Source organism: Cupriavidus sp. JZ107 (genome assembly GCF_053903255.1).
In genome coordinates this window covers 2,147,672-2,204,752 of sequence record NZ_CP096480.1, presented here as the reverse complement: position 1 = coordinate 2,204,752, position 57,081 = coordinate 2,147,672, and the positions used below count along the sequence as shown (strand labels likewise).

General features: G+C 69.4%; 46 protein-coding genes and 1 riboswitch (2 of these 47 only partly in view). Of the genes, 32 read left to right on the top strand and 14 right to left on the bottom strand.

From position 1 onward, the window contains the following. The 5 genes from M1D55_RS09495 to M1D55_RS09475 all read left to right on the top strand — a co-directional run. Window positions 1-996, top strand: partial view of an MFS transporter gene (locus M1D55_RS09495; RefSeq protein ID WP_064576783.1) — the 3' portion only. The gene continues 267 nt to the left of window position 1, outside the view; only the last 996 of its 1,263 coding nucleotides appear in the window; the start codon falls outside the window, past its left edge; it ends in the stop codon at window positions 994-996. A gap of 302 nt (window positions 997-1,298) precedes the next feature. Next, window positions 1,299-3,080: an N-acetylglutaminylglutamine amidotransferase gene (locus M1D55_RS09490; RefSeq protein ID WP_456280737.1), complete on the top strand. Its 1,782-nt coding sequence runs from the start codon at window positions 1,299-1,301 to the stop codon at window positions 3,078-3,080. A 134-nt stretch (window positions 3,081-3,214) separates the two neighbouring features. Then, entirely contained in the window at window positions 3,215-5,038 is a 1,824-nt protein-coding gene (gene ngg, locus M1D55_RS09485; protein ID WP_456280736.1) for an N-acetylglutaminylglutamine synthetase, read from the top strand. Window positions 5,039-5,075: 37 nt separating this feature from the next. Next, on the top strand, window positions 5,076-6,278 hold the full coding sequence (locus tag M1D55_RS09480; RefSeq protein WP_006577928.1) for an osmoprotectant NAGGN system M42 family peptidase: 1,203 nt from the start codon (window positions 5,076-5,078) through the stop codon (window positions 6,276-6,278). 37 nt (window positions 6,279-6,315) lie between these two features. Further along, complete coding sequence (locus M1D55_RS09475; RefSeq protein WP_023264483.1) at window positions 6,316-7,242, top strand: mechanosensitive ion channel family protein; 927 nt, start codon at window positions 6,316-6,318, stop codon at window positions 7,240-7,242. A gap of 111 nt (window positions 7,243-7,353) precedes the next feature. Here M1D55_RS09475 and edd read toward each other — a convergent pair whose 3' ends face one another. Beyond that, window positions 7,354-9,177 carry a phosphogluconate dehydratase gene (edd, locus tag M1D55_RS09470; RefSeq protein WP_456280735.1) on the bottom strand — a complete coding sequence of 608 codons (1,824 nt, stop codon included), beginning with the start codon at window positions 9,175-9,177 and terminating at the stop codon, window positions 7,354-7,356. 226 nt (window positions 9,178-9,403) lie between these two features. Between edd and zwf the strand changes: the two genes are divergently transcribed. The 6 genes from zwf (at window position 9,404) to M1D55_RS09440 (ending at window position 15,790) form a co-directional block, all read left to right on the top strand. Beyond that, complete coding sequence (gene zwf, locus M1D55_RS09465) at window positions 9,404-10,852, top strand: glucose-6-phosphate dehydrogenase (RefSeq protein ID WP_456280734.1); 1,449 nt, start codon at window positions 9,404-9,406, stop codon at window positions 10,850-10,852. A 66-nt stretch (window positions 10,853-10,918) separates the two neighbouring features. Beyond that, window positions 10,919-11,611 carry a 6-phosphogluconolactonase gene (gene pgl, locus M1D55_RS09460; protein ID WP_023264485.1) on the top strand — a complete coding sequence of 231 codons (693 nt, stop codon included), beginning with the start codon at window positions 10,919-10,921 and terminating at the stop codon, window positions 11,609-11,611. Between the two features lie 66 nt (window positions 11,612-11,677). Continuing rightward, complete coding sequence (glk, locus tag M1D55_RS09455) at window positions 11,678-12,652, top strand: glucokinase (RefSeq protein WP_456280733.1); 975 nt, start codon at window positions 11,678-11,680, stop codon at window positions 12,650-12,652. Window positions 12,653-12,695: 43 nt separating this feature from the next. Beyond that, window positions 12,696-13,439 (top strand): response regulator, encoded by a 744-nt coding sequence (locus tag M1D55_RS09450; protein ID WP_006577934.1) that lies wholly within the window; start codon window positions 12,696-12,698, stop codon window positions 13,437-13,439. After that, entirely contained in the window at window positions 13,439-14,860 is a 1,422-nt protein-coding gene (locus M1D55_RS09445; RefSeq protein ID WP_456280732.1) for an ATP-binding protein, read from the top strand. The genes M1D55_RS09450 and M1D55_RS09445 overlap by 1 nt, the downstream gene beginning before the upstream one ends. Before the next feature lie 135 nt (window positions 14,861-14,995). Beyond that, complete coding sequence (locus tag M1D55_RS09440) at window positions 14,996-15,790, top strand: SDR family NAD(P)-dependent oxidoreductase (RefSeq protein ID WP_006577936.1); 795 nt, start codon at window positions 14,996-14,998, stop codon at window positions 15,788-15,790. A gap of 476 nt (window positions 15,791-16,266) precedes the next feature. Here M1D55_RS09440 and M1D55_RS09435 read toward each other — a convergent pair whose 3' ends face one another. From M1D55_RS09435 to M1D55_RS09420, 4 genes are all read right to left on the bottom strand, one after another. After that, window positions 16,267-17,604, bottom strand: a complete 1,338-nt coding sequence (locus M1D55_RS09435) for a D-amino acid dehydrogenase (RefSeq protein WP_456280731.1) — start codon at window positions 17,602-17,604, stop codon at window positions 16,267-16,269. Between the two features lie 56 nt (window positions 17,605-17,660). Further along, a riboswitch (glycine riboswitch) is annotated at window positions 17,661-17,777 on the bottom strand. A 131-nt stretch (window positions 17,778-17,908) separates the two neighbouring features. After that, the gene (locus M1D55_RS09430) at window positions 17,909-18,895 is read right to left on the bottom strand and encodes a diguanylate cyclase domain-containing protein (protein ID WP_456280730.1); all 987 of its coding nucleotides are present in this window, start codon (window positions 18,893-18,895) and stop codon (window positions 17,909-17,911) included. 161 nt (window positions 18,896-19,056) lie between these two features. Continuing rightward, the gene (gene fumC, locus M1D55_RS09425; protein ID WP_149318610.1) at window positions 19,057-20,463 is read right to left on the bottom strand and encodes a class II fumarate hydratase; all 1,407 of its coding nucleotides are present in this window, start codon (window positions 20,461-20,463) and stop codon (window positions 19,057-19,059) included. A gap of 87 nt (window positions 20,464-20,550) precedes the next feature. Further along, window positions 20,551-22,641, bottom strand: a complete 2,091-nt coding sequence (locus M1D55_RS09420; RefSeq protein WP_456280729.1) for a diguanylate cyclase domain-containing protein — start codon at window positions 22,639-22,641, stop codon at window positions 20,551-20,553. Between the two features lie 239 nt (window positions 22,642-22,880). Between M1D55_RS09420 and M1D55_RS09415 the strand changes: the two genes are divergently transcribed. Both M1D55_RS09415 and M1D55_RS09410 read left to right on the top strand, forming a co-directional pair. Continuing rightward, window positions 22,881-25,721, top strand: a complete 2,841-nt coding sequence (locus tag M1D55_RS09415) for a bifunctional diguanylate cyclase/phosphodiesterase (protein WP_456280728.1) — start codon at window positions 22,881-22,883, stop codon at window positions 25,719-25,721. Window positions 25,722-26,116: 395 nt separating this feature from the next. Next, window positions 26,117-27,028 carry a DMT family transporter gene (locus M1D55_RS09410; protein ID WP_456280727.1) on the top strand — a complete coding sequence of 304 codons (912 nt, stop codon included), beginning with the start codon at window positions 26,117-26,119 and terminating at the stop codon, window positions 27,026-27,028. 15 nt (window positions 27,029-27,043) lie between these two features. On the opposite strand, the gene M1D55_RS09405 is transcribed toward M1D55_RS09410, so the two are convergent. Beyond that, window positions 27,044-27,361 carry a hypothetical protein gene (locus M1D55_RS09405; protein ID WP_023263658.1) on the bottom strand — a complete coding sequence of 106 codons (318 nt, stop codon included), beginning with the start codon at window positions 27,359-27,361 and terminating at the stop codon, window positions 27,044-27,046. Between the two features lie 586 nt (window positions 27,362-27,947). Here M1D55_RS09405 and M1D55_RS09400 point away from each other — a divergent pair. After that, window positions 27,948-28,826 (top strand): hypothetical protein, encoded by an 879-nt coding sequence (locus M1D55_RS09400; protein WP_456280726.1) that lies wholly within the window; start codon window positions 27,948-27,950, stop codon window positions 28,824-28,826. Beyond that, window positions 28,826-29,482 (top strand): RES family NAD+ phosphorylase, encoded by a 657-nt coding sequence (locus M1D55_RS09395; protein WP_232205936.1) that lies wholly within the window; start codon window positions 28,826-28,828, stop codon window positions 29,480-29,482. The genes M1D55_RS09400 and M1D55_RS09395 overlap by 1 nt, the downstream gene beginning before the upstream one ends. An 85-nt stretch (window positions 29,483-29,567) precedes the next feature. Here M1D55_RS09395 and M1D55_RS09390 read toward each other — a convergent pair whose 3' ends face one another. Together M1D55_RS09390 and M1D55_RS09385 are read right to left on the bottom strand one after the other, a co-directional pair. Then, window positions 29,568-30,722 (bottom strand): asparaginase, encoded by a 1,155-nt coding sequence (locus M1D55_RS09390; RefSeq protein ID WP_456280725.1) that lies wholly within the window; start codon window positions 30,720-30,722, stop codon window positions 29,568-29,570. A gap of 216 nt (window positions 30,723-30,938) precedes the next feature. Further along, on the bottom strand, window positions 30,939-32,492 hold the full coding sequence (locus M1D55_RS09385; RefSeq protein ID WP_456280724.1) for a methyl-accepting chemotaxis protein: 1,554 nt from the start codon (window positions 32,490-32,492) through the stop codon (window positions 30,939-30,941). Window positions 32,493-32,858: 366 nt separating this feature from the next. Here M1D55_RS09385 and M1D55_RS09380 point away from each other — a divergent pair, with 366 nt between their 5' ends. From M1D55_RS09380 to M1D55_RS09360, 5 genes are all read left to right on the top strand, one after another. Next, the gene (locus M1D55_RS09380; protein ID WP_456280723.1) at window positions 32,859-33,542 is read left to right on the top strand and encodes a PepSY-associated TM helix domain-containing protein; all 684 of its coding nucleotides are present in this window, start codon (window positions 32,859-32,861) and stop codon (window positions 33,540-33,542) included. Window positions 33,543-33,554: 12 nt separating this feature from the next. Continuing rightward, a complete protein-coding gene (locus tag M1D55_RS09375; RefSeq protein ID WP_043437619.1) occupies window positions 33,555-34,133 on the top strand; it encodes a DUF2271 domain-containing protein in 579 nt (192 codons plus the stop codon). A gap of 104 nt (window positions 34,134-34,237) precedes the next feature. Beyond that, entirely contained in the window at window positions 34,238-35,047 is an 810-nt protein-coding gene (locus tag M1D55_RS09370; protein WP_456281338.1) for a DUF4198 domain-containing protein, read from the top strand. 23 nt (window positions 35,048-35,070) lie between these two features. After that, window positions 35,071-36,171 (top strand): FAD:protein FMN transferase, encoded by a 1,101-nt coding sequence (locus M1D55_RS09365; protein ID WP_456280722.1) that lies wholly within the window; start codon window positions 35,071-35,073, stop codon window positions 36,169-36,171. Next, window positions 36,168-37,778, top strand: coding sequence for a sulfite reductase subunit alpha (locus tag M1D55_RS09360; protein ID WP_456280721.1), 1,611 nt, complete (start codon window positions 36,168-36,170; stop codon window positions 37,776-37,778). Before M1D55_RS09365 ends, M1D55_RS09360 begins: the two co-directional genes overlap by 4 nt. Window positions 37,779-37,899: 121 nt before the next feature. Here the strand turns inward: M1D55_RS09360 and M1D55_RS09355 are convergent, their stop codons facing one another. Further along, a complete protein-coding gene (locus M1D55_RS09355) occupies window positions 37,900-39,405 on the bottom strand; it encodes an amino acid permease (RefSeq protein WP_456280720.1) in 1,506 nt (501 codons plus the stop codon). A gap of 143 nt (window positions 39,406-39,548) precedes the next feature. Between M1D55_RS09355 and M1D55_RS09350 the strand changes: the two genes are divergently transcribed. The 4 genes from M1D55_RS09350 to M1D55_RS09335 all read left to right on the top strand — a co-directional run bounded on the left by M1D55_RS09350 (window position 39,549) and on the right by M1D55_RS09335 (window position 44,758). Then, on the top strand, window positions 39,549-40,553 hold the full coding sequence (locus M1D55_RS09350) for a mechanosensitive ion channel family protein (RefSeq protein ID WP_232205927.1): 1,005 nt from the start codon (window positions 39,549-39,551) through the stop codon (window positions 40,551-40,553). 218 nt (window positions 40,554-40,771) lie between these two features. Further along, window positions 40,772-42,514 (top strand): MBL fold metallo-hydrolase, encoded by a 1,743-nt coding sequence (locus M1D55_RS09345; protein WP_456280719.1) that lies wholly within the window; start codon window positions 40,772-40,774, stop codon window positions 42,512-42,514. Window positions 42,515-42,601: 87 nt separating this feature from the next. Next, on the top strand, window positions 42,602-43,687 hold the full coding sequence (locus M1D55_RS09340) for a Zn-dependent alcohol dehydrogenase (RefSeq protein WP_456280718.1): 1,086 nt from the start codon (window positions 42,602-42,604) through the stop codon (window positions 43,685-43,687). Between the two features lie 105 nt (window positions 43,688-43,792). After that, complete coding sequence (locus M1D55_RS09335) at window positions 43,793-44,758, top strand: LysR family transcriptional regulator (protein WP_023263719.1); 966 nt, start codon at window positions 43,793-43,795, stop codon at window positions 44,756-44,758. A gap of 19 nt (window positions 44,759-44,777) precedes the next feature. Here M1D55_RS09335 and M1D55_RS09330 read toward each other — a convergent pair whose 3' ends face one another. Both M1D55_RS09330 and M1D55_RS09325 read right to left on the bottom strand, forming a co-directional pair. Beyond that, window positions 44,778-45,281 (bottom strand): DUF6630 family protein, encoded by a 504-nt coding sequence (locus tag M1D55_RS09330; protein WP_043437812.1) that lies wholly within the window; start codon window positions 45,279-45,281, stop codon window positions 44,778-44,780. A gap of 68 nt (window positions 45,282-45,349) precedes the next feature. Beyond that, complete coding sequence (locus M1D55_RS09325) at window positions 45,350-46,039, bottom strand: ArsR/SmtB family transcription factor (protein WP_064576803.1); 690 nt, start codon at window positions 46,037-46,039, stop codon at window positions 45,350-45,352. On the opposite strand from M1D55_RS09325, the gene M1D55_RS09320 reads away from it, so the two are divergent. From M1D55_RS09320 to M1D55_RS09305, 4 genes are all read left to right on the top strand, one after another. Then, on the top strand, window positions 46,020-47,273 hold the full coding sequence (locus M1D55_RS09320) for a cytochrome P450 (RefSeq protein ID WP_456280717.1): 1,254 nt from the start codon (window positions 46,020-46,022) through the stop codon (window positions 47,271-47,273). The two genes, M1D55_RS09325 and M1D55_RS09320, sit on opposite strands and share 20 nt — an antisense overlap. A gap of 61 nt (window positions 47,274-47,334) precedes the next feature. Further along, the gene (locus tag M1D55_RS09315) at window positions 47,335-47,697 is read left to right on the top strand and encodes an antibiotic biosynthesis monooxygenase family protein (RefSeq protein ID WP_456280716.1); all 363 of its coding nucleotides are present in this window, start codon (window positions 47,335-47,337) and stop codon (window positions 47,695-47,697) included. A 9-nt stretch (window positions 47,698-47,706) separates the two neighbouring features. Continuing rightward, window positions 47,707-48,462, top strand: coding sequence for a sulfite exporter TauE/SafE family protein (locus M1D55_RS09310; protein ID WP_456280715.1), 756 nt, complete (start codon window positions 47,707-47,709; stop codon window positions 48,460-48,462). A 92-nt stretch (window positions 48,463-48,554) separates the two neighbouring features. Further along, window positions 48,555-49,706, top strand: a complete 1,152-nt coding sequence (locus tag M1D55_RS09305; protein ID WP_456280714.1) for an extracellular catalytic domain type 1 short-chain-length polyhydroxyalkanoate depolymerase — start codon at window positions 48,555-48,557, stop codon at window positions 49,704-49,706. Between the two features lie 11 nt (window positions 49,707-49,717). Here M1D55_RS09305 and M1D55_RS09300 read toward each other — a convergent pair whose 3' ends face one another. Beyond that, complete coding sequence (locus M1D55_RS09300; protein ID WP_456281337.1) at window positions 49,718-50,026, bottom strand: 2Fe-2S iron-sulfur cluster-binding protein; 309 nt, start codon at window positions 50,024-50,026, stop codon at window positions 49,718-49,720. Window positions 50,027-50,082: 56 nt separating this feature from the next. Then, window positions 50,083-50,697, bottom strand: coding sequence for an IMPACT family protein (locus M1D55_RS09295; RefSeq protein WP_456280713.1), 615 nt, complete (start codon window positions 50,695-50,697; stop codon window positions 50,083-50,085). 131 nt (window positions 50,698-50,828) lie between these two features. On the opposite strand from M1D55_RS09295, the gene M1D55_RS09290 reads away from it, so the two are divergent. Continuing rightward, window positions 50,829-51,449, top strand: coding sequence for a DUF938 domain-containing protein (locus M1D55_RS09290; RefSeq protein WP_006579246.1), 621 nt, complete (start codon window positions 50,829-50,831; stop codon window positions 51,447-51,449). Window positions 51,450-51,501: 52 nt separating this feature from the next. Here the strand turns inward: M1D55_RS09290 and M1D55_RS09285 are convergent, their stop codons facing one another. After that, window positions 51,502-52,266, bottom strand: a complete 765-nt coding sequence (locus M1D55_RS09285) for a sulfite exporter TauE/SafE family protein (RefSeq protein WP_456280712.1) — start codon at window positions 52,264-52,266, stop codon at window positions 51,502-51,504. A gap of 314 nt (window positions 52,267-52,580) precedes the next feature. Here M1D55_RS09285 and M1D55_RS09280 point away from each other — a divergent pair, with 314 nt between their 5' ends. The 3 genes in view from M1D55_RS09280 to M1D55_RS09270 are tightly spaced (at most 34 nt apart) and all read left to right on the top strand, a layout consistent with a single transcriptional unit that may run on beyond the window. Next, window positions 52,581-54,011 (top strand): TolC family protein, encoded by a 1,431-nt coding sequence (locus M1D55_RS09280; RefSeq protein ID WP_456280711.1) that lies wholly within the window; start codon window positions 52,581-52,583, stop codon window positions 54,009-54,011. A gap of 34 nt (window positions 54,012-54,045) precedes the next feature. Next, the gene (locus M1D55_RS09275) at window positions 54,046-55,227 is read left to right on the top strand and encodes an efflux RND transporter periplasmic adaptor subunit (RefSeq protein WP_456280710.1); all 1,182 of its coding nucleotides are present in this window, start codon (window positions 54,046-54,048) and stop codon (window positions 55,225-55,227) included. 13 nt (window positions 55,228-55,240) lie between these two features. After that, window positions 55,241-57,081 carry the 5' portion of an efflux RND transporter permease subunit gene (locus tag M1D55_RS09270; RefSeq protein WP_064576843.1) on the top strand. Its footprint extends 1,291 nt past the window's final position, so only the first 1,841 of its 3,132 coding nucleotides appear in the window; the start codon lies at window positions 55,241-55,243; its stop codon lies beyond the right edge, outside the window.

Here is a 57,081-nt window from a genome sequence, read left to right as displayed (position 1 = left end):
GTCCGGATCTGCCAGCTGACCGAAGCCGCGATCGCCATCGGCATGGCGGCGGCCAGTCTGGCCGGCTGGGTCCGGCACGAACACATCTTCATCTTCGTCGCGCTGCTGGGCGCGACACGTGCGTTCGAAACGCCGACGCTGCAGGCGCTGCTGCCCAGCGTGGTGACGCCGCGCCAGCTGCCGCGGGCGGTGGCGCTGTCGAGCTCGGCGACGCAAACGGCGATCATCGTCGGCCCGGCGCTCGGCGGCTTCGCCTATGTGGCCGGTCCCGGCGTGGTCTACGGCATCGGCGCGCTGCTGTTCCTGGCGGCCGCGACGCTGATCACGCTGCTGCGGCTGCGCCAGCGGCCGCAGCGGCTGACGGCACCGGTCAGCATCAGCACGCTGTTCGCCGGGTTTGCCTATATCCGCAGCCGGCCTGTGCTGCTAGGCGCGATCTCGCTCGACCTGTTCGCGGTGCTGCTGGGCGGCGCCACCGCGCTGCTGCCGATCTATGCGCGCGACATCCTGCACACCGGTCCATGGGGGTTGGGCCTGCTGCGCTCGTCGCCGGCGATCGGCGCGCTGGCCACGGCGATCTGGCTGGCCCGCCATCCGCTCGAGCGCAAGGTGGGCCGCGTGATGTTCGGCGCGGTGGCGCTGTTCGGCCTGGCGACGATCTGCTTCGGGCTGTCGACGCTGCTGCCGTTGTCGATGCTGGCGCTGGTGGTGCTGGGCGCCTCCGACATGATCAGCGTGGTGGTGCGCTCGACGCTGGTCCAGCTCGATACGCCCGACGATATGCGCGGCCGCGTCGGTGCGGTCAATTCGGTCTTCATCGGCGCCTCGAACCAGCTCGGCGAATTCGAGTCCGGCGTGACCGCGGCCTGGCTCGGCCCGGTCGGCGCCGTGCTGCTTGGCGGCATCGGCACGCTGGTGGTGGTGGCGGTGTGGATGCGTCTGTTTCCGGCATTGGCGAGCCGCGATCGCCTGCACGACACGCCCGGCCCGGCCTGAGGGCGTACCCGTTTCTGCGTGGCGCCGGCCCGGCGCAAGCGGCGTCGGCGCCACTACTTCCAATATTTTTTCAAACCGCTGCAGGCCTTGCCCAGCAAGGGCTGGCGCCCGTCCGCCGGGTTCCCCGCCGAATATTCAGGGAAACCATTTCTCCATCGATCTGTCCCGAAAATATTGTCAATTTCGATTATCTGTAGGCGAAATCCGACATTGCGTCGGATGAGCGCGGGCAGACCCCGAAATCGCCCCGTGCGATAAGCAAGGGTGTCCCGCGCGCCTGCGGGCAAGGGAGCAGACCATCGATGTGCGGTATCGCAGGAGAAATACGTTTCGATCAACAAATGGCGGACCTTCACGCCGTGGCCGACATGGCGCGGGTGCAGGCCGCGCGCGGCCCTGACGGCGAAGGGCTGTTCGGCCTTGGCCGGCGCGCCTTCGGACATCGGCGCCTGCGCATCATGGATCTGTCCGAGCGCGCGCATCAGCCCTTCATCGACAACGCGCTGGGCATGGGCATCGTCTTCAACGGCGCGATCTACAACCACCACGCGCTGCGCGAGGAACTGAGCGCGCGCGGCTATACCTTCTCGTCGACCGGCGACACCGAGGTCATCATCAAGGCGTGGCATGCCTGGGGCCCCGCGGCACTCGATCGCCTGGCCGGCATGTTCGCGTTCGCGCTGTGGGAGCGCGACACCGGCATCACGCACCTGGTGCGCGACCGCCTGGGTATCAAGCCGCTGTACTACAGCCAGGACGCGCGGCGCCTGCGCTTCGCCTCGACGCTGCCGGCGCTCTTGGCTGGCGGCGACATCGATACCGCGCTCGACCCGGTCGCGCTGCATCACTATCTGACGCTGCATGCCGTGGTGCCGGCCCCGCATACGATCGTGCAGGGCGTGCGCAAGCTGCCGCCCGCCACGCACATGACGGTGCACGCGGACGGCCGCACCGAAACGCGGACCTGGTGGCGGCTCGAGTTCGTGCACGACGCCGCCGACGAGGCGCGCTCCTTCGAGGAATGGCGCGACATGACGCTGGCCGCGCTGCGCGATGCAGTGCGCCTGCGCACCGTCGCCGATGTGCCGGTCGGCGTGCTGCTGTCGGGCGGCGTCGACTCCAGCCTGATCACTGGCCTGCTCGCAGAAACGGGTACGCCCGACCTGCGCACCTATGCAATCGGCTTCGAGGCGGCCGGCGGCGAGGCCGGCGACGAGTTCCACTATTCCGACCTGGTGGCGCGGCATTTCGGCACGCGCCACGAGAAGATGATGATCCCGGCGGCCGATCTGCTGGAGGCGTTGCCCGACGCGATCCACGCGATGAGCGAGCCGATGGTCAGCCACGACTGCGTGGCCTTCTATCTGCTGTCGGCGGCGGTCGCGCGCCACAGCCGCGTGGTGCAGAGCGGGCAGGGCGCCGACGAGGTGTTCGGCGGCTATCACTGGTATCCGCCGCTGGCCGCCAATACCGATGCCGACGGCGGCGTCGCGGCCTATCGCAAGGTGTTCTTCGACCGCACGCCGTCCGAGATGGCCGAGCTGCTGTCGCCGCAATGGCTGGCCGACGATCCGAGCGGCCGCTTCCTGGCGGCGCATTTCGCGATGCCGGGTGCCGACAGCGCGATCGACCGCGCGCTGCGGCTCGATACCACCGTGATGCTGGTCGAGGACCCGGTCAAGCGCGTCGACAACATGACGATGGCCCATGCGCTGGAGGCCCGCGTGCCCTTCCTCGACCACCGTCTGGTGGAGCTGGCCGCGCGCATGCCGGCGCGCCACAAGATCGCCGCCGGCGGCAAGCACGTGCTGAAGGAAGCCGCGCGCCAGGTGATTCCCGCCGAGGTGATCGACCGCCCGAAGGGCTATTTCCCGGTGCCGGCGCTGAAGTACCTGCGCGGCCCCTTCCTCGACTACGTGCGCGGTCTGGTCGACAGCGATGCGGCGCGCCAGCGCGGCCTGTACCGGCCCGGCGTGGTCGAGTCGATGCTGGCGGATCCCGACGCCCACATCACCCCGCTGAAGGGCTCGAAGCTGTGGCAGGTAGCGCTGCTCGAGGGGTGGATGCAGTCGCATGGCCTGTGAGGCCGGCCATGACTGGCGACAAACCGGCAGCCCCCCAACCCGACGATGAAGCCAACGGCCGCCGCGTGCGGCCGCAGTCCCTTGTCGGCAACGACAGGAGCCATCACGCGGACAACAACGAGGAGAAAGATCGAATGTCGACCGTCAATGCGGAAGTCCGTCCCAACAAGCCGGCGATGCTGGCCGACTCCCTCCATCTCGGCGCACCCGTCGATGCCGCGGGGCAGGCGCCCCGTGCCGTGATGCACGACGCGGGCGGCGCGCCGGCGCAGCAGGATCCCGCGTTGCAGCCAAGCCCGGCACCCGCTCCGGTGTCCGCCCGCCCGAACGCGATGCTCGACTGCGGCTGGGGCCGGCTGATGTTCGCGCCGTCGTTCGAATCGCCGGCGCGGCTGGCCGCCGAGCTGCAGCAGGAAGCGCCCGGCCGGCGCGATATCGCGCTCTATGTCGAAGCGCCGCAGCTGCTGCTGGCCGAGGCGCCGCAGACGCTGTTCCTCGATCCGTCGCTGCTGTTCCGCCGCACGCTGGAGGACGGGGATGCCGCGGTAGCGACCGGCACCGCGGGCGTGACGATCCGCCGCCTGTCGACCCGAGCCGATATCGCCGCGATCAACCGCCTCTACGCCTCGCGACATATGGTGCCGCTCGATCCCGCCACGGTCTGGCGCCAGCGCGACCACGACGCGGTGGTCTACCTGATCGCCGAGGACGAATCGACCGGCGACATCATCGGTTCCGCGATGGGCGTCGACCATCTGCTGGCCTTCGGCGACGAGCGCGGCGGCAGCAGCCTGTGGTGCCTGGTGGTCGATCCGCAGACGCATCTGGCCGGTGTCGGCCAGGCACTGGTGCGCGAGCTGATCGCGCTGTTCGCCGCGCGCGGACGCAAGCACCTGGACCTGTCGGTGCTGCACGACAACCAGCATGCGATCGGGCTGTACCACAAGCTCGGCTTCGTGCAGGTCGACGGTTTCGTCGTCAAGCACAAGAACGCGATCAACGAGCCGCTGTTCGCCGGCTCGAGCGAGTGCGACAACCTCAATCCGTATGCCGCGCTGATCGTCAAGGAAGCGCGCCGGCGCGGCATCGGCGTCGAGATCATCGATGCCGATGCCGGCATCTTCAGCCTGCGCTACGGCGGCCGCGAGATCCTGTGCCGCGAGTCGCTGTCCGAGCTGACCGGCGCGGTGGCGATGACCTGGTGCCAGGACAAGGCGCTGACGCGCAAGCGGCTGGAGCAGGTTGGCCTGAAGGTGCCCGCGCAGCGCCAGATCGGCACCGATGCCGAGAACCTGGCCTTCCTCGCCGAGCACGGCTCGGTGGTGGTCAAGCCGGCTTTCGGCGAACAGGGTCGCGGCATCAGCGTCGACGTCCGCACCGAGGAGCATCTGCGCAGCGCGATCGAGACCGCGCACGCCGAGGGCGGCACCGTGCTGCTCGAATCGTTCTGCCCGGGGCAGGACCTGCGCATCGTGGTGATCGGCTACGAGGTCGTCGCGGCCGCGATCCGCAAGCCGGCCGAGGTGGTCGGCGATGGGAAGGCCGACCTGAAGACGCTGATCGAGCGCCACAGCGCGCGGCGCAGCGCGGCCACGGGCGGCGAGAGCCGCATTCCGCTCGATGCCGAGACCGAACGCTGCCTCGCGGCGCAGGGGCTGACGCTGCAATCGGTGCCGGCCGCCGGGGAGCGCGTGCCGGTGCGCAAGACGGCGAATCTGCATACCGGCGGCACGCTGCACGACGTCACTGCCCAGCTGCATCCGGTGCTGCGCGAGGCCGCGCAGACCGCGGCGCGGGCGCTGCGCATCCCGGTGGTCGGCCTGGATTTCCTGGTGCCGGCCGCCGACCAGCCCGAGTACGTGATCATCGAAGCGAACGAGCGGCCGGGCCTGGCCAATCACGAGCCGCAGCCGACCGCCGAGCGCTTCGTCGATCTGCTCTTCCCCTTTACATCCTGAATTCCTGCCGGGCGCGCCGCACCCGGCATCGTGATCCATGCAGAAACTGAAGATCGACCGGCTGTACCTGAAGACCGCGCTGCTCGAGTTGCTCGCGATCCCGAGCCCGGCCGGGCTGACCGACGAGATCGTGCACTACACCGCCAACGTGCTGGACGGTCTCGACATCCCCTACCAGCTGACCCGGCGCGGCACGATCCGCGCGACGCTGCGCGGCAATCGCGCCAACAGCGGCATGGGGCCCGACTGCGCGATCGTCGCGCACCTGGACACGCTCGGCGCGATGGTGCGCGAGCTCAAGCCCAACGGCCGGCTGGCGCTGGCGCCGATCGGCACCTGGTCCAGCCGCTGGGCCGAAGGCGGCCGCGTGACGCTGTTTACCGAGCATGGCCGGCATCGCGGCTCGGTGCTGCCGCTGCTGGCCTCGGGCCACGTCTACAACGAGGCGGTGGACACGCAACCGGTCAACTGGGACCAGCTCGAACTGCGGCTCGACGAGCCGGCGGCGACGCCGGAGCAGCTGCGCACGCTCGGCATCCAGGTCGGCGACTTCGTCGCCTTCGACGCCAACCCCGAGATTCTCGACAACGGCTATGTCGTCTCGCGGCATCTGGACAACAAGGCCGGCGTCGCCGCGGTGCTGGCCGCGCTGAAGGCGGTGCGCGAGAGCGGCGCCTCGGTGCCGATGGACTGCCATGCGGTGTTCACACTGACCGAGGAAGTCGGCTCCGGCGCGACCGCGGTGATCGAGGACGATGTCAGCGAGGTGATCGGCATCGACATCGGTCCGGTCGCGCCGGGGCAGGGCGCGCGCGAGGAGGGCGTGACGATTCCGCTGATGGATTCGGCCGGCCCGCACGACTATCACCTGACGCGGCGCCTGCTGCGGCTGTGCGACGAGCATGGCATCCCCAGCCATCGCGACGTGTTCCGCTTCTACCATTCGGACGCCGGCGCGGCGGTCAGCGCGGGCCATGACGTGCGCACCGCACTGCTGTGCTTCGGTGCCGATGCCTCGCATGGCTACGAGCGGACCCATCTGGACGTGCTAGTCAATCTGGCCGAGCTGCTGACCGTCTATATCCAGAGCGGGCCGACGCTGCCGGAGGACCGCCAGCGCCGCATGGGCTCGGTGGCCGGCTTCTCCCATCAGCTTGATCCGCGCCAGCTGACGCGCAGCGAGACGCCGCTGCCCGATGCCGGCGAACTGGTGCATACGCGCCGCGACAGCGCGTCCTGATGTCGCGCTTGATGACATCCCTTCCGGAATGAACCTTATGGATCTGAATTTCATCGACGCCGACAAGCTGCAGGCCACCTGGGCCTATCTGCTGCAGCTGGCCGTGCACCAGGGTCTGAACGTGCTGGCCGCGCTCGCCATCCTGCTGGTCGGCTGGTGGCTTAGCGGCCGCGCGCGCAACGCGGTGCTGCACGCCTTCGACCGCCCCCATGTCGACGCGACGCTGCGGCCGATGCTGGGCAGCGTCACGCAGTGGGTGGTGCGTGTCGTCACCGTGATCCTGGTGCTGTCGCAGTTCGGCGTGCAGACCGCCAGCATCATCGCGATGCTTGGCGCCGCGGGCCTGGCGATCGGCCTGGCGCTGCAGGGCACGCTGCAGAATATTGCCGCGGGCATCATGCTGGTGCTGCTGCGGCCGTTTCGCGTCGGCCAGTACATCGACGCCCAAGGCATTGCCGGCACCGTGCGCGAGACCGGACTGTTCATGACGGAGCTGACGACCTTCGATGGCGTCTGCCTGCGCGTGCCGAACAACAAGATCTGGGGCAGCGCGATCACCAACTACAGCGAGAATCCGACGCGCCGGCTCGATATCGAGGTCACGGTGCCGTTCGGCGCCGACGTGCAGACCGCGTTGCGGGTGCTGCGCCATATGCTGGCCGACGACGAGCGCGTGCTCGAGGTGCCGGCGGCCGAGGCGATGGTGGTCAACTTCACCAGCGAGGGCGTGACGCTGAACCTGCGCTGCTGGACCTCGAACGACAACTACTGGAACCTGCGCTTCGCGTTTTACGAGCGCGTCAAGCGCGAGCTGCAGGCGGTGGGCATCGATATCGCGGTGCCGGTGCAGGAGCTGCGTGTGCCGGGCAATGGCGAGTCGACGGCGCTGGTGCTACACCATACGGCGCATGCTTCGCCGGCTTCGTCGCCACCCTCGACCATCGGTACGCCGCGGCGCGCCTAGCGCGAAAGCGGAAAACGGGCTGCCGGGTTGTCGTTCCCGCGAAAGCGGGAATCCAGCGTCTTGGACCAGCCACTCGGTCCCCGCCTGCGCGGGGACGACAACGCATGTGAATCAGCCTTCGTCCGCGAACAGCGTGCAGGCGCCTTCCTCGGCCGTGCTGACATTGCGGCGGAACGTACCGAACAGGTCCCGGCCGACGCCATGGCGATGGCGGCTCAGGTCGGGCCGCTCGATCGTGCGGGCCGCCCACTCGGCCTGCGGCACCAGCGCGGTCAGGATGCCGGCCGGCGCATCGACGCGGATCATGTCGCCGTCGCGGACCTTGCCGATCGCGCCGCCCTTCAGCGCCTCGGGGCAGACGTGGATCGCCGCGGGCACCTTTCCCGACGCGCCCGACATGCGGCCGTCGGTGACCAGCGCCACGTGAAAGCCGCGGTCCTGCAGCACCGTCAGCGTCGGCGTCAGCTTGTGCAGCTCCGGCATGCCGCAGGCCGCCGGCCCCTGGAACGGCAGTACCGCGACGAAATCGCGCTCCAGCTCGCCGCGCTTGAAGGCGGCCAGCATGTCGTCCTGATGATGGAACACGCGCGCCGGCGCCTGTACCACCTGATGCTCGGCCTTGACCGCCGAGGTCTTGATCACCGCGCGTCCCAGGTTGCCGTCCAGCACCTTGATGCCGCCGTCGGGCGCGAACGGCTCGCCGGCGCCGCGCACCACCGACGTGTCCAGCGATTCGGTCGGCCCGTCGAGCCAGACCAGCTTGCCGTCGCGCAGCGCCGGTTCGCGCGTGTAGTCCTCCAGGCCCTGGCCGACGACGGTGGTGACATCGTTGTGCAGCAGCTCGCGCGCCAGCAGGCCGCGGATCACCAGCGCCAGGCCTCCTGCGGCCTGGAAGCCGTTGACGTCGGCCTGGCCGTTCGGATAGACGCGCGCCAGCAGCGGCACCACCGCCGACAGCTCGTCGAAATCGTCCCAGGTCAGCATGATGCCGGCCACGCGCGCCATCGCGATCAGATGCAGCGTGTGGTTGGTCGAGCCGCCGGTGGCCAGCAGGCCGACGATGCCGTTGACGAACGCGCGCTCGTCGAGCACCTGTGCGATCGGCGTATAGCGCTCGCCCTGGTGCACCAGCCGCAGTACATGCCGCGCGGCCTCGCGCGTCAGCGCCTCGCGCAGCGGCGTGTACGGGTTGATGAAGGCGGTGCCGGGCAGATGCAGCCCCATGATCTCCATCAGCATCTGGTTCGAATTGGCGGTGCCATAGAAGGTGCAGGTGCCCGGCGAATGATAGGACCGGCTTTCGGCCTCCAGCAGCTCCTCGCGGCCGATCTTGCCCTGTGCGTACAGCTGGCGGATGCGCGCCTTTTCCTCATTGGGGATGCCGGTGGGCATCGGCCCGCCCGGCACGAACACCGCGGGCAGATGGCCGAACGACAGCGCCCCCATCACCAGCCCGGGCACGATCTTGTCGCAGATGCCCAGATACAGCGCGGCATCGAACATCTGGTGCGACAGCGCGACCGCGGTGGCCTGCGCAATCACGTCGCGCGAGAACAGCGACAGCTCCATGCCGTCCTGGCCCTGTGTCACGCCGTCGCACATCGCCGGCACGCCGCCGGCGAACTGCGCGGTGGCGCCCGCCTCCAGCGCGGTCTCCTTGAGCCAGGCGGGGAACTCTCCGAGCGGTTGGTGCGCCGAAAGCATGTCGTTGTACGAGGAAACGATCGCCACGTTGGGCCGTTCCTCGGCCTTCAGGCGGATCTTGGCGGGCTCGGGCATCGAGGCGAAGCCGTGGGCCAGGTTCGTGCAGGACAGCTGCGCGCGTTGCACCTTGCTGCCGGCCATGGCTTGCGTGCGGGACAGGTAGGCCTGGCGCGTCGGCGCGCTGCGGGCCACGATGCGGGCCGTCACTTGTTCGAGTACGGGATGGGGCATGGGGCTCTCTCCAGCGGGATTCTTGGATGTCGCAGGTAATGTCGCAGGTAATGTCGCAGTTCAGCCTAGCGCATGTCATCGAGGCTTGCATGGAGCATGCCTGCCGCGCCGCGACCCCTTGCCGCTGGCTGCCGCGTGGCTCGCAAAGCGCCCGCGACTCACGTAAACTGGCCGCAACGGCCGCGCTTCGGGGTCTCTATCAAGCGACAAGGAGGTCAGGGTGAGCATGCCCGATTTCGACATGGTGCTGGTTGGCGGCACCGGTGACCTGGCCAGGCGCAAACTGCTGCCGGCCTTGTTCGACGCGCATCGCGCCGGATTGTTGCATCCCGCGGCGCGCATCCTGGCCACGGGCAGCCATCCTTCCACCACCGAGGAGTATGTCGCCACGCTCGAGCAGGGCATGCGGCCGGGCCTCGAGCATGCGCCGCCGGGCGACTGGGCCAGCTTCGTCGCGCGGCTGTGCTACGTGCAGGCCGACGCCCGCCAGCCCGAGCATTTCGATGCGCTGGCGCGCAAGGTGCTGTCCCGCCAGCCCGAGGTCGTGGTCTGCTATCTGGCCACCGCGCCGCACCTGTTCGTGCCGATCTGCGAGCAGTTCGGCCGCACCGGCCTGAACCAATCCAACGTGCGCGTGGTGCTGGAAAAACCGCTTGGCCACGACCTGGATTCGAACGAGGCGATCAACGCGGCAGTGGCCCGTTACTTCGCCGAGGAGCAGATCTACCGGATCGACCACTACCTGGGCAAGGAGTCGGTGCAGAACCTGATGGCGATCCGCTTCGGCAACGCGCTGTTCGAGCCGCTGTGGCGGCGCGAGTGGGTGCAGGACGTGCAGATCACGATCGCCGAGGAGCTCGGTGTCGAAGGCCGCGGCGACTTCTACGACCAGACCGGCGCGCTGCGCGACATGGTGCAGAACCACCTGCTGCAGCTGCTGTGCATGGTCGCGATGGAGCCGCCCACCAGCCTGACCGAAGACGCGGTGCGCGACGAGAAGATCAAGATCCTGAAGGCGCTCCGGCCGATCACGCCGCAGGAAGTCGCCGAGAAGACCGTGCGCGGCCAATACCGCGCCGGCGCGATCGCCGGCAAGCCGGTGCCGGGCTATCTCGAGGAGCCTGGCATCGCGCCGGACAGCCGCACTGAGACCTTCGTCGCGATCAAGGCCGAGATCGCCAACTGGCGCTGGGCCGGCGTGCCGTTCTACCTGCGCACCGGCAAGCGGATGCAGTCGCGCGTGGCCGAGATCGTGATCCACTTCCGCGACGTGCCGCATGCGATCTTTCCGCGCCCGCTGACGCTGTCGCCGCAGAACCGGCTGGTGATCCGCCTGCAGCCCGAGGAAAGCATCCGCCTGTACTTCCTGGTCAAGCAACCGGGCGACACGGTCGCGCTGACGCCGACCTCGCTGGACCTGGACTTCGCCAACTCGTTCAAGGTGCGCCGCGCGGGCGCCTACGAACGCCTGCTGCTCGACGTGATACGCGGACGGCTGGGCCTGTTCGTGCGCCGCGACGAACAGGTGCAGGCATGGCGCTGGGTCGAGCCGATCATCGACACCTGGGCGGAGAGCTCGCTGCCGCCCAAGCCCTATACCGCGGGCACCTGGGGGCCGGCGGCCTCGTCCGCGCTGCTGTCGCGCGACGACGCGCTGTGGCACGAGGAGGTCTGACGTTCCGCCTACCCACCGGTTAGCCCCGCCGGTCCGCTGCAACGAATCCACATCCGGGAAATCGCCATGCGCCGCTTCGAACATCCTTCGCCGCTGGACCAGGCCGAAGCGCTGGCTGCCTCCATCAGCCACGCGCTCGACCTTGCCATTCAGGACCGCGGACACGCGGTGCTTGCCGTCTCGGGGGGGCGTTCGCCGGTGCCGATGTTCGAGCGGCTGCGCTATCGGCCGGTGCGCTGGGACGCGGTCACGATCACGCTGGTCGACGAGCGCGCGGTGCCGCCCGGGCACGAGGACAGCAATGCGCGGCTGGTGCAGGAACACCTGCTGCGCGATGCCGCCGCCGCGGCGAGCTTCGTGCCACTGATCGCCGATGCGCTCGAGGCGTCCGAGCCCGCGCGGGCGGTGGTGCGCCTCAATGGCGCACTCAATGCCGCGTTTCGCCAGCCCGACGTGGCGGTGCTCGGCATGGGCGAGGACGGCCATACCGCCTCGCTGTTCGCCGATGCGCCGGAGCTCGGCGAAGCGCTCAATGGCGATACGCCTTGCTATGTGGTGACGCGCCCGGCCAGCGCGCCGCATGCGCGCGTGACGCTGAACCTGGCCGCGTTGCTGGCGACCGAGCGCGTCTTCCTGGCATTTGCCGGGGCGACCAAGGCCGCCGTATTCGAACGCGCGCTGCAGGAGCCGGGGCCTGCGTTGCCGGTGGGACTTGTGGCCAGCCGGCATCGTCATGGCTTCGACGTGTTCTCCGCCTGACGTATTCGCTGCAGTGCGCGCGTTGCCACGAGCGCCCGAATTTTGCCCGATGTTTCCCGCCTTGCGATGACTACCTACCCACGCCTGCTCGCCGATGTCGGCGGCACCAATGTCCGCTTCGCCCTGCAGACCGCGCCCGATGCGATCGGACCGGTCACCGCGCTGAAGGTCGCCGACTATCCGTCGCTGGAGGCGGCGATGCGGCAATACCTGTCGCAGCTATCCGGCCCGCAACCCCGCCACGCGGCGATCGGTCTCGCCAATCCGGTCACTGGCGATCGCGTCAAGCTGACCAACCATGCCTGGGCCTTCTCGATCGAGGCGGTGCGCCAGGCGCTGGGCCTGGAGACGCTGCTGGCGCTGAACGACTTCACCGCGCTGGCACTGGCGCTGCCGTATCTGCGGCCCAGCGAACTGGCGCCGGTGCGCGCCGGCACGCCCGCCGCCGGCTCGCCGCTGGCCTTGATCGGCCCCGGCACCGGGCTCGGCGTGTCGGGGCTGATCCCCGGCCGCCACGGTGCCGCGCCGGTGGCGCTGGCCGGAGAGGGCGGGCATGTCGAACTGATGCCGGCCACCGACGACGAGTGGATCGCCTGGCATGCCGCGCATCGTGACCACGGCCGCGTGTCGGCCGAACGGCTGCTGTCGGGCATGGGGCTGTCGCACACGCATGCCGCGCTCGCCGCAGAAACGGGTACGCCCGTGCGCGTGCCGCTGACCGCGGCGGAGGTCACCGAGGGTGCCTTGCAGCGCGGCGACGCGCTATGCCAGCGTGCGCTGGCCGTGTTCTGCGGCCTGCTCGGTTCGGTCGCGGCCGATGTGACGCTGATCCTTGGCGCGCGCGGCGGTGTCTATATCGGCGGTGGCATCGTGCCGCGCTTCGTTGAGGCGCTGGCGGCGTCGAGCTTCAATGCGCGCTTCGTCGACAAGGGACGCATGCGCGCGTTTCTCGAACCGGTGCCGGTGCAGGTGATCACCGCGCAGTTTCCCGCGCTGCCGGGGCTGGCACATGCGCTGGCCGAAGCGGTCGATCGGCGATGAGCCGCTGCGGGCCTTGCGGATTGCGAACCAACGGAGCGAAGCGATGCGCGTGCTGCTGATCGAAGACGACACGATGATCGGCGATTCCGTGCGGCTCGCGCTGCGTCAGGAAGGCTTCGCGGTGGACTGGGTGCGCGATGGCGAGGCCGGCCTGTCGGCCGCCACGCAGCCGCCCGGCATCGCCGCCGGCGGCGCGGCCGAAGGGCAGCACGATCTGGTGCTGCTCGATCTCGGCCTGCCGCGCCGTTCGGGCCTCGACGTGCTGGCCGGCATGCGCGCGCGCGGCGTCGCCACGCCGGTGCTGATCCTGACCGCGCGCGATGCGGTCGCCGATCGGGTCGCCGGCCTGAACGCCGGTGCGGACGACTATCTGGTCAAGCCGTTCGACCTGCAGGAGCTGGTGGCGCGCATCCATGCGCTCTCGCGACGCGCGCAGGGCCGGGCCGAGCCGCTGGTCCGCTATGGCGCGATCGTGCTCAATCCGGCCACGCGCGAAGTCACGCTGGCCGGCGAGCCGGTCCATCTGTCGGCGCGCGAATACGCGCTGCTGGCGGCGTTGCTGGCCCGGCCCGGCAAGGTGTGGTCAGTGCCGCAGCTGCAGGAGAAGCTGTACGGCTGGGACGACGAGGTCGGCAGCAATACGGTCGAGGTCTATATCCACGCGCTGCGCAAGAAGTTCGGCCAGGGTTTGATCCGCAATATCCGCGGCGTCGGTTATGTCTGTCCGAAGCTCGAGGAGAGCGCCGAGCCAGGTGGCGCCGATCCCGCGGCAGGGGGCGTGCGCTGATGCGATCGATCCAGCGGACCCTGCTGTGGTGGCTCGCCCTCGGCCTGCTGGCCGGCATCGCCGCCGCCACCGCGCTGATCTACGGGCAGGCGCGGCAGGAGGCCAACGCGCTGTTCGACTACCAGATGCGCCAGGTCGCGCTCGCGCTGCCGAGCCAGTTCAGCGGCCCGGCGCTGCCGTCGCTGTCGCCGCCGCTGCCGCCCGGCACCGACAATCTGTTCCGCTCCGACGAGGATGTGGTGATCCATATCTGGGACGGTACCGGCCGCAGTCTCTATCTGTCGCACTCGCGGCCGTCGCTGCCGCCGCGCGCCGAGCTGGGTTTCTCCAACGTCCGCACCGACGACGGCGAGTTCCGCATCTACAGCGTGCAGCTCGGGCCGGCCGTGGTGCAGATCGCGCAGCCGATGAGCGCGCGCCGCGAAGTGGCGGCGCGGATGGCGCTGCGCACGGTGGCGCCGCTGCTGTTGCTGCTGCCGCTGCTCGGCTGGATGGTCTGGCTCGCGGTCGGCCGCGGGCTGCGGCCGGTGCGCGAGATCGCGCGGCAGGTCGGCAAACGCGATGCCAACGCGCTGTCGCCGCTGGCGGTCGCCGAGATGCCGGCCGAGATCGCGCCGCTGACCGAGGCGCTGAACCTGCTGCTGGCGCGGCTGTCCGACGCGATCGACACGCAGCGCGCGTTCATCGCCGATGCCGCGCACGCGCTGCGCACGCCGCTGACGGCGCTGCAGCTGCAGGCGCAGCTGGTCGAACGTGCCGACAGCGAGCCGGCGCGCCGCGAGGCAGTGGGCAATCTGCGCGACGGCCTCGAGCGGCTGACGCATCTGGTGACGCAGTTATTGACGCTGGCGCGTCACGAGCCGGGCGCGGCCGTCGCGGGCCAGCAGCCGGTCGCCTTGCGCGAACTGGCCGCGGCCGTGGTCGGCGAGATGACGCAGGCCGCGCTGGACCGGAATATCGACCTGGGGCTCGACGCCAGCGGCGACGGCGACGGCGACGATGGTGGCAATCGTCGCCAGGCTGGCGATGCTGGCGCTGGAGACGCGGCCGGGCTGACCGTGCAGGGCGATGCCGACGCGCTGCGCATCCTGCTGACCAATCTGATCGACAACGCGCTGCGTTATGTGCCGGCCGGCGGCAAGGTCGACGTGCGCGTGCAGCGCGGCGACGCGGGCCGGGTCGCGCTGATCGTCGCCGACAACGGTCCCGGCATCCCGCCCGAACAGCGCGCCCGCGTGCTGGACCGCTTCTATCGCTTGCCCGATGCGCCGAGCGGCGGCAGCGGCCTGGGCCTGGCCATCGTCGACGAGATCGCCCAGGTGCATCGCGCCACGCTGTCGCTCGAGGATAACGAGCCGGGGCTGCGCGTGCGGGTGGTGTTTCCCGAGGCCGCCAACGCGTCAGGCACGGGCCGCGATTAGGCCGCTGCCTTCACGCGCCGCCACGTTCTTGTCGAAAAGCGTACCCGTTTCTGCGTACTCGCTTGACCGACCCTTTCGGACTTTCCGAACCTTTGCGTCCTCTTCGCTGATCTCACCCCGCTTCAGGAGGTACCCATGCAAATCGATCTCACCGGCAAGACCGCGCTGGTCACCGCCTCGACCGCCGGCATCGGGCTGGCCATCGCCATCGGGCTGGCGCGCAGCGGCGCGGCGGTCATCGTCAATGGCCGCAAGCAGGACACCGTCGAAGGCGCCATCGCGGACGTGGTGCGCGAGGTGCCGGGCGCCACGGTGCGCGGCGTCGCGGCCGACGTGGGCAGCGCCCACGGGTGCGATGCGATCGTGGCCGCGGAGCCGGCGGTCGACATTCTGGTCAACAACGCCGGCATCTACGGTCCGCGCGATTTCTACGAACTGAGCGACGAGGACTGGGCCCGCATCTTCGATGTCAACGTGATGTCCGGCGTGCGGCTGGCGCGGGCGTATACGGCCGCGATGGCGGCCAACGGCTGGGGCCGCGTGGTCTTCATCTCGTCGGAGTCGGCGCTGAACACGCCGGAGGACATGATCCACTACGGCTTCTCGAAGACCGCGCAGCTGGCGGTGTCGCGCGGCCTCGCCAAACGGCTGACCGGTACCGGCGTCACGGTCAACGCGGTATTGCCAGGGCCAACGCTGTCCGACGGCTTGCGCGAGATGCTGCGCGAGGATGCCGACAAGGCAGGGCTGTCGATCGAGGAAGCGGCCGCCGAGTTCGTCAAGGCGCATCGGCCCAGCTCGATCCTTCAGCGCGCGGCCACGGTGGAGGAAGTCGCCAACATGGTGGTCTATGTCTGTTCGCCGCAGGCATCGGCGACGACCGGCGCCGCGTTGCGCGTCGACGGCGGTGTGGTCGATACCATCGCTTGATGCCGGGGCGCGAGCGGGCGGCATCCGCGCGGCGATGGCGAGACGTCGAGACATCGGAGAGCCTTGATTCGACTGATGTTGTGTACGCAGAAACGGGTACGCACGGCACGCCACGCGGCATCGGACGGAGTTCGCACGACGCAGAAACGGGTACGGTGCGGCCCCGCATTCGCACGTGGCGGTGCGGATGGCCCGCCCGATTCATGCCGTGCCCGGGCCTGGCTTTGGCCCGCAAGGTGCACTGTGTGCCGGCAATGAGGCTGGCAGTAGGGCTGGCCATGAGGCTGTCGATGCGGCGGCCAATGCCGCCGCCACCGCGGCCCGCAGAAACGGGTACGCTTGCCGAGCGCAGTGCGCAGAAACGGGTACGCTTCGGCGCCCATGCATGCGCGGCAGCGATGAAACGAAAACACCGGCGCGCATGTCGAGGCCATGCCGCGCCGGTGTCGTTGTTTCAGACCTGAATCAGACGCGCCTCAAACTTCGGCCGCCTCCGTTGCGGCGGCGCGCGTGGCAGCCACCGGCGCGACTGGCCGCGCGAGCCGCCGCGCCGGCGGCAGTGGACCGCAGAAGCCAAAGTCGACCTCCGGCACGCGGCCGCTGATCAGTTCGGCGATCGCGCGTCCCGAGCCGCAGCCGTGCGTCCAGCCCAGCGTGCCATGGCCGGTGTTCAGGTACAGCCCCTGCACCGCGCTTGCGCCGATATACGGCACGTTGCCCGGCGTCGCGGGACGCAGGCCGGTCCAGTAGCGCGCCAGTTCGGGCCGGCTGACACCGGGGAAGATCTCCAGCGTGCGCCGCACGATGGCCTCGCAGCGCACCGGGTTCAGCTCCATCGAATAGCCGTTGAGCTCGGCGGTGCCGGCGATGCGCAGCCGGTCGCCCAGCCGCGAGAACACCAGCTTGTACTCGTCGTCGGTCAGGCTGACGCTCGGCGCGCGCTCGGGGTCGAGCACCGGCAGCGTGGCCGAATAACCCTTGGCCGGATAGATGTCGAGCTTGACGCCCAGCGGACGCGCCAGCATCGGGCTGAAGCTGCCGAGCGCGAGCACGTAGGCGTCGGCCTGCTCGACCGTGTACGCGCCGGTCTCGTCGGCGATCTCGACCCCACGCATGCGGCCGCCTTCGGCCAGCAGCCGCTGCACGCGCACGCCATAGCGGAAGCGCACGCCGCGCGCCTCGCACAGCGCGGCCAGTCCGGTGGTGAAGCGATGCACGTCGCCGGACTCGTCCTCGCTGGTGTAGGTGGCGCCCGCCAGCCGCGGCGCGATCGACGCCAACGCGGGTTCCAGCTTCACCACTTCGTCGGGACCGATCACGCGGCGCTCGCAGCCGAGCTCGCGCATGATGCGCGCCGGCTCGATTGCCGCGTCGAATTCCTTCTGGCTGGTATAGAAGTGCAGGATGCCCCGGGCCAGGTGGTCGTACTCGATGCCGGTCTCGGCGCGCAGCGCCTGCAGGCTGGCGCGGCTGTAGGTGCCGAGATTGAGCAGCTGGATCATGTTGCGGGTGGAACGCCGGGCCGGACATTCGCGCAGGAATTTCAGGCCCCACGACCATTGCGCCGGGTCGGCGCGCAGGCGGAACAGCAGCGGCGCGTCCTCGCGTCCCAGCCAGCTGAGCAGCTTCAGCGGCGCCGACGGGTTGGCCCAGGGCTCGGCATGGCTGACCGAGATCTGGCCGCCATTGCCGAAGCTGGTTTCGCGTGCCGCGCCGGCATTGCGCTCGAGCACCACGACCTCGTGGCCGGCCTTGGACAGATACCACGCCGAGGCCACGCCGATCACGCCGGCCCCCATCACGATGACTTTCATTTCAGGCTCCAGGATGCAAAAAGGGGCAGCCGGCCGGCATCGTCGATGCCAACCCGGCTGCCCCCACTGTCCTTTTGCCTGAGAGATTCACCGCGTCCGCCCCGGACCCGGCTTGCCCCTTCGGCGGCCGTCATCGTCAAATCATGATGGCGGCGCTCTCCAGTTCGTTGTCGTCTCCAGTCTTCGGTACCTGAGCGTTTCGGGGGTACGCCTTCGGCAGCGCTGCCGCCGCGCTGTCGCGGCAGGCTCGCTTTCTCCTGGATGGGCGGACAGTAACACGGCGCGGCGGCGGCCGCAACGCGAGTTACTGACGCCCGGCGGGCGGCGTCCCCGCCTTGCGGGCCTGCTTGTTGGCGTACATCGCCTGATCGGCCTGCGCCAGCAGATCGGCGATGCCCGCATGGCGGGCGGGATCGAACGCGACCGCGCCGGCGCTGAAGTCGAGCCGATAGCCGCGCTGGCTCTGCGCGTTGTGTGCCTCCACGCCTTGCCGCAGCCGGGCCAGCATCGCGTCGCACTGGTCGGCACAGGCGTCGACCAGCAGCACGACGAACTCGTCGCCGCCGAGCCGTCCGATCAGGTCGGACTGCCGGAACGCCTGGCGCAATTGATCTGCGAAGGCGGCCAGCGCCAGATCGCCCTCCGCGTGGCCGAAGCGGTCGTTGATGGCCTTGAAGCCATCCATGTCGAAGAACAGCAGCGTGGCCGGCATCCGCTGGCGCTGGCAGACCGCCAGCGCATGCTGCGCCAGCGCCGAGAAGCCGCGCCGGTTCGACAGCATCGTCAGGTCATCCATCGACGCCAGTTGCGCCGACTCCAGCTCCTGCTCGGCCAGGCGCCCCAGATCGTGCAGCAGCGCCTGGTCGTCCTTGTCGAACTCGCGCGGCGCGGTGTCGATCAGGCACAGCGTGCCGACCTTGGCGCCGCCGCGTACCGCGAGCGGGCAGCCGGCATAGAAGCGCACGCCGGGCGCGCCCGTGACCAGCGGGTTGTCGTGAAAGCGCTGGTCCTGCAGCGCATCGGGCACGATCAGCAGATCGTCGCGCAGGATCGCGTGGCCGCAGAATGATTGCTCGCGCGGCGTTTCGCGTACGGCCAGGCCGAATGAGGACTTGAACCATTGCCGCCTGGCGTCGACCAGGCTGACCAGCGCGATCGGCACGTCGAACAGCCGCGTGGCCAGGCGTGTCAGCCGGTCGAAGCGCTCTTCGGCGGCGGTGTCGAGGAGGTTCAGCGAATACAGCGCGTCGAGGCGCCGCGGGTCATCGGCGGGAATGGGAGCAGGAATCATCTCGTCAATGCGATCGTTGTTACCCCGATCGTCGTCGGCCCGTCTGGAGCGGGTTTGTCGCCGGCCGCCGCGGTGCCGCGGGGCCGGTCGATGGGTCGTTCAATGTGTGGGCGGCCGCATGCGCCGTCGTGGACGTGGCCGCCAGCACCGGTGCGCTGACGCTACACCTCGCGCGTCATCCCCTTCAGATCGATCCATTGTTCGAACTGCTCGGCGGTGACATGGCCCGAGGCGATTGCCGCCTCGCGCAGCGACAGGTTGCGGGCCACGGCCAGCTTGGCGATCTCGGCGGCCTTGTCGTAGCCGATATGCGGGTTCAGCGCGGTGACCGGCATCAGCGATCGCTCGAGCAGCTCGGCGATGCGCGCCCGGTCGGCTTCGACGCCGGCCACCATGTGTTCGGCGAAGCTGGCCGCCGCGTCGGCCAGCAGTGTAACCGACTGCAGCAGGCTGTAAACGATGACCGGCTTGTAGGCGTTCAGCTCCAGCGTGCCGAGGCCGTTGGCCAGCGTGATCGTGGTGTGGTTGCCGATCACGCGGCAGCAGACCATCGCCAGCGCCTCGGCCTGGGTCGGGTTGACCTTGCCCGGCATGATCGACGAGCCCGGCTCGTTGGCCGGCAGCTGCAGTTCGGCAAAGCCCGCGCGCGGGCCGGAACCGAGCAGCATGAAATCGCGCGCGATCTTCAGGAAGGAGGAGGCCGTGGTGTTCAGCGCGCCGGACAGATCGGCGAGCGCGTCGTGCGCGGCCTGCAGCGCGTAGCGGTTGGCCGCCGGTTCGAACGGCAGGCCCGTGTAGTCGGCCAGCGCGCGCGCGAAGGCGGCGGCAAAGCCGGCGGGCGCATTCAGGCCGGTGCCGACCGCGGTGCCGCCCTGGGGCACCGGCATCGCGCGCAGCACGGCCTGGTGCAGCCGCGCCTGCGCATCGGCGACCTGCGCCTGGTAACCGGAGAACTCCTGGCCCAGCGTCAGCGGCACCGCATCCTGCAGATGGGTGCGGCCGACCTTGACGATGTCGGCGAAGGCCTCGACCTTGCTGCCCAGCGTCTTCTGCAACGTCTCCAGCGCCGGCAGCAGCTGGCGCTGCACCGCGCGCGCGGCGGCGATATGCATCGCGGTCGGGAAGCTGTCGTTGGACGACTGGCTCGCGTTGACGTGGTCGTTGGGATGAACCGGACGCTTGCTGCCGACCTCGCCGCCGAGCAGCTGGATCGCACGATTGGCGATCACCTCGTTCAGGTTCATGTTGGTCTGCGTGCCCGAGCCGGTCTGCCAGACCGACAGCGGAAACTCGTCGGGCCACTGGCCGGCGATGATCTCCTCGGCGGCCTGTTCGATCGCCTGCGCCAGCCCCGCGTCGAGCACGTTCAGCTCGCGGTTCGCACGCGCCGCGCACAGCTTCAGGATCGCAAACGCCTCGATCAGCGCGGGCGGCATCTTCTCGTTGCCGATGCGGAAGTTCTGGCGTGAGCGCTCGGTCTGCGCGCCCCACAGGTGGTCGGCGGGGACGGGTACCTGGCCCAGGCTGTCCTGTTCGATGCGGGTCGCTGGGGGCTGCTGGTCTGACATGACTGGCTCCTGTGAACGAACGATGCGGATCGGCCTTCTAGGATACGCCGCCGGGACTGCCGACGCCGCGCCGGCGCGCAAGCCGGCCTACGGGCGCGCCTCCCGCGATCGGTTCGCCAGCTCGGGCGGGCCGATCTCGAAGCGGCCGCGTCCGGCGTCCTTGGCGCGGTACAGCAGCGCATCGGCCTCCTTGGCCAGCTGCTGCCATGTCATCGGCGCGCCCTGGTACAGCGCGATGCCGATGCTGACATTGACGTCGACGAAGGCGCCCTCGATGAAGAAGCGGCGGCCCACCGCATGCAGGATCGCGCCGGCGACGCGCACCGCGACATCGGGCCGGTCGATGTCCTCCATCACGATGGCGAACTCGTCGCCGCCCAGCCGCGCCACCGCATCGCGCTCGCGCACGCAGCGCTGCACGCGCTTGGCAAAGCTCTGCAGCAACTGGTCGCCGGCCGCGTGGCCATAGTGGTCGTTGACCGCCTTGAAGCGGTCCATGTCCAGATACAGCAGCGCCATCAGCCGGTCCTGCGAGCGGCTGCGCGCCATCGCCTCGGCCAGCCGCGTCTCGAACGCGCTGCGGTTCAGCAGCTGCGTCAGGTGGTCCAGGCGCGAGATCTGCGCGAGCCGCAGCGTCTCGAGCTTGCGCGCGGTGATGTCCTGCACATGGACATGCACGCCCTCGACGCGGCTGCCATCGGCGCTCCACTCGGGCCGGAAATTGGTTTCGGTGCAGTGGTAGTCGGGATCGTGGAACTCGGTCTCGAAGGTGACCGCGGCGCCGGCCAGCGCCTGCTGCAGATACGGCTGGATGCGGGCGTAGCGCGCCTCGCCCAGCAGTTCGCGCAGCGTCATGCCGCGCAGCTGGTCGAGCGGAATGCCGAAGGTGCGCTCGTAGGCGAGGTTGTTGAAGACGTAGCGCTCGTCGGTGTCGATGAACGCCAGCAGCGACGGCAGCGTGTCGGTGACCGCGCGCAGACGCGTTTCGCTGCGGTGCAGCTGTTCGCGGCGCTCGCGCACGTCGCGCATCAGCCGGGCGAACGCGCGCGCCAGCACGCCGATCTCGTCATGGCGATGGGTCGACAGCCGCTCGTAGGCCGACAGGTCGCGCGCGCTGTCGCGCACCACGCGCCGCAGCTGCGCCAGCGGCGCGAACATCCAGTGCACCGCGAACCAGTTCAGCACCGCCGCCAATCCCACCGCGACCGCCGACCACAACAGGAAGCGCTGCTGCATCGCGTGCAGCGGCTGGAAGGCCTCCTTGGCCGGCAGCACGGCGACCAGTTCCCAACCGGTGGTCGCCATCAGATAGCGTGCGATGACCGGCTCGCGCGGTGTCAGGAACTCCAGGGTCGCCGGCTGTGCCTGCACGCCGCAGGTCTCTCCCTGCGCGCGCGCCGGCCGCCCGACCTGCTGCTGCAGCCGGTGTTGCACGTAGACCGGCTGCGCGCCGGCCGATACCAGGCAATAGAAGCCGGTGCTGGCGATCGGGCTGTGCGGCACTTCCACCAGGAAGTTCGAGCGCGCCAGGTCGATCCAGCCGCCGACCAGGCCCAGGAAGGTCTTGTCGTCCGAGACGATCGGCACGGCCAGCAGCACGCCGACCGAACCGTCGGCGCGGGCGCGGATCGGCGGGCTGATCACCGGCGCCAGGGTGCGCGCGGCCTCGCGGAAGTAGGTGCGGTCCGCGACCGACACCAGGGTGCCGTCGCGGGCCAGCAGCATGCCCCTGGCATCGACCACGACGGCGCTGTTGAAGGTACCGGGAATCGGAATGGTGCGGCTGAGCATGGCCTGCAGCTGCGCGGCCGGCGCGTCCATCATCGACTTGAATTGCGGGGCGAGGTGCTCGAGCAGGATCAGGCGATCGTTGACCGCGGAATCGAGCTGCTCCGCCGTCAGCTTGACGACGGAATCCTGTTGCGCCTGCAGTGCGTCACGCAGGTCGTCATGGGCCGATTTCAGCGAGCCCACCACGAGGGCGGCGCCGAGCACGGTCGACAGACCCGCGGTGACCAGCGCGATGCGCGTCGTCAACGACAGCGCGAACCGGGGACGACGCGTCGTGGCCGTGGCCGGGTCCTCGCGGCGATCGTCGTTCGGTGTATCGGGCGGTCGTTTCAGCGCTACGTGCGGCGGTGCGTTGGGCGAGTCGTCGAGCAAGGGGGGACGGTTCATGCGTGCCCGCAAGGGCATTCCCCGGGTCGGCGGGTTCCGTAGGCGTCACCGTATCACATCGAGCGGCATGGTGCGAGTCGCGGCGCACGGCCTGTCCCGCTGTCGCAAAGTGCATTTGGCGCGGTATAGTCCAAGCCGTGATCCGAGCCTGGACGCCAGCGGCATCGGTGCCGGTCACGACCTTGGCGCCAAGCTGCGCCGCTCCTATCCAGGCCGCACGGCCCCGCCATGCTATTGCGATGAAACTGCCTTCGCTTCCTCCCGCCGTCCTGGCTTTGCTGGTCGTGGCCGCCGGCGCTTGCGTCACCGCCGCGGCCGCCGTGCAGACCGCCGCGTGGAGCGAACGTGCCGCCGCCCAGCGGCTCGATGCGATGCTGTCGGCGAGCGTGATGGCAGTGCGCCAGCGGCTCGACACCGGCGAGCGCCTGCTGCGCGGCGCCAGCGGCCTGCTGGCGGCCGACCCCGACACGACGCGCGACCAATGGCGGGCTTATATGCTGGCGACCCAGGTCGACGATCTGCCCCCCGGCATCCATTCGGTCGGTTATGCCAGGTTGACGCAGGCCTCCGCGCTCGACGCGCTGGTCGAATCGGTTCGCGCCGAGGGCCTGCCCGCCTTCGACGTGTTCCCACGGGGCGAGCGCGAGGTCTACGCGCCGGGCGTCTATGTCGAGCCCTTCGCCGGCCGCACGCTGGGCGCGCTCGGCTTCGATCACCTGTCCGATCCGGCACGCCGGGCCACCGCGGAAGCGGCGCGCGATTCGATGCAGGCGCGCATGACGCCGCGCGTGGCGCTGCTGCGCGAGGCGCATCGCAGCGTCGCGGCGCAGGGTGCGGTGCTGTATCTGCCGGTCTACCGCAACGGCATGCCGGTCAATTCGGTGGAGGAGCGCCGGCAGGCCCTGCTCGGCTATGTCTATGCGGCCTACCGGCTCGGCGACCTGATGGCCGACGCGGCGGCGGTTCATGGCGGCAGGCTGTCGCTGTCGCTGTATCAGGGGCGGCCCTCCGCCGCCGATACCTTGCTGCTGGCCCGGGCAGGCGGCGAGGCGGCCCCCCGCAACCATTCGCATCCGCTGCGCCAGCTCGATCGCGAGCTGACGTTCGGCGGCCAGACCTGGACCGTACGCGCGACCACGCTGGCCGCGTTCGAGGAAGGGGGGCCCGGTGCGCCCGTGCCGCTGGTGATCGCGGCCGGCGCGCTCGGTACCGCGCTGCTCGGCTGGCTGGCGTGGCATCTGGCCGCGCGGCGCCGCGGCGCCGAACGCGCCAGGCAGGCGGCCGATGTGGTGGCGCAGCGGCATGCACGCCTGCTCGACCATGCACCGATCTGCGTGATCGCTTTCGACGGGCACGGCACCATCACGTCGATCAACCGGCCCGGCGAGCAGATGCTCTGGTACCAGGCGCACGAACTGGTCGGACGCATTCCATACAGCGCGCTGCACGAGCCGGGCGAACTGGCCGCGCGTGCCCGTGCCCTGTCCGCCGAGCTCGGCCAGCCGGTCGCCCCCGGTTTCGAAGCGCTGATCGCCAAGCCCCGCCTCGGGCTGGTCGACGAGCACACCTGGCACTACATCCGCAAGGGTGGCTCGACGCTACCAGTGCAATTGACGCTGTTGCCGCTGTCCGACCCGGGCGGCGATGCCGGCAAGCGCCACGGCCAGTCAGGCCAGTCCGGCCAGTCCCGGCAGGACGGTGCCGGCGGCTATCTGGCGATCGCCCATGACCTGACCGAGCGCCGGCGCGCCGATGCCTATATCGATCACCTCGCGCACCACGACACGCTGACCGGCCTGCCCAACCGCGACTATCTGAGCGGACGCGCCGACGCGTTGCTGCAGGCGATCGGCGCCCGCAATGGCCGGGTCGCGCTGCTGCTGATCGATCTGGACCAGTTCAAGCGCATCAACGATTCGCTGGGCCACCATGTCGGCGACGACGTGTTGCGCACCATGGCGGACCGGCTGCGCGCCGCCGTGCGCCGCGCCGATCTGGCGGCGCGGATGGATGGCGACGAGTTTGCGGTGGTGTTGTCGGACATTGCCGACGACAGCGAGGCGGAACTGGCGGCCGCCAAGATCGTCGCGCGGCTGTCGGAGGAATTGCGGCTGGGCGGCGTCAGGCTGCGGGTGGTGCCGTCGATCGGCATGGCGCTGTTTCCGAACGACGGCAATACCGTCGCCGACCTGTTGCAGGCGGCCGATGCGGCGCTGCATGCGGCCAAGCAAGGCGGCCGCGGCCAGGTGCGCCGCTTCTCGCCTGACATGAAGGAGGCGTCGCTGGCCCGCTTCACCATCGAGGGCCTGCTGCGGCGGGCGCTGGCCGAGCAGGAATTCACGCTGCGCTATCAGCCCCTGGTCGATACCGCCAGCCAGCGCATCGTTGGCGTCGAGACGCTGATCTCGTGGCACACCCCCGAACGTGGCGCGATGCAGCCGGCCCAGTTCATCCCGATCGCCGAGCAGTGCGGGCTGATCGTGCCGATCAGCGAATGGGTGTTGGCCACCGCGTGCCGCGAGATCCAGACGCTGCGGATGCGCACCGGCGTTGACCTGGAGGTCGCGGTCAATATCTCGCCGCCGCACCTGCAGCAAGAGGACTTCCCCGCGCTGGTCGATCGCTGCCTGCGCGAAAGCGGCCTGCCGGCCCGCAATCTGGCGATCGAGGTCACCGAGGGTATCCTGATCGAGGGTACTCCGCAGACGATCGACGCCTTCCGTGGCATTCGCGCGCTCGGCGTGGGCCTGTCGATCGACGACTTCGGTACCGGCTATTCGGGGTTGAGCTATCTGACGCGGCTGCCGATCAACAAGCTGAAGATCGACCGTTCCTTCGTCGCCAATCTCGCCGAGGGCGACGGCAATGGCGAGGACCGGGCCGTGGTCGCGGCGATCATCGCGCTCGGCCATCAGTTGCGGCTGCAGGTCGTGGCCGAAGGCGTGGAAACCGCCGACCAGTTCCGCTTCCTGCGGGAACAGGGCTGCGACGCGGTGCAGGGCTTTCTGTTCGGCGCCGGCGTGCCGCTGGCGGAGCTGATCGCGCGCTGCGAGCGGGGCGTGGTGGTACAGGCCGTCTAGCGACCACGTGTCGGCGGTGCGCCCGCAGAAACGGGTACGTTTTTGTCCCGGCATGCCGCCGGTTCGCGACCGCGGTGCCGCCGCACCAAAAAAAGAAGCCGCCAGTTGCCTGGCGGCTCGTCGGGAATGCGTCGGAGGGGTCAATTAACTCTGGCGCAGGTCAGAGTTTAATTTCACTTAAGGCGTTTTGTCACTGCTTGTAATATTTACCCTTTCTCTTGTGGGGTCAAGCTGATGCCGTCGCGCAACAGTTGCGTCGTTACATCGGCAGAGCGGACGCCGGGACCATGCGGATGTCCGAAAACGGCTTGCCATTGGGCCGCGACGCGCGTCAAATCCGGCCATCTGCGCACATCCGCGCGCCTGTACCGGACGCCACGAGCGCCGATCCCGTCATGACCCCCGCCGATTTCCTCCGTCTGCTCTCGCTGTCCGCCATCTGGGGCGCCAGCTTCCTGTTCATTCGTGTCGGCGCGCCGGTGCTTGGCCCGCTGACCGCGGCCTTCGTGCGCGTGGTCATTGGTGCGCTGGCATTGGCCGCGATCCTTGCCGTACTGCGTATCCGCTGGGATATGCGTGGCAAATGGGTCCGCGTGATGATGCTGGGCGCGATCAACTCCGGCATTCCCTTCGTGATGTACTCGGTTGCCGCGCTGTGGCTGCCGGCCGGTTATTCGGCGGTGTTCAACGCGATGACGCCGCTGATGGGCGTGCTGATCGGCGCGTTGTTCTTTGCCGAACGGATGACGCTGGCCAAGGCCGCGGGCGTATTGATCGGCGTGGCCGGCGTGGCGGTGTTGACGCGGACCGGCCCGGTCGCGTTCAGCATGGAGGTGCTCCTCGGCGCTCTCGCTTGTCTTGCTGCGACCGCCTGCTATGGGCTGGCCGGCTTTCTGACGCGCCGCTGGATTGGCCAGCAGGGCGGGCTCGATGCGAGGCTGGTGGCGGCGGGGAGCATGGTCGGCGCGACACTGTTCCTGCTGCCGTTTTGCGTGGCGGCGCTTGTCCGCGAGAACACGCTGCCGGCCGCAAGCGCCGGCGTCTGGGCGGCGATGGCAGCGCTCGGCATTGTCTGCACCGCGCTCGCCTACATCCTGTATTTCCGGCTGATCGCCGATATCGGACCGGTGCGCGCGCTCAGCGTGACCTTTCTGATTCCGCCGTTCGGCATTGTCTGGGGCGCCGTGTTTCTGGGCGAGTCGCTGTCCTGGGCCCACGCGGTGGGCGGGGCGCTGATCGGCGTGGCGTTGTGGCTGGTGTTGAGGCCGGCGGCGGTGCCGGCGGTGCCGGCCGCGGGGCGGCCATGATCGGGCGGTGAACGGTCATCGCGTGAGTTGGCGGCCGGCGGCCCAGGCCGCGGCGGCGCCGGCCTCGCGACTGCCATGTCCCGCAAGACCGGCGGCAACGTTGTAGCGCTCGCGCACCAGCATGATGACCTGCCGGGCATGCGGCAGGTCGCGCACGGCATCGTCATCGCACCGACCGGGGAAATCGACCTCGGCGCTCCAGTTGCAGCCGGTATGGTCGGGCCGGTGCACGCACACCGCGCGCAACTGGCAATCGTGGCAACCCGGCTGCTCGCGCAACTGCCGCGCCAGGATGCGTTTCAGTTCGGTCAATGGCTTGAACAGGCGTTCCATCGCGAAGCTCCATCAGGTGGGCTGGCATGGGAAGCGGCGGACAGTCAGAGGAGGGCGCTCGATGCGCCGGCGCGGAACGCGCGCCGGGCGACGGATGTTCCGGCTGCCGCGCCCTGGCCGGGCGCCCGGAAAGACACGCCGTGCAGGGCACGGCGCCAGGAATAAAAAGGTGGCTTTGCTTGCCGACGAAGTTTGGCGATCAAGAAAGCGGGGTCTGGTTGCTTCCCTGATCCTCCGGCGACTGGCTACTGCCAAACGCTCCGCGGTACGGAGCGGTCCCCACAAAAGACGGTTGTCGGACGCCGCCAGGCGACGTCGCGGAATTCTTGCGGCAGGCGCTGGTGTCGCGCCACCGGCTGGTCTGCGCTTCGGTCCTGATACTCAGGTGTCGGCGTCGTCAGACAGTGATGCGATAGTAAATGAGAATCGATCGCATTACAAGCATTGATCGATGAGGGGAAACATACTGTTACATTTGCAGCACGCTGTCGATGTCTGGCGTGCCTGGAGCGCGTGTTGTCTTCATGAAGTTCATGAAGTAGGATCGCCGATATGTAGCGTCACTGTCCGATCAAAAGGCTGTCCGATGAAGATCTATCGCACCCGATATAGGAGCGGCCACGGAGAACCGTCAGAAAACGTACGGCATCCATATGCCTACGGCACTTCCCTCTATGCCGGCCGCCCGTTCCGCTATGGCGATGTCCTGATACTCAACCAGAGTGCGGCGATGTACGCGGATGCGGCACAGCCGCTACGGGTTACCGGCAGCCTTCCTCCACGCCATGAACCCTTCTCTCATAAGGTGAGGGCGAAGACGGAAGCAAGAGACGTTGGCACCGCGAAGCGATTTTCCACGACAGTACGCGTACTGCATCGGACCGCGACCTCCGATCCCTATGTGGCCCTCGCCGTTGCCGTCCTTGAGCGGGTTCGGTCGCTTGCCCAACGTCGTGGCATCCAGCCGGACCAGCAAGCCGTCAACTCGGGCGCCGCCGAAATCGATACCTGGCTACGGGCCGCCGCCGAAGCCCTGATCGAACGCGGTTCCGATTCATTGCAAGCGGCTCGTGACCGGGGCCGTCATCAAGCCCTCGCTGAACTGCAAAAGCCGGACAACCTGACACTGCGTGATGCCTCGATCTACTCGGGCCGCTCGGACGGCGCTATCAACGAAGCGCGATTGAAAGGGCGGCTCTACGCGCTGGTGCCTCCTGGCAAGCAAAGGGGTCTGCGCTATCCGCAGTGGCAGTTCGACGCGGAGCCGGAGCGCCTTGCCGCCGTGCTTGCGCCCTTCGTCCAAGCCAATGCCAGTTGCTGGGTAGTGCACAACTTTATGCAAAACGCGCTGGACGGCCTTGGCGGACTAAGCCCGATGGCGTGGATACTTGACGCGTCCAGGCCGATAGCCGCGGTCGTCGAGGCGGCGCTCAGCCGGTACAACGCCGATCAAGGGGCGGCTTGATGTCGGCCTTTACCGCGGAGGAGCTGGACTGCCCGTTGCCTCCGGCGGATCTGGCAGAGCGCTCGATGCCGGAAATCGAGCTGGATCTCGGCAAAACGCCGCTATGGCGAATTCACCGGTCGATCTTTGGACCGATTCACTACACCCGAAAGTCGCTGGGCGGCATTCCCTATCGCTTCGACGCCGCAAATGATGAGTTCGGCGTGCTGTACGCCTCTCCGAGCTTCGCCGCGTGCATGGCGGAGGGAGTGATCAGGGACAGGCTGCAGGGCAAGCTCCTGCCGCTGCTGCTCGATGAAGCAGAGCTATCGACACGAAGCATTGCGGCACTGGCAATCGGGCGGAGCCAGCCGCTGCGCCTGGCTGATCTGACCAAGCCGCACCTGCACCTGGGCATGGACAACCGCGTGCTGACAACGACGGACTATCGCGGGCCGAATCTATGGAGTTCGGCGATCTACAAGGCGTATCCGCACATCGAAGGTATCTATTTCACGTCGCGGTTTGCCAATGAACCGAGTGTCGCGGTGTTCGACAGAGTTCGGTTGATCCAGCGAGGAGACTCGATTCCCTTGTTGCGCTTCCACATGCTGCCGGAATTCCTGGACCGCAACGGAATCGGCCTCGCGCCGCCATCAAGCCCATGGGACGAGTGACGGCGGCGCATGGTGGATCGAAATGGCCGATGCTGCGGATGCGGATGTCGATCCCCCGACGGTCCAGCATCCGGATCTCAGCGCATCAATACTTCCACAAGATCTTCTGCAGCTCGCGCGTGTCGTTCGTTTTGGTCAGCGCCAGCGCGGCCAGGATGCGCGCCTTCTGCGGCAGCTGGTCGTCGACCACCACCCAGTCGTACTTGTCGTCGGGCTGCTCGCCGTTGCGGATCACGATGCCGCTGCCGGTGCGCGAGGCGCGGATGATCTGTACGCCCTTGGCGCGGGCCGCCTTCAGCGGTTCGACCATGTATTCGCCGACGCTGCCATTGCCGGTGCCGGCATAGACGATCGCCTTGGCGCCGTTCCGGACCGCTGCGTCCACGCTTGCCGGATTCGCGTTGCCGTAGGCATAGACGATTGCCACTTCGGGCAGGCGGTCGATGCGGTCGATGTCCCATTCGGTCGCGGTGGTGTGCGGACGCGCCGGCAGGCGGTAGTACGACGTGCGGCCCTCGACCACATAGCCCAGCGGGCCGAACGGCGAGCGGAAGGTCTCGGTCTTGAAGGTATTGCTCTTGGTGACGTCTCGGCCCGTGTGGATCTCGTCGTTCAGCACCACCAGCGTGCCCTTGCCCTTCGACTCGGGGCTTGAGGCGACCAGCACCGCGTCGTACAGATTCAGCGCGCCGTCGGCGCCCAGCGCCGTACCCGGGCGCATCGAGCCGACCACCACCACCGGCTTGTCGCTCTTGAGCGTCAGGTTCAGGAAGTAGGCGGTTTCCTCGATGGTGTCGGTGCCGTGCGTGATCACGACGCCGTCGACGTCCGGCTGCTTCAGCAGTTCCGACACGCGCTTGCCCAGCTTGAGCAGGCGCTCGTTGTTGAAGCTCTCCGAGCCGATCTGGAAGATCTGCTCGCCCTTGACGTTGGCAACCTTCGAGATCTCCGGCACCGACGCGATGATCTTGTCGACCGGCACCACCGCCGACTGGTAGGCGGCGGTATTGATGGCCGAGGCGCCGGCGCCGGCGATGGTGCCGCCGGTGCCGACGATCACGATATTGGCCTTGCGGGCCTGGCTTGGCGCCGTCGCAGCGGCAGCCGTGGTGGCTGCCGGGGCAGCCGGTGCCGCAGGCGCGGCAACGGTTTGAGCTTGGGCTGCGCCGGTGAGCAGTCCGGCGCAAAGCAGCAGCGCGGCGATCGGGCGGACGGGGTGAAGGGTGGTGGTACGGGCCATGATGCTCCTCTGGATGGATGGCTTCGCGTCGCCTTGTGAGCGCGCGGCCGTGTGCAACTGTCCTTGTTCGTATTGGATTCCCTGCGCCCGCCGGGCCGGCTGTTCACCGGTTCACGTCAAGCGCAGAGCGTGGACTATACACACGACGCCGCAGGCCATCCAGAGTCACCCAGCGGTTCTTTCAACGTACCGGGCCGACCCCACGCTCTGGGCGGATCAAGCCGCCAACCGGAACGTCCCCACCGCCCGGTGCAGCGCGTCGGCCTGGTCCTCCAGCGAAGCCGCCGCAGCGGCCGCCTGCTCGACCAGCGCGGCGTTCTGCTGGGCCATCTGGTCCATCTGCGTGACGGCCTGGTTCACCTGTTCGATGCCGCCGGTCTGTTCCTCGGTGGCGGCGCGCATCTCGCCGATCAGGTCGGTGACGCGCTTGACCGCCTCGACAATCTCGCCCATCGCCTTGCCGGCGTTCTCGACCAGCGCCGAGCCGTCCTCGACGCGCTGCGCCGAGTTGCCGATCAGCGCCTTGATTTCCTTGGCGGCGGTGGCGCTGCGCTGGGCGAGGCTGCGTACTTCGCCGGCCACCACGGCAAAGCCGCGGCCCTGGTCGCCGGCGCGGGCGGCTTCGACCGCGGCGTTCAGCGCCAGGATATTGGTCTGGAAGGCGATGCCCTCGATCACGCCGATGATGTCGACCACCTTGCCGGACGCGTCCTTGATCTCGCCCATCGTCGACACCACCTGATGGACGATCTCGCCGCCGCGGACCGCGATCTCGGACGCGCCTTCGGCAAGCCGGCTGGCCTGCCGGGCGTTGTCGGCGGTCTGGCGCACGGTGCTGGTCAGTTGCTCCATGCTGGCGGCGGTCTCCTCGAGCGAGGCGGCCTGTTCCTCGCTGCGCCGCGACAGGTCGGCATTGCCGGCGGCGATCTGCTTGGCGGCGCCGGCGATCGAATCGGCCGAGCCGCGGATGGTGCCGATCGCACCAGTCAGCCGTTGCTGCATCTGCGCCATCGCGAACAGCACGCTGCGCTGGTCGCCGGGCGCGACCTCGACGGGGCTGGCCAGATCGCCTTCCGCGATCCGGCTGGCGATATGCGAGGTGAGCGCCGGCTCACCGCCAAGCTGTTTGTGCAGGCCGTTGGCGATGCGGATGACGACCAGGCTCATCAGCGTGCCGATCACCAGCAGCAGCCCCAGCGATTGCCACAGCGAGGCGCGGAAGGCCGCGTCGATGTCGTCCAGATAGACGCCGGAGATGAAGTTCCAGTCCCACGGCTTGAAGTTGGCGACATAGCTGAGCTTGGGCTGCGGGGCCTCCGCGCCGGGCTTGGGCCACAGGTAGTGGACGAAGCCGGTGCCCGGTCCCTTGCCGATCTCGGCGATGTCGCGGAACAGGTAGGTGCCGGCCGGGTCCTTGAAGTCGGCCATGCTCTTGCCATTCATCTCCGACTTGATCGGGTGCATCACCACCACGGTGTCCGAGCGCATCAGCGTGAAATAGCCGTCGCTGCCAAAGCGCATCGCCTTGACCTTGTCGACGGCGAATTCCTTGGCCTGCTCGACCGTCAGCTTGCCGGCCTTCGCTTCGGCCTCGTAGGCCTTGACCACCGACAGCGCCGTTTCGGTGACGTGGACGAGGTCGGTGCGGCGCTCGTCCAGCCGCATGTTGCGCATCTGCCAGGCGTCCCACAGCAGCAGCGCCAGCAGGCACACCCAGCTGAGCACCAATGGCAGCAGCAATTTCTTTCTCAAGCTAAGACGTTCCAGCATCGTGTTTCCCCGTGGTCCACCGTAAAAATTGTGTTTGTCCGGGGCATAACGGCGGACCGGCGGACAAACTTGACCGGGACCGGCCTAGGGCTTTCCATGAGTGCAAATGCCGGCACAATCGTGTCCGTACGCGTAAAGTTACATGCACTTACTTACAAAGTGGGTCCGCGTGAAATGCGCTGTAATACGGATTGATCACGTCTGGATTGCAGGACCAAATGAGAACAATTATTCTTTCGGTCTCCTGAAACTCCCGTTGCGACGGGTCCACGAGGACGGCCAACGTCCGCGCAGCGCGCTGCGCCCCGTCCCGCACGCCGCATTGCCCCGGCGACAAGCAACACGCAGTGGCGCCGGAACACAGTCATGACCCAATCCCGTCTGGACCCTCGCCTGGACCCGCCCCTGGAAACACGTCTGGGCGCGGCGCAGCAACGCCGGGCGTTCTGGCTCAAGCATCTGCACCAATGGCACTGGATCAGCTCCGCGCTCTGCCTGATCGGCATGCTGCTGTTCGCCGTGACGGGCTTCACGCTGAATCATGCCGGCCAGATCGAGGCCGAGCCAAAGGTCGTCAGCCGCACTGCCGAGGTACCGGCCCCGGTGCTGGCGGCGTTGCAGGCCCGGGAAGCGGCGCTGGCCGGCCAGGACAAGGCCCCGGTCCCCGCGGAGCTGGCGGACTGGCTGCGGCGCGAATTCGATATCGACGCGCAGGGGCGCGAGGCCGAATGGTCCGCCGACGAAATCTACGTGGCGCTGCCGCGGCCCGGTGGCGATGGCTGGGTCAGCATCGCGCTGGACAGCGGCGGGGCGCAGTACGAACTGACCACGCGCGGCTGGATCTCCTATCTGAACGATCTGCACAAGGGCCGCAATACCGGTGGCGCCTGGAGCCTCTTCCTGGACGTGTTCGCGTTCGCCTGCCTGGTGTTCTGCGTGACCGGGCTGTTCCTGCTGAAGCTGCACGCCGGTGGGCGCGTCGCCACCTGGCCGCTGGTCGGCCTGGGGCTGGTCGCCCCGCTGCTGCTGGCCATCCTGTTTATCCATTGACGAGGTTCCTGTATGCGTCGTTTGCTTAGCGTCTCCATGACCGGCCTGGGCGGCCTGACCGGCCTGGCCGCGATGTCGTTCGCCACGCCCGCCGCGGGCGCGGAGATCCAGGTCAAGGTCGAGATCCCGCGCCTGAGCGTCGCCGAATATCACCGCCCCTATGTGGCGATGTGGCTGGAGCGCGCCGACCAGACCCCGGTCGCGACGCTGTCGGTCTGGTACGACGTCAAGCTGAAGGACGCCGAGGGCACCAAGTGGCTGAAGGACATGCGCCAGTGGTGGCGCAAGGCCGGCCGCGACCTGCAGATGCCGGCCGATGGCATCTCCGGCGCGACGCGCGCGCCGGGCGAACACACCGTGACCTTCACCGACGGCAAGGCGCCGCTGGCGAAGCTGCCGGCCGGCGAATACCAGCTGGTGGTCGAGGCCGCGCGCGAGGTCGGTGGCCGCGAGCTGGTCCGCGTGCCGTTCGCCTGGCCGCCTGAAGGTGCCAAATCCGATGCCAAATCCGGTGCCAAATCCGGTGCCGGGTCCGCGCAGGCGAAGGGCCAGCACGAGCTGGGCGCCGTCACCGTCAGCCTGAAGCCATGAGCGGCGCGCGCTGCGCCGCTGTCCGCCGCATTCCTTTCGACGCTTTCCGATCCCGTGCCCTGGAGCCCTCGATGAACCGTTCCGCGATGTACCCAATGTCCCCAATGTCCCTCTGCGCCAGGCTGTCCGCGCTCGCCCTGGTTGCGCTGCTGCCGCTGTCGGCGCACGCCCACCGCCAATGGCTGCTGCCGTCGGCCACCGTGCTGTCGGGCAGCGACCCGTGGGTCACCGTCGACGCGGCCGTGTCCAACGACCTGTTCTACTTCGAGCATTTCCCGCTGCGGCTGGACAACCTCAGGGTCAGCGCGCCGGACGGCAGCCCGGCCAAGGCCGAGAACCAGAGCACCGGCCGCTATCGCAGCACCTTCGACGTGCATCTGACCGCGCCGGGCACCTACAAGCTGGCCGTGGTCAACAATGGCCTGTTCGCCAGCTACAAGGAGAACGGCCAGACCAAGCGCTGGCGCGGCTCGGCCGAGGATTTCGCGCAGAAGGTGCCGGCCAACGCGCAGGAGCTGCAGGTGACCCAGTCGGAGAGCCGGCTCGAGACTTTCGTGACCGCCGGCAAGCCGACCACCCAGGCGTTGAAGACCACCGGCCGCGGGCTGGAGCTGGCGCCGGTCACCCATCCGAACGATCTGTTCGCGGGCGAGCCGGCCAACTTCCGGCTGCTGCTCGACGGCAAGCCGGCGGCCAATGTGGAAGTCGAAGTGGTGCCGGGCGGTAACCGCTATCGCGACCAGCTTGGCGAGATCAAGGTCAAGACCGATGCCGACGGCAAGTTCAGCGTCAAGTGGCCGTCGCCGGGCATGTACTGGATCGAAGCCGAGGTTCGCGACGACAAGGTCTCGCTGAAGCCCGCCAAGGCACGCCGCGCGGCCTATATGGCGACCTTCGAGGTGCTGCCGCAGTAAGCGCGGCGGATTGGACTTACCGGATGCAGCCGATGTCCGCCGCCGCGGCGCCTCGCACGCAGTCCGCGCCGGCGTCCGCGCCTGCCTTCGCTGCCCGGCGCGTGCTGGTGCCGCTGCGCTTCGATGCGCCACCGTCACTGCCTGAGGGCGCGGTGGTGCTGCATCGATGCGGCGGGCAGACGATGGGCACGACGTGGTCGGTGCGTTGCCTGATAGCGGACGATCACGGGAAAGAGGGCGAGGCCGCCGCGATCGCAGCCGGCATCGAAGCGCTGCTCGCGCAGATCGTCGCGCAGATGAGCAACTGGCTCGACGACTCCGATATCGGCCGCTTCAACGGCGCGCCAGCCGGCAGCTGGCTGCCGTTGCCGCCTGCCTGCTTCTCGGTGCTGCGGGCCGGGCTGGCGGTCGCGCGCGACAGCGGCGGCGCCTACGACCCGAGCGCGGGGCCGCTGGTGTCGCTGTGGGGCTTCGGCCCCGACGGTCCGCGCGCGGCACCGCCCGGCGCCGACGAGGTCGAAGCGGCGCGGGCCCGCTGCGGCTGGGCGCGCATCGAGCTCGACGAGCAAGGGCGGCGTGCGCGCCAGCCCGGCGGCGTGTCGATCGACCTGTGCGCGATCGCCAAGGGCTATGCCGTCGACGCGGTATCGGCATGGCTGTCGGCGCGCGGCGTGTCGCATCATCTGGTCGAGATCGGCGGCGAGCTGCGCGGCGAGGGCGTCAAGCCGGATGGCATGCCGTGGTGGGTCGAACTCGAAAGTCCGCCTGCCGCGGACGATTTTCGTGCTGCCGATGCGGCGGAGCAGACCGTGGTGGCGCTGCATGGCCTGTCGGCCGCGACCTCCGGCGACTACCGTCGTTATTTCGACAGCGGCGGCCGCCGCTACGCGCACACGCTCGATCCCCGTACCGGCTACCCGGTCAGCCACGCGCTCGCGTCGGTGACCGTGCTGCATCGGCAATGCTTGATGGCGGACGCGCTGTCGACCGCGCTGACGGTGCTCGGTCCCGAGGCCGGCATGGCGTTCGCCACGCAGCGCGGCATCGCGGCGCGGATGCTGCTGCGAACGCCGCGCGGCTTTGCCGAACGCATGTCGCCGGCGTTCGAGGCGATGCTCGCATGAACGCGCCACGACGATTCGGCCTTCCTTCGCTGGCGAGCGCGCTCAGCGCCCTCGCGGGCGCATCCGGCCTGGCGCTGTCGCTTGCCGGCGCGGGCAAATGGCCGACCGCGAGCGGTGTCGCGCTGGCCTACGCGGGTTTCTGCGGCGCGATTCTGGCGCTGCATCGCCATCGGCACCAGCGCAGCGCCGCTTTCGCGTCAACCGCGGACGATGCGACGCTGATCGCCTATGCCAGCCAGACCGGGTTTGCCGAACAACTGGCGATGCAGACCGCGCAGGCGCTGCAACGCGCCGGCTTGCCGGTGCGCGTCGCCTCGTTTGCGGATCTCGATCTGTCTGCGCTGACGCGCTGCCGGCAGGCGCTGTTCGTGGCCAGCACCACGGGCGAGGGCGATGCGCCCGACAGCGCCGCAGGTTTCACGCGCAAGCTGGCCGCCGCGAGCGGCGACGGCCTGAGCCGCCTGCGCTACGGCATCCTCGCGCTGGGCGACAGCAGCTACGCGAATTTCTGCGCCTACGGCCATGCATTGGCCGCGGCGCTGCAACGGGCGCAGGCGCGGCCGCTGTTCGATCTGGTCGAGGTCGACAACGGCGACACCGGCGCGCTGCGCCATTGGCAGAACCACTTGTCGGCGCTGGCCGGCGGCGCCGAGATCGCCGACTGGGAGGCGCCGCGCTATGGCCGCTGGCGGCTGGTGGAACGCCGGCTGATGAACCCGGGCAGCGCCGGCGCGCCGGCCTTTCATCTGGCGCTCGAGCCCGAAGCGCCGGCCGCGCTGGAATGGCAGGCCGGCGATATCGCCGAGATCGGCCCGCGCCTGCCGCCCGAGCAGGTCGCGCAACTGCTGCGTGACCTGTCCCTCGACGGCACCGAAGCGGTGCGTTGCGATGGCGAGGCGATGCCGCTGGCGGAAGCGCTGGCCACGCGCATGCCGTTGCCCGCGCCGCATGCCGAAGCCATGCGCGGCTTGTCCCCGCAGGCCCTGGTCGACGCGCTGCCGCCGCTGCCGCACCGCGAGTATTCGATCGCCTCGCTGCCCGCCGATGGCCGTCTCGAACTGCTGGTGCGCCAGACACGCCACGACGATGGCCGGCTTGGTCTCGCTTCGGGCTGGCTGACCGAGCACGCGCCGCCTGGCGCCGCCATCGCGCTGCGCGTGCGCACCAACCGTGCCTTCCACGCACCGGCCGACGATCGGCCGCTGCTGCTGATCGGCAACGGCACCGGCATGGCCGGTCTGCGTGCCTTGCTGAAGGCGCGCGCCGCCGCCGGTCATGCGCGCAACTGGCTGCTGTTCGGCGAACGCAGCGCGGCGCACGACGCCTTCTATCGGGAAGAACTGCAGGCATGGCAGGCCGACGGTACGCTGGCGCGCCTGGACCAGACCTGGTCGCGCGACGGCGCTGCGCTGCGCTACGTGCAGGACGCGGTGCGCGCCGCCGCGCCGCAGATCCGCGAATGGGTCGCGGCCGGTGCCGCGATCTACGTCTGCGGCAGCCTGCAAGGCATGGCCGCCGGCGTCAACGACGCGCTGGCCGAGGCGCTGGGGGCGCGCACGCTGGCGACGCTGGCAGAGACCGGCCGCTATCGGCGCGACGTCTACTGAACGGAACCCCTGGGCGCTCGCTTGACGTCTGTCGTCCCCGCGAAGGCGGGGACCCAGTGGCTTCGAACGTCGCTGGGTGCCCGCTTTCGCGGGAACGACGAAATGGCGTTCGAACGATCGCTCATTCCATGCCGGGAAACCGCATGTCCTCGTACCTGACGAAACGCGTCTTGCGCGTCCACCGGTAGCCGAGCCAGATCGCCAGGAAGATCGGAATGCCGATATAGGTCGCGGCCACCGACCACCAGTCGATATTGCCGTCGAGGAAGGCCTGGTAGTTCTGTCCCAGCGCGATCACCAGACACAGCACGAACGCGAAGATCGGACCGTACGGGAAGAACGGCGAGCGGTACGGCAGCCGCGACAGATCCAGGCCACGCCGCATCCAGCCCTTGCGGAAGCGGTAGTGGCTGATGGCGATGCCCAGCCATGCGATGAAGCCGGTCATGCCGGACAGGCTCAGCAGCCACAGGTAGACCGCCTTGCTCTCGAACAGCGAGGTCAGGAAGCACAGCGCGCCGACCGCGGTGGTGGCCAGCAGCGCGGGCATCGGCACGCCGTGGCGCGTCAGCCGGCCAAACACGCGCGGCGCGCGGCCCTCGGTCGCCAGGTTGTAGAGCATTCGCGTCGAGGCATACATGCCCGAATTGCCGGCCGACAGCACCGCCGTCAGGATCACCGCGTTCATCAGGCCGGCGGCGAAGGCCAGCCCGGCATTGCGGAACACCAGCGTGAACGGGCTGACGCCGATGGTCTGCACATCGCTCTTGAGCAGGCTCGGATCGGTATAGGGGATCAGCACGCCGATCACCGCGATGGCCAGCACATAGAACAGCAGGATGCGCCAGAACACCTGCCGCACCGCGCGCGGAATATTGCGCGCCGGGTCGGCCGATTCGCCGGCGGCGACGCCGATCAGCTCGGTGCCCTGGAACGAGAAGCCGGCGATCATCGCCACGCCGATCATCGCGGGCAGGCCGCCGACGAAGGGCGCATCGCCCAGCGTCAGGTTGGCCAGGCTCGCCGGCACGTCGCCGCGCAGGATGCCGAAGATCATCAGCGTGCCGATCGCGATGAACGCGATCACGGTCACCACCTTGACGAGCGAGCACCAGTATTCGGCCTCGCCGAAGCCGCGCACCGAGATCGCGTTGAGCCCGAACATCAGCGCGAGGAACAGTCCGCTCCACAGCACGCCCGGCGTATCGGGGAACCAGTACTGCATCACCAGCTGCGCCGCTGCCAGCTCCACGGCGATCGTCACCGCCCAGTTGTACCAGTAGTTCCAGCCGAGCGCGAAGCCGAAGCCCTCGTCGACATACATGGAACCGTAGGTCGAGAACGAGCCGGCCACCGGCATGTAGGCGGCCAGTTCGCCCAGGCTGGTCATCAGGAAGTAGACCATCGCGCCGATCAGCAGATACGCGGCCAGCGCGCCGCCCGGCCCGGCCTGGGCGATGGTCGCGCCGGAGGCGACGAACAACCCGGTACCGATCGAGCCGCCGATGGCGATCATGCTCAGATGGCGGGCCCGCAGCTTGCGCTGCAGGCGCGGCGCGGCGGCGCCCGAGGCGGTGTCGCTGTCGACGCCGACGCCGGCGCCGCGCGAGTCTTGGGAAGCGGTCATGGTGAACACAGGAAGGCCAGCAATGGGGCGGCATCCTATAAGAAAACCCGCCGGCGGGATAGCCGGGCCGCCAACTCGGTAGAATCGTGGCTTCCCTGCCCGCGTGGCCTGGCGGTGCCCCGATGCGCCGCGGTCCCGACACCATGAAGCTGAACCTCGATTTCAACGACAGCATCCTGCTGCATATCGTGCTGAGCGTGCTCATCGTCCTGATGGGCGTGCTGCTGGTCAAGCTGAGCAACCGCTTCTTCGTCTCGCGTCAGTTGGCGGACCGCGACAATCTGCGCAGCTATCGCACCTGGACCGTGGCCTCGCGCAATCTGATCGGCGCGGTGGCCTTCCTGCTGCTGCTCGGCATCTGGGTCTCCGAACTGAAGAGCGTCGCGATCTCGCTGGCCGCCTTTGCCGCCGCGCTGATGATCTCCGGCAAGGAGCTGGTGATGTGCTTCCTCGGCGCGTTCATGCGGATGATCGCGCGCCCGTTCCAGCTCGGCGATCTGGTCGAGATCGGCCAGTACGCCGGCGAGGTCATCGACATGGACGCGCTGACGACCACGCTGGTCGAGGTCGCGCCGACTCGGCAGTTCACCGGCTTCACGGTGCAGGTGCCCAACAGCCTGCTGCTGACCGTCGCGGTGCGCAACCACTCGCAGGCCGGCAAATACACGCTGGACACCGTGCGCATTCCGCTGGCGGCGCAGTGCGACCCGGACCGCATCGAGGCGGAGCTGCTCGACATCGCGCAGCAGGCCTGCGAGCCGTTTCTCGAGGCCGCGGGCCAGAGCCTGCGCCGCTATGGCGATACGCGTTTCCTGGACCTGTCGCAGTTCGCGCCGCGCGTGATGTTCGAACCGGTCGGCACCGACCGGCTCGATGCGATCGTGCGTTTCCCCGCGCCGGTGGGCGGGCGGCTGCCGGTGGCGCAGCAGATCATCCGGCGCTTCTATCGGCAGCGCATCAACGACAGCAAGGAGACCGGCGGCGATGCCGCCGCCGAGGCCGCGGCCGACAACGAAAGGCGGGATGCCGAACAGCGCGAGGCCGCCGAGGACCGGGCGCGGATGGCGCGCACCGCCCGCCCCGGCGCACCCGGCAGCCCCGGCAACCCGGACACCAGCGGGCCGCCGGCTTCGTCGCCGGCGTTCTGATCGTCGGCGAAAGCCGCTGGGTCCTCGCCTTCGCGCGTAAGACGAGCCGTCGGAACCGGCCCACCGCCGCGGCCGGTGACCGCACAGTGCTGCCGTTTCCCTGGCGCAGTGCGCCATGACCGCTGCGACGCTTGCCCTTACACTAGGGCGATCCGATGACGGCCCGCACCGCATTCAAGCGGTTTCCGCGCGCCTCTCGCCTATCCGTTCCGACCCGTATGAATCCATCGAATCCCACCCCGGACGCCGCTGCCGGCGCCTCATCTGCTGCGCCGGCGGCGCGCCCGCGCGCGCCGTCGCTGCGCCATGCGGCCAGCGTGCTGGTGCTGCGCGACGGCGCCGCCGGCATGGAAGTGCTGCTGGTGCGCCGGCCCGAACGCCAGGACGATCGCAGCAGTGGCGCCTATGTGTTTCCCGGCGGCACGCTCGATCCGCAGGACAACCAGCTGCACGGGCTGTGCGAGGGACTCGATGACGCCGCCGCCAGCGCGCGGCTGCGTTTGCCCGCGGGCGGGCTCGACTTCTACCTGTGCGCGGTGCGCGAATGCTGCGAGGAGGCGGGCCTGCTGTTCGCCTACCAGCGCGACGGCGAGATGGTGGCGCTCGAACGCTTCGACGACGCGCAACTGGCCTGGCTGCGCGAGGCGGTGCGCTACGGCGGCCCCGGCATCGCCGAGGTCTGCCGCCGCTTCGAGCTGCGGCTGGCGATGGACAAGATGGCCTATATCAGCCACTGGCTGACGCCGCCGGGCCTGCCCAAGCGTTTCGACACGCGCTTCTTCGTCGCGGTGCTGCCGCCTGGCCAGAGCGCGATGCACGACGGCGTCGAGGCGGTCGACCATCGCTGGGTGCGTCCGTCGGAAGCGATCGCGCCGGACAGCGGCATGACGCTGGTCAACGTGACGCGGCGCATGCTGGCGTCGATCGCGCATTTCCCGACCGCGCAGGCCTGCTTCGACTACGCGCAAGGGCTGCGCGAGATCGCGCTGATCATGCCGAGGCTGGCCAATGGCCCCAAGGGCGTGCGCCCGGTGCAGCCCGACGAGCCTCCCTATGCCGAGATCGCGCGCATCGATCCCGACGGTGCCGGCCATGGGCGCTACGCCCTCGAACCGGGTGTGCCGGTGCGGCTGTCCGACCGCGTCTGGCGCGTGACCGCGGACAACGGCAACGCGATGACGGGCCCCGGCACCAATACCTATCTGGTCGGCGGCGGCAGGCGCAACGAATGGGCGGTGATCGATCCGGGCCCCGACGACGAGGCGCATCAGCGCGCGGTGCTGGCCGCCGCGCCGGGCCCGATCCGCTGGATCCTCGCCACGCACACGCATATCGACCATTCGCCGGGCGCGGTGCGGCTGCGTGAAGCGACCGGCGCCCAGGTGCTGGGACGCGTGGCAAACCGGCCCGAGCGGCAGGACCCGAGCTTCGCGCCGGACCGCGTGCTCGAACACGGCGAGCGCATCGTGCTGGGGGACATCGACGTACCGGGCGACGCCATCACGCTGCGCGTGCTGCATACCCCGGGCCATGCGTCGAACCACCTGTGCTTCCTGCTCGAACAAGAGAAACTGCTGTTCACCGGCGACCACGTGATGCAGGGCTCGACCGTGGTGATCGGCCCGCCCGATGGCGACATGCGCGCCTATCTGGCCTCGCTGGCCGCACTGCTGGACGAAGATCTCGAATGGCTCGCGCCGGGCCATGGCTTCCTGATGCCGCGCCCGCGCGAGGCGATCCGCCTGCTGATGCGCCATCGCCAGCATCGCGAGGCCAAGGTCGTCAATGCGCTGCGCGAGCTGGGACCGGCGCCGATCGAAACGCTGCTGCCGCGCGTCTACGACGACGTGCCGCCACGCATGCTGTCGGTCGCGCAGCGCTCGCTGCTGGCGCATCTGCTGAAGCTGCAGGCCGACGGACAGGCGCAGGAAGCGCAGGGCGACTGGCGCATGCTGCAGTAAGCCGCTCTCCAGCCCGGCCGATGCGCCGGCGCGCGCAACATCGCAGTGGATTTCCCGATAGCCCAACAAGCGGAACAAGGAGACACCATGAAAGCTGCCGTGCTGCATCAGCCCAGAACCCCGCTGGTCATCGAAGACCTCGCCATCGACAAGCCCGGCCCGCGCGAGGTGCTGGTGCGGACCGCGGCGGTCGGCGTCTGCCATTCGGACCTGCATTTTCTCGACGGCGCCTATCCGTTTCCGATGCCGGTGGTGCTGGGGCATGAAGCGGCAGGCGTGGTCGAGCAGGTCGGCGCCGAAGTGCGCACGGTCAAGCCCGGCGATCATGTGATCACCTGTCTGTCGGCCTATTGCGGCCACTGCGAGCACTGCCTGAGCGGCCATCTGTCGCTGTGCGTCGCGCCGGATACGCGCCGCCGCGAAGACGAAGCGCCGCGGCTGCGCGCCAGCGGCGCGGCGATGAACCAGTTCCTGAACCTGTCGGCCTTCGCCGAGCAGATGCTGATCCACGAGCATGCGCTGGTGGCGATCCGGCGCGACATGCCGCTGGACCGCGCCGCGCTGATCGGCTGCGCGGTGACCACCGGCTTCGGCGCGGTCACGCATACGGCCGGCGTGCGGCCCGGCGAAACCGTTGCGGTGATCGGTTGTGGCGGCATTGGCCTGGCCACGATCAACGCCGCCGCGCTGGCGGGCGCGGGCCGCATCATCGCGATCGACCGCCTGCCCGGCAAGCTCGAACTCGCGCGGCGCTTCGGCGCCACCGATGTGGTCGATGCCAGCGCGGCCGATCCGGTCGACGCGGTGCGCACGCTGACCGGCGGCGGCGTGCATCACGCGTTCGAAGCGATCGGGCTGAAGGCCACGGCCGAGCAGGCCTTTGCGATGCTGCGCCGGGGCGGCGGGGCCACCGTGATCGGCATGCTGCCGCCGGGCGTCAAGATCGAGCTCAAGGGCACCGATTTTCTTGCCGAGAAACGCATCCAGGGCTCGATGATGGGCTCGAACCGCTTCCCGATCGACATGCCGCGGCTGGTGGACTTCTATCTGTCGGGCCGGCTCGAGCTCGATGCGCTGATCGCGCAGCGGCTGCCGCTCGAGCGCATCAACGAGGCCTTCGACGAGCTGCGGCGCGGTGAGCTCGCCCGTTCGGTGATCCTGTTCGAGCAGTAGCCGGGGCCGGCGGACCTCACGTGTGCGCGGCCTCGGCGAGGCCATGCGCGCTGTGGGAAAATCCCGCCCGCGCGCCGCATCCGTCAGGCGCCGGCGAACGAGACGATGAAGACGATCGAATGGAAGGATTGGGAAATCTTCTGCCGCGTGGTCGAGGCAGGCACCTTCACGCATGGGGCCGAACTGGCCGAGGTGCCGAAGTCGTCCGCGAGCGCGGCGATCGCCCGGCTTGAAGCGGAGCTCGGCGGGCGGCTGTTCGAGCGCAACACGCGGCGCGTGCGCGTGACCGAGCAGGGCCAGCGCCTGTACGAACGCGTGGCGCCGCACTTCGCGGCGTTGCGCGAGATCAGCGCCGAGGCGGCCTCGGCCAGCGAACAGGTCAGCGGCACGCTGCGGATCGCCACGCCCTACGAGGTCGGCTCGCAGCATCTGGCGCCGAGCCTGTCGCGCTTGCTGACCCTGCATCCGAACCTGAAGGTGCAGATCGACGTCACCTGGGACCAGCCGGACCTGCTCAAGCACGGCTACGATCTCGCCTTCGTGATGACCAATACCACGCTGCACGACAGCTCGTTTGCCAGCAAGCGCGTGGTGCTGGTCGAGCGCGCGTTCTATGCCGCGCCATCGCTGATCCAGGCGCGCGGTCTGCCGCGCTCGCCAGGCGATCTGAACGGCTGGCCCGTGATCGGCAATGCCGACGATCGGCGCTGGGAATTCGTGCAGGACGGCGCCGAGGAGGCCGTGCTGCCGGTCGATCCGCGCATTCGCACGCATAACGCCGAGATCCGGCTGAAGGCCGCGACCGATGGGCTCGGTGTTGCGCGCCTGTCGCCGAAGTTCGTCGAGGAACATGTGCGCCAGGGGCAGCTGGTGCGCGTGCTGCCCGCCTATGCCTCGTCGCCGCTGAAGGTCTACGTGCTGATGCCCGCGCGCAAGCTGATGCCGGCCGCGGTACGGGCGCTGCTGGACGTGATGGAGCACACGGTCGGGGCCGCGGCGCCGGCGCGGGGGGCGCGGCGCGCGGGAAAGGTGGAAGGCAAGGCCGACGTCAAGGCCGACTCCAAGGCTTGAAGCCGCGGCCGCGGCCCGCTCAGAAGGGCTGGTCGCCGGTCCGCATTTCGACGCCCAGCGTTTCGCCGATCGCCAGGATCTCGTCATCGTCCTCGGCGCGCGCGATCCAGCCCGCGTAGACGCCGGAACCGATCTCCCAGTGCCATAGCGTGATGCCGGCCGCGCGCAACTGCTCGTGGGCCTGCTCCATCAGTTCGGGCACGCTGGTGCTGCCGAGGAAGTCCTCGTCCTCGGGATCGTCGACACCCCAATCCAGCACCAGCGCCACACGTGCCGCCAGCTGGTTGAGGCAGTCGATAAAGGTCGCGGTGTCATGCTGTTCGACCTGGAAGCCCGCTTCCCAGTCGATCACGTCTTGCACCACCGACAGCAGTTCGGTGCCATCCACCGTATCGTCGGCTTCCTCCAGCGCCTCGTCGAGCAGCGCCAGCTGCTTCTCGACCATCGCGCCATCGTCAAAGTTGATCATGCCGAGCAGCCGTTCGACTGCCTGGCGCGACTCGTCGTCGATGACTCCATTCACGCCCAGTCCTCCCGCTTCCGAATGCCGCGCCAGTGTGCCGGCCTGGTCCGCCAACCTGGTTCCCGAACCTAGTCCGCCAACTGGCCGATTTCCCGCCGCCCACGCGGCGTCACGCGCAGCGCGCGCGACGAGGGCGTGCGCTCGATCCAGCGCCGCTGCAGCATCGCGTCGAGCAACGCCGCGCCCAGTGCGCCGCCCAGATGCGGCTTGCGTTCGCTCCAGTCGGGACAGGTGCAGGCGAACTGCCGGCGCTTGCGGCGGGCGCCGTCCAGATCCACGCCGAGTTGCACCATGCCGTGCGTGCCGTGCTCGGACAATTCCACCGCGCTGTCCCGCACCAGGATCCAGCCCGAACGCGTCATCCGCGCAAACAGATCGACCGCCAGCTCGCCGGCCAGATGGTCGTAGCAGGTGCGCGCGTGGCGCAGCGTCGCCGGCGCGGTGCGCGACGGCGGCACCGTTCGCAGGCGCGGCGGGCGGCTCGCCTGCGAGGCCGCGGCCAGCGCCTCGATCGCGACGCCGATCTCGGGCGCGGCCAGCCGGTAATAGCGATTGCGGCCATGCGTCTCGACCGCCAGCAGGCCGCCCTCGGCCAGCCGAGCCAGATGGCCGCTGGTCGACGAGGCCGACAGCCCCGCAATCAGCCCGAGCTCGCCGGCCGGTCTTGCGCTGCCATCCATTAACGCCCACAGCATCGCGGCGCGGCCCGGGTCGGCCAGCAGGCCGGCCAACTGACTGATGCTGGGAGCGTATTCCATAGTTCATTCCACGGTGAAACAACGATCGCAGTATAGGCCGATACTTGCCGATATCAACCTTGCCTTCCTTGTCGCGCATCCCATGATCCTGGACCCGACGAAGCCGCCTCCCGATCCGCTGGCGGCGGTAACGCATCGCGATCCCTATCGGTACTATCGCGAACTCGCGCGGCAGCAGCCGTTTCACCGCGACGCCATGCTGATGCTGTGGGTCGCCGCCGGCCCGGCCGAGGTGGCGGCGGTGCTGTCGCATCCGGCGTGCCGGGTGCGGCCGCCGGGACAGCCCGTGCCGCCGCCCCTCGCGCAGTCGCCCGCCGGGACGTTGTTCGCGCGGCTGATCCGCATGAACGACGGCCAGCGCCATGCGCCGTTGAAGGCCGTGCTGCAACGGCAGCTGGCAACGCTGGATGGGGACGACGTGCGCGCGGCCGCATCGGCATCGGCGCGCCTGTTGCCGGTGACGGACGATCACGCCGCGACCGCGAACCGCTGGGCCAGTGCGCTGCCGGTGATCGCCATCGCGCGTTTGCTGGGCTTCACCGCCGCGGACGACGGCGCCACCGCGAGCCGGATCGCCGCGCAGATCGCGAGCTTTGCCGCGGCCATGTCGCCGCTGGCAGGTCCGGCCGAGATCAACGCCGGCATCGACGCGGCGGCATCGCTGCAGACACTGCCGCTGCGTGTCGACACGCCGTGGGCGAAGGCGTTGTGCGCGGAGGCACGCGCCGCCGGTGTCGACGACGACGCGATCGCCGCCAATCTGCTGGGCCTGATGGTGCAGGGCTGCGAGGCCACCGCCGGGCTGATCGGCAATACGCTGTTGTGGCTTGCCGGCGATGCCGCTGGGGCCGACGATCCGAGCACCACGGTGGCGAAGGTGCTGCGCACCGATCCGCCGATCCACAACACGCGCCGCTTCATGGCCGAGGACGCGCTTGTCTGCGGCGTGCCGCTGCGGCGCGGCGACGTCATCCTGGGGCTGCTCGCCGCGGCCGCCGCATCGGAGCTCGAAGTGGACAATGTCTCGGCCAATACGCCGACGCTGGCCAAGCGCGGCGAGCGGGCCTGGACCTTTGGCCATGGCGCGCATCGATGTCCCGGCGATGCGGTGGCGGCGGCGCTGGCCGAAGCGACCGTCTCCGCGCTGCTGGCGCGCGGTATCGAGCCGGCCGCGCTGGCGCAGGCGTATCGTTATCGGCCGTCGCTGAACGCGCGGATCCCGCATTTCCTGTGATGCCCGAATGCCGTGATTCCAATGACCCCCACGATTCCCACGATCTTGCTGAGGACGCCCGATGATTGCCGTGATCTTTGAAGTCGAATTCGCCCCCGGGCAGAAGGATGCCTATCTCGATATCGCCGCACAACTGCGCCCCACGCTGGAAGCGATCGACGGCTTCCTTTCGGTCGAGCGTTTCCAGAGCCTGAGCACGCCCGGCAAGGTGCTGTCGCTGTCGTTCTTCCGCGACGAGGCGGCCGTGCAGGCCTGGCGCAGTACGATCGAGCACCGCCATGCGCAGGCCGCGGGCCGCGGCGGCGTGTTCGCCGACTACCGGCTGCGGGTCGCGCAGGTTCTGCGCGACTATGGCATGCATCGACGCGAGCAGGCACCGGGCGACAGCCGTGCCGTGCACGATGCCGCGGCCGACGGTCAGTGAGGGCGCGGCATGGATACGCATACGCTGGTTGCTCAAGCGCTGTTCATCGGCCTGACGTTCCTGCTGGCGGGCTTCGTCAAGGGCGTGGTGGGGCTGGGCCTGCCGACGGTCGCCGTCGGCCTGCTCGGGTTGGTGATGCCGCCGATGCAGGCAGCCGCGCTGCTGGTCGCGCCGTCGATGGTGACCAATGTGGTGCAGCTTGCCGCCGGCCCACGCTTCGGCGCGCTGGTGATGCGGCTCTGGCCGATGCTGCTCGGCATCGTGGCGGGCACGCTGGTGGCCGGCGCGCTGGCGCCGCCGTCGGCGATGCAGCACGCCACGGCGGCACTCGGCGTCGCATTGATCGCCTATGCCGCCGTCGGGCTGTCGTCGTGGCAGCTGAACGTGCCTGCCGCCCATGAGCGCTGGCTGGCACCGCTGATCGGGCTGGCCACCGGCGCGATTACCGCGGTGACCGGCGTGCTGGTGATCCCGGCGGTGCCGTATCTACAGGGGCTGCGACTGGCGCGCGAGGAACTGGTGCAGGCGCTGGGCCTGTCGTTCACGGTATCGACGGTGGCGCTGGCGATCAATCTGCTGATGCATGGCGTGCTGGGGCAGGCGCCGGTGCTCGGCGCCTCGCTGGCGACGCTGATTCCCGCGCTGGCCGGCATGTGGCTCGGCCAGAAGCTGCGCAACCGGATCAGCGCGGCGCTGTTCCGGCGGCTGTTCTTCATCGGGCTGCTGCTGCTCGGCGCGGATTTGGCCTGGCGCGGCTGGCATTGACCTCGTCCCTGCGCGCGGCCGCGTATCGGCATGCCGCATAATGGCCTTCCGACTCGTGGACCCTGCCATGGGCCAACTCGCAAGGCTGACCGATGCCGACCCAACGCCGCCGCACCGTCAATCCGTGGGCCAAGCTTGGCAAGACCGCCGCCCGCCAGATGCAGCAGATGCAGCGCGCGGTCGCGCGCACCGTCACCAAATCGGTCGCGCGCACCGTCGCCAATACGGTCGCGCATTCCGTCACGCAGGCCGCGCATCAAGGCAAGGAAGCGCGGCGCGTGCTGTCCGGTGTCGCCTCGCCGGTGCCGGCGCCGGCGAGCCGCGGCGGCGGCCGCTGGCTGGATGGCGTCTGGGGCTTCGGGCCGCTGGCGCAGCGCCACTATCGGCTGTTCATCCCTTCTGGAATCGGCGCGTCGCGGCCCGCGCCGCTGCTGGTCCTGCTGCATGGCTGCGGACAGGATGCCGCCAGCTTCGCCGCCTGCACCCGCGTGGCGGCGCTGGCGCGGGCGCGCCGTTGCATCGTGCTGCTGCCCGAGCAGTCCTCGCGCGCCAATGCGCACCGATGCTGGAACTGGTTTCGGGGCGAGGCGCAGGCCGCGGCGGAGGCCGGCCTGTTGATGGGGATGATCGACGATGTCTGCCGCATGCATCCGGTGCAGCCCGAGCGGGTGCATCTGCTTGGTCTCTCCGCCGGCGGCGCGATGGCGTTGATGCTGGCGCTGCGCTATCCCGACCGCTTCGTCGCGGTGGGTTCGCACTCTGGAGCGGCCCCGCATCTGGCCCGCAATGCGACCCAGGCAGGCCGCGTGATGCGCGGCTCGCTGAACGGACACACGGCCGCGCAGCTGCAGGCGCTGCGGCTGCAGTTGCGCGGCAGGACACCGCCGCCGCTGCTGTTGATCCATGGCGATGCCGATCGTGTGGTCGCCTACGACAACGCGATTGCCAGCGCGACGCTATGGCTGTCGCTGTCGACGCCCGGCGCGTTGCCGGCCGCGGCGGCCCAACCGTCGGTGCGCGTGCTGCGGCGGGGCGAGCGCCGACCGGTCGTGGTGCATGACTGGCGCCGCGACGGCGGGCTCTATATCCGGCTGGTACGTGTCGAAGGCCTGGGCCATGCGTGGAGCGGTGGCGCGGCCAGCCAAGCCTATGCCGATCCGGCGGGACCCGATGCGCTGCGGATCGCGTGGGCGTTCTTTGCCGCGGTCGCGCCGGCACCCGTACGAAGGCGCGCGGTCGCCTGAGCGTGGCTCGCTCAGTCCTGCCGCCGCGCACCGGGCGCGACGATTTCGACATCGGATTGCGCGCAGGCCACGCAAGGCAGCAGATAGCCGTCGTCCTTCTCGTCGGGACTCAATCCCGGCCATTCGATCCGATAGCGGATGCTGCCGGACGCCAGCCGGCACAGGCAGGCGCGGCAGGTGCCGTTGCGGCAGGAGCTGGGCAGGCGAATGCCGGCGCGCAAGGCGGCCTCCAGGATCGATTGCGTCGGCTCGGCGGCGAACTCGAGCCCCGAGGGGGCGATACGCACGCGCAGCGGCGGCGCGTTGTTCGGCTCTCTCATCAGCGCGTTGTTCGGCTCGCTCATCGGCTCGCTCATCGGCTCGCTGGACACCTCGCTCATCGGCGTCCCTCGTTGTCGTGATCCACCCGCGGAAACTGCGCGCGGCCATGGGTGGCATCGCGCAGCGCCGCCTGCGCGGCTTCGACATCGCTGGCGGGCAGCCTGACGATCAGCCGGGCCGTCGAACCATAGGCGCTGTCGGCCAACGTGTGACCGGTCTGTTCGAGCCAGCGTCGCACCCGTGCCTCGTCGGCATAGTCGACCTCGACGGCGAAGCTCGCATACGCGATGCGCTCGACCCGCTCGGCGGTCTTCAGCGCGGCGGCGATCGCATCGGTATAGGCGCGCACCAGTCCCCCCGCGCCGAGCTTGATGCCGCCGTAGTAGCGCACTACCGCGGCCAGCACGCCATCGAGCTCGTGATGGCGCAGCACTTCGAGAATCGGCCGCCCCGCGGTGCCCGACGGCTCGCCGTCGTCCGACATGCCGGATTGCCCGCCCGCCAGCAGCGCCCAGCAGATATGCGTGGCGGTGGGATGCTCGGCACGCAGCGTCTGCACGACCCGCATCGCTTCGTCGCGATCGGCGACCGGCACGGCAACGGCGAGAAAGCGGCTCTTGCGGATATCGAGCTCGGCGTGGACGGGTGAGGAGAGGGTGTACGTGGGCAAGGCGGCGACAGCGGGGAAATGGCAACGGCGGGGCCAGTGTATCGCAGTGGCGATTCGGCTCGACGGAGAGACCGTTGCTGGTAGGCTGTCAGCCTCGCCGTTCGAACCGGCTGCCTGATCGACTGATACCCATGCCGCCTGACCACGTCCATCCCAACCACCGCCGCATCGCCCCCGCCGCCGAGCGCAACCGCGAGCCGATTCTCGAGGTGCTGCGGCGCGTCCTGCCGCCGGCCGGCACCATTCTGGAGATCGCCAGCGGCACCGGCCAGCACGCCAGGCACTTCGCCGCCGCCAATCCGGAATGGGTCTGGCAGCCCAGCGACCCGGATCCGGCGGCGCGGCGGTCGATTGCGGCGTGGAAGGCGGAGGCGGGTTTGCCGAATCTGCGCGACCCGCTGGCGCTGGACGTGGGCCAGGCCGATTGGGGCATCGATCATGCCGATGGCGTGGTCTGCATCAACATGATCCATATTGCGCCGTGGCGGGCCGCCGAGGCGCTGTTCGCGGGCGCCGCGCGGTTGTTGCCGGACGGCGGCGTGCTTTATCTGTACGGGCCCTACCGCCGCGACGGCGAGCACACGTCGCCGAGCAACGCGATCTTCGACGAGCAGCTGCGCGCGAGCGATGCTTCCTGGGGCGTGCGCGAGATGGAGGCGGTGATCGCGCTGGGCGACAGCGCCGGGCTGCGCTTCGAGGAAGCGGTGCCGATGCCGGCGAACAACTTCAGCGTGGTGTTCCGCAAGACCTAGCGCGAGCGCGGCCGGGCCTCTCGCCGAGCACCGCACCGGCAGCGCCAGGCCGTCAGCCCCGCACCAGCATCACCACCGCGATCGCGATCAGGCAGGCCGAGAACCACGCGCGCAGCCGGCGTTCGGGCATCCGGTGCGCCAGCGCGACGCCCCACGAGATCGTCAGCATGCCGCCCAGCGACAGCGGGATACCGCTGGCCCAGTCGACGTGGCGCGCCTGCGCATAGGTCGCCAGCGCGACCACCGCGCCGGGCGTGACCAGAGCCAGTGCCAGTCCTTGCGCCGCCGCCTGGCGAAAGCCGAACAGGCCGACCAGCGCCGGCGCCGCGACCACGCCGCCGCCCACGCCAAAGAACCCGGACATCGCGCCGCCGACGACGCCGACCGCCGGAATCCAGCGCGGCGACAGCCGCTGCTGCTGCGCCGTGACCGCGCGTTCGGGCAACAGCCGCCACAGGAAATAGACGGCCATGCCGATCATGAACAGCGCGAAGATCCGCCGCAGCAGCGCCGCGTCCATCTCCGTCGCCAGCCGCGCGCCGGCATAAGTGGCGAGCACCGCGGACAGGCCGAGCACCAGCGCGGTACGCAGCGCGATATCGGCGCGGCGCCGGTACTGCCAGAAGCCGATCAGCACATTGGGGGCGATCATCACCAGCGCGGTGCCCTGCGCCAGCTGCTGGTCCATGCCATAGAGCAGGCCCAGCGCGGGGATCGCGATCAGGCCGCCGCCGATGCCGAACAGTCCGCCGACTGCGCCGAGCGCACCGCCGAGAAGGAAGGTCAACAGCGCGGGGAGCAGCGGAATATCGGGCATCGTCGGTCGAGGTTGGCGTGGCGGGCGCCACCGCGGCGCCTCGCGCAAAGGTATCGATCATAAAACATGGGCGCACCGCGCACACGGCCGATGTCAGGGCATTCCCTCGGAAACGCGCGCTGCAAGCTAATCGTCAAGATCTTGAAAGCCGATTGAAATCCCGTTTCGCTCCAATGCCGCCGGAGATCGTGCCAGGCCCGCCGATATAGCGCCGAACAACGCCAACAGAGCGAAGCGCGGCGGCCGCACGGTCGCGTCGCGCCGGCATTGCCGGCGCGCTTCGTGTCTGCGTTGCCTGAACCGAGCCTGTCATCGTGCATGTCCGTCGTCATCGCTGTACCCACCTCCGCCTGTTGCTCGCGCCGATCGCTGCCTCGCTGCTGCTGGCCGCGCCGGCCCGTTTCGCCGCCGCGGCGCCGTCCACTGCCGTCGCAACGCAGCCGGACGGCGAATGCCGCGCGCCCGGCGCCGGCGCGACGCTGACGTTGTCCGAGGCGCGCGCGCTTGCGCTGCGTTGCAATCCGGAGCTGATCGCGGCACGCCGCGCCGTGCAGGCCAGCGAGGCCGACATCCAGATCGCCGGGCAGCGTCCGAACCCGGTGCTGAGCGTGGGCGTGGAGAACATCAACCCGCACGCCGGCGTCGGTGCCGGCAGCTGGCGCAACAAGACCGTCGATTCGACGGTGCGCATCGACCAGGTCATCGAGACCGCCAACAAGGCCGGCCTGCGCGTCAAGACGGCGCAAGCCGCCAACGTGGCCGCGGGCCGCCAGATGCAGGCGGCCACCGTCCAGCAGATCGCCGCGCTGGAGCAGGCCTTCATCGACGCGGCGGTCAGCCAGCAGCGCGTCGACGTGCTGACGCAGACGCTGGCGTTGTACGAGCGCACCCAGCAGGCCAACCAGACCCGCTACAAGGCCGGCGACCTGGCGCGCGCCGACGTGACCCGGCTCGAGCTCGATGCCTTGCGCGCCCGCGCCGACTGGCGCGACGCGCGGGCCGATCATCAGCGCGACATGGCCGAGCTGGCGCAGCGCATCGGCGTCCCCGGCACGCTGCAGGACGTCGCGCTGTCGCCGCAATGGCCGAGCCTTGCCGAGCCGGTGCCCACGCTCGACGAGCAGGCGCTGCAGGCGCGGCCCGATGTCGCCGCGGCGCAGGCGCGTCTGCAGGGCGCCGCGGCCGCGCGCGAGCTGGCGCGCGCGGGGCGGGTGCCCGACGTGACGGTCGGCGCGCAGGCCGAGCGCTATCCGGCGTCGGCCACCAACCAGCAGGGCAGCGGCAACAGCTTCGGCGTGTTCGTCAGCATCCCGCTGTATGTCCGCCACAGCTATGGCGGCGAGGCGCAGCGCGCCGAGGTCGATTACTACGCGGCGCTGGACGAGCGCAACCGCGTGCTGCTGGCAGCGGGCAACGAGGTCGGCCGGCTGCGCACCGCGCTCGATGCCGCGCGCGACTCGCTGCGCCAGATCGACGAGGCGGTGCTGCCCGCGGCGGAGCGGGTCGCCGCCGACGCCGAGTTCGCGTTCGGCAAGGGCGCGATCGGCGTGCTCGAACTGCTCGATGCTCGCCGCGCGCTGCGGCAGACGCGACTCGACGCCGCGCAGGCGCGGGGAACCTATGCCAAGGCGCTTTCCGCCTATCTGGCCGCCACGCGCACCGCGGATGACCCGGTCGCCGGGCCCGCGGCCGGCCCCGCCGATCTGCCGCTGCAAGACGTCGCTCCCTACCTTTCCGTTCACTAGCCGGACACCTTCCGGCATTCCGATCCCCGTCGCCATGACCCTCCGTTCCCTGTTGACGATCGTCCTGCTCGGCACACTGCTGGGCCTGAACGCATGCGGCCGCAAGGCCGAACCGGAGTCCGAGTCGCCGCGCGTCGAAGGTGCGGCCATCATCTTCCCCGATACGGTCAAGTCGTTGCCCGGCGTTTCCGCCGAGCCGGTGCGGCGCGGCGCCGAGCGCGTGCTGACGCTGCCCGGCCGGCTGGTCTGGAACGAGGACCGTACCGTGCGCGTGACCAGCCCGTTCGCCGGCCGCGTCGCCGAGATCCTGGTGCAGCCCGGTACCACCGTCGCCGCGGGCCAGCCGCTGGCGCTGCTGTCCTCACCCGACTTCGGCGCGGCGCAGGCCGACGCGCGCAAGGCGGCCGCCGATGCCGCGTTGGCGTCCAAGGGGCTGGCGCGGCAACGCGAGCTGTATGGCGCCGGCATCGTCGCGCAGAAGGACCTGGAGCAGGCCCAGGCCGAAGCCGCGCGCGCCAGTGCCGAACTGCAGCGCGCGCAGGCGGCGCTGCGGCAGGTCGGCGGCGAACTGGGCAAGCCGGGGAGCGTGGGCGTTGGCGCGCCGGATCGCTTCGCGCTGCGCGCGCCGATCTCCGGCCTGGTGGTCGAACGCAACCTGAACCCCGGCATGCAGCTGCGGCCGGACCAGCCGCCTGCCGCGCCGTTGTTCCTGCTGACCGACCCGTCCGATCTGTGGGCGCAGCTCGATGCGGCCGAGGCGGATCTGGCGCTGTTCCGCCCGGGCGGCAGCGTGACGCTGACTTCGGCCGCCTATCCGGGCGAGTCCTTCCCCGCCAAGGTGGTCAAGATCGCCGACTATGTCGATCCGGCCGCGCGCAGCATCAAGGTCCGTCTGTCGGTGCCGAACGCCCAGCGCAAGCTGAAGGCCGAAATGTTCGTCACCGCGCGGATCGAGGCGGCGGGCTTCGACGGCATCGCGGTGCCGGCCCGCGCTGTGTTCCTCGCCGACAACCATCACTATGTGTTCGTGCGCGCCGATGCGCATCGCTTCGAGCGGCACGAGGTCAAGGTGGGCGCGAGCCTGCCGGGCCTCACCGAGGTGGTGTCGGGGCTCGAGCCCGGCATGCAGGTGGTGACCGAAGGCAATCTCTATCTGCAGGACATCCTGCGCGATGCCAGCGCGGCGCAGGCCGCGCTGCGCCAGCAAGCTCGATGAGGCCGGCCGCGTCATGATCTCCCGCATCGTCCATTTCGCGCTGCACCAGAAGCTGTTCGTCTGGATGGGGCTGGCGCTGTTCGTCGCCGGCGGCCTGGCGGCCTTCAAGAACCTGCCGATCGAGGCCTTTCCCGATGTCTCGGACGTGCAGGTCAACGTGATCACGCTGTATCCGGGCCGCGCGGCCGAAGAGGTCGAGCGCCAGGTCACGATCCCGATCGAGACCGCGCTGGCCGGCACGCCCAATTCGGTGCGGGTGTTCTCGCACACGCAGTTCGGCCTGTCCTATCTGATGGTGACCTTCAACGACAAGGCCACCGATGTCACCGCGCGCCAGCAGGTGATCGAGCGCCTGCGCGGCGTCGATCTGCCCGACGGCGTGCAGCCCGACCTGGCCCCGCTGTCGACCGCGATCGGCGAGATCTACCGCTTCCGCCTGAAGGGCAAGGGCCATACGCCGCAGGAGCTGCGCACGCTGCAGGACTGGGTGGTCGAGAAGAACCTGCGCCAGGTGCCCGGCGTCGCGGACCTGGTGACGATCGGCGGCACCATCAAGCAGTACGAGGTCAACCCGAACCTGGCGCGCATGCGCGACGCGCATGTCTCGCTGGCGCAGCTGTTCGAGGCGCTGCAGCGCGGCAACTCGAACGCCGGCGGCGGCGCGGTCGCGCAAGGGCGGCAGCAGTTCCTGCTGCGCTCGCTGGGGAGCTTCCGCAGCTCGGCCGATATCGCCAACGTGGTCGTGTCCGAGGTCAACGGCACGCCGATCCTCGTCAAGGACATCGCCGAGGTGCGCGTCGGCGCCGCGCCGCGGCAGGGCCTGATGGCGCAGGACGACGAAGAGGACATCGTCTCCGGCATCGTGGTGATGCGCAAGGGCGAGAATCCCTCCGAGGTGCTGACGGCGCTGAAGGCGAAGATCGCGCAGCTCAACGAGCAGATCCTGCCGCGCGGCGTCGAGATCGTGCCGTACTACGACCGTGCCGACCTGATCGACAAGACGCTGCACACGGTGTTCGGCAACCTGGTCGAGGGCGCGCTGCTGGTGATGGCGGTGCTGTACCTGTTCCTGGCCAACGTCCGTGCCGCGGCGATCGTTGCGCTGGTGATTCCGCTGGCGCTGCTGTCGACGTTCCTCGGCCTGACCTGGGTCGGCATTCCGGCCAACCTGCTGTCGCTGGGGGCGATGGACTTCGGCATCATCGTCGACGGCGCGGTGATCGTGGTCGAGAACATCTTCAAGCGCCTCGGCGAGCTGAAGGAGCAGAAGATCCGCGACAGCCGCGCGCGGCTGCAGGCGATCGCGCGCGCCGTCACCGAGGTGGGCCGGCCCACGGTGTTCTCGATGGTGATCATCATCGCCGCGCACCTGCCGATCTTCACGCTGCAGCGCCACGAAGGAAAGATCTTCGCGCCGATGGCGTACACGGTGACGGGCGCGCTGGTCGGCTCGCTGATCGTGTCGCTGACGCTGGTGCCGCTGCTGTGCTACCTGCTGCTGAAGAAGGACATCGCGCACCACGACAACGCGGTGGTGCGGCTGTGCAAGCGCGCCTATGCGCCGATGCTGGCATGGGCGCTGGACCACAAGCGGGCGGTGGTGGCCAGCGCGGTGGCGCTGCTGGTCGTCACCGCCGGCGTCGGCAAGCTGCTCGGCAGCGAGTTCCTGCCCGAGCTCGACGAGGGCGCGATGTGGGTCAGCTTCGACCTGCCGGCCTCGGTATCGACCGACGAGGCGCGCGAGCAGGCGGCGCGGCTGCGCCGGACGATCCGGCAGACGCCCGAGGTCAAGTCGACCATCTCGAAGGTCGGCCGGCCGGACGACGGCACCGATCCGAAGCTGATCAATACGGT

Bases quoted from the DNA above. Each gene is read 5' to 3' on its own strand.
- M1D55_RS09300 (WP_456281337.1), bottom strand. From the start codon at position 50,026: ATGAGAGAGCCGAACAACGCGCCGCCGCTGCGCGTGCGTATCGCCCCC.
- M1D55_RS09480 (WP_006577928.1), top strand. From the start codon at position 5,076: ATGCAGAAACTGAAGATCGACCGGCTGTACCTGAAGACCGCGCTGCTC.
- M1D55_RS09335 (WP_023263719.1), top strand. From the start codon at position 43,793: ATGAAGACGATCGAATGGAAGGATTGGGAAATCTTCTGCCGCGTGGTC.
- M1D55_RS09355 (WP_456280720.1), bottom strand. From the start codon at position 39,405: ATGACCGCTTCCCAAGACTCGCGCGGCGCCGGCGTCGGCGTCGACAGC.
- M1D55_RS09360 (WP_456280721.1), top strand. From the start codon at position 36,168: ATGAACGCGCCACGACGATTCGGCCTTCCTTCGCTGGCGAGCGCGCTC.
- M1D55_RS09395 (WP_232205936.1), top strand. From the start codon at position 28,826: ATGTCGGCCTTTACCGCGGAGGAGCTGGACTGCCCGTTGCCTCCGGCG.
- pgl (WP_023264485.1), top strand. From the start codon at position 10,919: ATGCGCCGCTTCGAACATCCTTCGCCGCTGGACCAGGCCGAAGCGCTG.
- M1D55_RS09405 (WP_023263658.1), bottom strand. From the start codon at position 27,361: ATGGAACGCCTGTTCAAGCCATTGACCGAACTGAAACGCATCCTGGCG.
- fumC (WP_149318610.1), bottom strand. From the start codon at position 20,463: ATGTCAGACCAGCAGCCCCCAGCGACCCGCATCGAACAGGACAGCCTG.
- M1D55_RS09375 (WP_043437619.1), top strand. From the start codon at position 33,555: ATGCGTCGTTTGCTTAGCGTCTCCATGACCGGCCTGGGCGGCCTGACC.
- M1D55_RS09350 (WP_232205927.1), top strand. From the start codon at position 39,549: ATGAAGCTGAACCTCGATTTCAACGACAGCATCCTGCTGCATATCGTG.
- edd (WP_456280735.1), bottom strand. From the start codon at position 9,177: ATGCCCCATCCCGTACTCGAACAAGTGACGGCCCGCATCGTGGCCCGC.
- M1D55_RS09290 (WP_006579246.1), top strand. From the start codon at position 50,829: ATGCCGCCTGACCACGTCCATCCCAACCACCGCCGCATCGCCCCCGCC.
- M1D55_RS09345 (WP_456280719.1), top strand. From the start codon at position 40,772: ATGAATCCATCGAATCCCACCCCGGACGCCGCTGCCGGCGCCTCATCT.
- M1D55_RS09285 (WP_456280712.1), bottom strand. From the start codon at position 52,266: ATGCCCGATATTCCGCTGCTCCCCGCGCTGTTGACCTTCCTTCTCGGC.
- zwf (WP_456280734.1), top strand. From the start codon at position 9,404: ATGCCCGATTTCGACATGGTGCTGGTTGGCGGCACCGGTGACCTGGCC.
- M1D55_RS09445 (WP_456280732.1), top strand. From the start codon at position 13,439: ATGCGATCGATCCAGCGGACCCTGCTGTGGTGGCTCGCCCTCGGCCTG.
- M1D55_RS09410 (WP_456280727.1), top strand. From the start codon at position 26,117: ATGACCCCCGCCGATTTCCTCCGTCTGCTCTCGCTGTCCGCCATCTGG.
- ngg (WP_456280736.1), top strand. From the start codon at position 3,215: ATGTCGACCGTCAATGCGGAAGTCCGTCCCAACAAGCCGGCGATGCTG.
- M1D55_RS09420 (WP_456280729.1), bottom strand. From the start codon at position 22,641: ATGAACCGTCCCCCCTTGCTCGACGACTCGCCCAACGCACCGCCGCAC.
- M1D55_RS09430 (WP_456280730.1), bottom strand. From the start codon at position 18,895: ATGATTCCTGCTCCCATTCCCGCCGATGACCCGCGGCGCCTCGACGCG.
- M1D55_RS09475 (WP_023264483.1), top strand. From the start codon at position 6,316: ATGGATCTGAATTTCATCGACGCCGACAAGCTGCAGGCCACCTGGGCC.
- M1D55_RS09340 (WP_456280718.1), top strand. From the start codon at position 42,602: ATGAAAGCTGCCGTGCTGCATCAGCCCAGAACCCCGCTGGTCATCGAA.
- M1D55_RS09370 (WP_456281338.1), top strand. From the start codon at position 34,238: ATGTCCCTCTGCGCCAGGCTGTCCGCGCTCGCCCTGGTTGCGCTGCTG.
- M1D55_RS09490 (WP_456280737.1), top strand. From the start codon at position 1,299: ATGTGCGGTATCGCAGGAGAAATACGTTTCGATCAACAAATGGCGGAC.
- M1D55_RS09315 (WP_456280716.1), top strand. From the start codon at position 47,335: ATGATTGCCGTGATCTTTGAAGTCGAATTCGCCCCCGGGCAGAAGGAT.
- M1D55_RS09415 (WP_456280728.1), top strand. From the start codon at position 22,881: ATGAAACTGCCTTCGCTTCCTCCCGCCGTCCTGGCTTTGCTGGTCGTG.
- M1D55_RS09400 (WP_456280726.1), top strand. From the start codon at position 27,948: ATGAAGATCTATCGCACCCGATATAGGAGCGGCCACGGAGAACCGTCA.
- M1D55_RS09365 (WP_456280722.1), top strand. From the start codon at position 35,071: ATGCAGCCGATGTCCGCCGCCGCGGCGCCTCGCACGCAGTCCGCGCCG.
- M1D55_RS09390 (WP_456280725.1), bottom strand. From the start codon at position 30,722: ATGGCCCGTACCACCACCCTTCACCCCGTCCGCCCGATCGCCGCGCTG.
- M1D55_RS09450 (WP_006577934.1), top strand. From the start codon at position 12,696: ATGCGCGTGCTGCTGATCGAAGACGACACGATGATCGGCGATTCCGTG.
- M1D55_RS09305 (WP_456280714.1), top strand. From the start codon at position 48,555: ATGCCGACCCAACGCCGCCGCACCGTCAATCCGTGGGCCAAGCTTGGC.
- M1D55_RS09380 (WP_456280723.1), top strand. From the start codon at position 32,859: ATGACCCAATCCCGTCTGGACCCTCGCCTGGACCCGCCCCTGGAAACA.
- M1D55_RS09320 (WP_456280717.1), top strand. From the start codon at position 46,020: ATGCTGGGAGCGTATTCCATAGTTCATTCCACGGTGAAACAACGATCG.
- M1D55_RS09440 (WP_006577936.1), top strand. From the start codon at position 14,996: ATGCAAATCGATCTCACCGGCAAGACCGCGCTGGTCACCGCCTCGACC.
- M1D55_RS09435 (WP_456280731.1), bottom strand. From the start codon at position 17,604: ATGAAAGTCATCGTGATGGGGGCCGGCGTGATCGGCGTGGCCTCGGCG.
- M1D55_RS09385 (WP_456280724.1), bottom strand. From the start codon at position 32,492: ATGCTGGAACGTCTTAGCTTGAGAAAGAAATTGCTGCTGCCATTGGTG.
- M1D55_RS09310 (WP_456280715.1), top strand. From the start codon at position 47,707: ATGGATACGCATACGCTGGTTGCTCAAGCGCTGTTCATCGGCCTGACG.
- M1D55_RS09275 (WP_456280710.1), top strand. From the start codon at position 54,046: ATGACCCTCCGTTCCCTGTTGACGATCGTCCTGCTCGGCACACTGCTG.
- M1D55_RS09325 (WP_064576803.1), bottom strand. From the start codon at position 46,039: ATGGAATACGCTCCCAGCATCAGTCAGTTGGCCGGCCTGCTGGCCGAC.
- glk (WP_456280733.1), top strand. From the start codon at position 11,678: ATGACTACCTACCCACGCCTGCTCGCCGATGTCGGCGGCACCAATGTC.